At 40.8% G+C, this 57,671-nt stretch carries 45 protein-coding genes, 15 tRNA genes, 2 rRNA genes, 2 pseudogenes and 2 riboswitches (1 of these 66 cut by a window edge); of the genes and pseudogenes, 46 read left to right on the plus strand and 18 right to left on the minus strand.

The genetic code is table 11. The features are described from left to right. From MKX47_RS01205 to MKX47_RS01285, 17 genes are all read left to right on the plus strand, one after another. Positions 1-10 (plus strand) — tRNA-Ala (locus MKX47_RS01205); it begins 66 nt to the left of the window's first position. 240 nt (positions 11-250) lie between these two features. Beyond that, a 23S ribosomal RNA gene (locus MKX47_RS01210) occupies positions 251-3,178 on the plus strand. Between the two features lie 60 nt (positions 3,179-3,238). Then, positions 3,239-3,354: ribosomal RNA gene (gene rrf / locus MKX47_RS01215) — 5S ribosomal RNA — on the plus strand. Positions 3,355-3,364: 10 nt separating this feature from the next. Then, positions 3,365-3,440 (plus strand) — tRNA-Val (locus MKX47_RS01220). Between the two features lie 10 nt (positions 3,441-3,450). Then, a tRNA-Thr gene (locus tag MKX47_RS01225) sits at positions 3,451-3,526 on the plus strand. Between the two features lie 7 nt (positions 3,527-3,533). Next, positions 3,534-3,609, plus strand: a tRNA-Lys gene (locus MKX47_RS01230). 46 nt (positions 3,610-3,655) lie between these two features. Next, positions 3,656-3,730, plus strand: a tRNA-Gly gene (locus MKX47_RS01235). Between the two features lie 4 nt (positions 3,731-3,734). Beyond that, positions 3,735-3,823 (plus strand) — tRNA-Leu (locus tag MKX47_RS01240). A 27-nt stretch (positions 3,824-3,850) separates the two neighbouring features. Then, a tRNA-Arg gene (locus MKX47_RS01245) sits at positions 3,851-3,927 on the plus strand. A gap of 23 nt (positions 3,928-3,950) precedes the next feature. Next, a tRNA-Pro gene (locus MKX47_RS01250) sits at positions 3,951-4,027 on the plus strand. 7 nt (positions 4,028-4,034) lie between these two features. Further along, a tRNA-Ala gene (locus tag MKX47_RS01255) sits at positions 4,035-4,110 on the plus strand. A gap of 19 nt (positions 4,111-4,129) precedes the next feature. Then, positions 4,130-4,222, plus strand: a tRNA-Ser gene (locus MKX47_RS01260). A 30-nt stretch (positions 4,223-4,252) separates the two neighbouring features. Next, a tRNA-Asp gene (locus tag MKX47_RS01265) sits at positions 4,253-4,328 on the plus strand. 9 nt (positions 4,329-4,337) lie between these two features. Beyond that, positions 4,338-4,413, plus strand: a tRNA-Phe gene (locus MKX47_RS01270). A gap of 6 nt (positions 4,414-4,419) precedes the next feature. Beyond that, a tRNA-Ile gene (locus tag MKX47_RS01275) sits at positions 4,420-4,496 on the plus strand. Between the two features lie 9 nt (positions 4,497-4,505). Continuing rightward, a tRNA-Asn gene (locus MKX47_RS01280) sits at positions 4,506-4,581 on the plus strand. 2 nt (positions 4,582-4,583) lie between these two features. Further along, positions 4,584-4,655 (plus strand) — tRNA-Glu (locus MKX47_RS01285). A gap of 292 nt (positions 4,656-4,947) precedes the next feature. Here the strand turns inward: MKX47_RS01285 and MKX47_RS01290 are convergent. After that, entirely contained in the window at positions 4,948-6,021 is a 1,074-nt protein-coding gene (locus MKX47_RS01290; RefSeq protein WP_340770242.1) for an S-layer homology domain-containing protein, read from the minus strand. Positions 6,022-6,241: 220 nt separating this feature from the next. Here MKX47_RS01290 and MKX47_RS01295 point away from each other — a divergent pair, with 220 nt between their 5' ends. The 4 genes from MKX47_RS01295 to MKX47_RS01310 all read left to right on the plus strand — a co-directional run bounded on the left by MKX47_RS01295 (position 6,242) and on the right by MKX47_RS01310 (position 11,479). Then, a complete protein-coding gene (locus MKX47_RS01295; RefSeq protein WP_340770243.1) occupies positions 6,242-8,062 on the plus strand; it encodes an S-layer homology domain-containing protein in 1,821 nt (606 codons plus the stop codon). A gap of 153 nt (positions 8,063-8,215) precedes the next feature. After that, complete coding sequence (locus tag MKX47_RS01300; RefSeq protein WP_340770246.1) at positions 8,216-9,145, plus strand: AEC family transporter; 930 nt, start codon at positions 8,216-8,218, stop codon at positions 9,143-9,145. A gap of 242 nt (positions 9,146-9,387) precedes the next feature. After that, positions 9,388-11,010, plus strand: a complete 1,623-nt coding sequence (locus tag MKX47_RS01305; protein ID WP_340770249.1) for an FAD-binding protein — start codon at positions 9,388-9,390, stop codon at positions 11,008-11,010. Between the two features lie 13 nt (positions 11,011-11,023). Beyond that, the gene (locus MKX47_RS01310) at positions 11,024-11,479 is read left to right on the plus strand and encodes a CoxG family protein (protein WP_340770251.1); all 456 of its coding nucleotides are present in this window, start codon (positions 11,024-11,026) and stop codon (positions 11,477-11,479) included. 54 nt (positions 11,480-11,533) lie between these two features. On the opposite strand, the gene MKX47_RS01315 is transcribed toward MKX47_RS01310, so the two are convergent. Beyond that, positions 11,534-12,157 (minus strand): TetR/AcrR family transcriptional regulator, encoded by a 624-nt coding sequence (locus MKX47_RS01315; RefSeq protein WP_340770253.1) that lies wholly within the window; start codon positions 12,155-12,157, stop codon positions 11,534-11,536. Positions 12,158-12,285: 128 nt separating this feature from the next. Further along, a complete protein-coding gene (locus MKX47_RS01320) occupies positions 12,286-13,776 on the minus strand; it encodes a catalase (RefSeq protein WP_340770256.1) in 1,491 nt (496 codons plus the stop codon). A gap of 449 nt (positions 13,777-14,225) precedes the next feature. Here MKX47_RS01320 and MKX47_RS01325 point away from each other — a divergent pair, with 449 nt between their 5' ends. Beyond that, positions 14,226-16,073: an SLC13 family permease gene (locus MKX47_RS01325; RefSeq protein WP_340777679.1), complete on the plus strand. Its 1,848-nt coding sequence runs from the start codon at positions 14,226-14,228 to the stop codon at positions 16,071-16,073. A 223-nt stretch (positions 16,074-16,296) separates the two neighbouring features. On the opposite strand, the gene MKX47_RS01330 is transcribed toward MKX47_RS01325, so the two are convergent. Beyond that, entirely contained in the window at positions 16,297-17,754 is a 1,458-nt protein-coding gene (locus MKX47_RS01330) for a helix-turn-helix transcriptional regulator (RefSeq protein ID WP_340770258.1), read from the minus strand. Between the two features lie 155 nt (positions 17,755-17,909). Here MKX47_RS01330 and MKX47_RS01335 point away from each other — a divergent pair, with 155 nt between their 5' ends. The 8 genes from MKX47_RS01335 (at position 17,910) to MKX47_RS01370 (ending at position 27,882) form a co-directional block, all read left to right on the plus strand. Further along, complete coding sequence (locus MKX47_RS01335; RefSeq protein ID WP_340770259.1) at positions 17,910-19,250, plus strand: YjiH family protein; 1,341 nt, start codon at positions 17,910-17,912, stop codon at positions 19,248-19,250. A gap of 58 nt (positions 19,251-19,308) precedes the next feature. Continuing rightward, a complete protein-coding gene (hutU, locus tag MKX47_RS01340) occupies positions 19,309-20,973 on the plus strand; it encodes a urocanate hydratase (protein WP_445683602.1) in 1,665 nt (554 codons plus the stop codon). 45 nt (positions 20,974-21,018) lie between these two features. After that, the gene (gene hutI, locus MKX47_RS01345; protein WP_445683603.1) at positions 21,019-22,248 is read left to right on the plus strand and encodes an imidazolonepropionase; all 1,230 of its coding nucleotides are present in this window, start codon (positions 21,019-21,021) and stop codon (positions 22,246-22,248) included. Beyond that, positions 22,245-23,213 carry an agmatinase family protein gene (locus MKX47_RS01350; RefSeq protein ID WP_340770262.1) on the plus strand — a complete coding sequence of 323 codons (969 nt, stop codon included), beginning with the start codon at positions 22,245-22,247 and terminating at the stop codon, positions 23,211-23,213. Before hutI ends, MKX47_RS01350 begins: the two co-directional genes overlap by 4 nt. Positions 23,214-23,316: 103 nt before the next feature. Then, a complete protein-coding gene (locus MKX47_RS01355; RefSeq protein ID WP_340770264.1) occupies positions 23,317-24,534 on the plus strand; it encodes an amidohydrolase in 1,218 nt (405 codons plus the stop codon). A gap of 113 nt (positions 24,535-24,647) precedes the next feature. Further along, entirely contained in the window at positions 24,648-24,914 is a 267-nt protein-coding gene (locus MKX47_RS01360; protein ID WP_340770267.1) for a hypothetical protein, read from the plus strand. Positions 24,915-24,918: 4 nt separating this feature from the next. Further along, on the plus strand, positions 24,919-26,124 hold the full coding sequence (locus tag MKX47_RS01365) for an RtcB family protein (protein WP_340770269.1): 1,206 nt from the start codon (positions 24,919-24,921) through the stop codon (positions 26,122-26,124). A gap of 531 nt (positions 26,125-26,655) precedes the next feature. Next, positions 26,656-27,882, plus strand: a complete 1,227-nt coding sequence (locus MKX47_RS01370) for an IS110 family transposase (RefSeq protein ID WP_340770271.1) — start codon at positions 26,656-26,658, stop codon at positions 27,880-27,882. Between the two features lie 392 nt (positions 27,883-28,274). On the opposite strand, the gene MKX47_RS01375 is transcribed toward MKX47_RS01370, so the two are convergent. After that, the gene (locus tag MKX47_RS01375; protein WP_340770273.1) at positions 28,275-28,997 is read right to left on the minus strand and encodes a Fic/DOC family protein; all 723 of its coding nucleotides are present in this window, start codon (positions 28,995-28,997) and stop codon (positions 28,275-28,277) included. Beyond that, the gene (locus MKX47_RS01380; RefSeq protein ID WP_340770275.1) at positions 28,997-29,182 is read right to left on the minus strand and encodes an antitoxin VbhA family protein; all 186 of its coding nucleotides are present in this window, start codon (positions 29,180-29,182) and stop codon (positions 28,997-28,999) included. Before MKX47_RS01380 ends, MKX47_RS01375 begins: the two co-directional genes overlap by 1 nt. A 166-nt stretch (positions 29,183-29,348) precedes the next feature. On the opposite strand from MKX47_RS01380, the pseudogene MKX47_RS01385 reads away from it, so the two are divergent. After that, positions 29,349-29,543, plus strand: a pseudogene (locus MKX47_RS01385) (RNA-splicing ligase RtcB); the annotation flags it as partial. A gap of 270 nt (positions 29,544-29,813) precedes the next feature. Beyond that, positions 29,814-30,878, plus strand: a complete 1,065-nt coding sequence (locus MKX47_RS01390) for an S-layer homology domain-containing protein (RefSeq protein WP_340770278.1) — start codon at positions 29,814-29,816, stop codon at positions 30,876-30,878. Between the two features lie 362 nt (positions 30,879-31,240). On the opposite strand, the pseudogene MKX47_RS01395 reads toward MKX47_RS01390, so the two are convergent. Next, positions 31,241-31,818, minus strand: a pseudogene (locus MKX47_RS01395) (transposase); the annotation flags it as partial. Positions 31,819-32,036: 218 nt separating this feature from the next. On the opposite strand from MKX47_RS01395, the gene MKX47_RS01400 reads away from it, so the two are divergent. The 4 genes from MKX47_RS01400 to MKX47_RS01415 all read left to right on the plus strand — a co-directional run bounded on the left by MKX47_RS01400 (position 32,037) and on the right by MKX47_RS01415 (position 37,014). After that, the gene (locus MKX47_RS01400; protein ID WP_340770281.1) at positions 32,037-32,597 is read left to right on the plus strand and encodes an RNA polymerase sigma factor; all 561 of its coding nucleotides are present in this window, start codon (positions 32,037-32,039) and stop codon (positions 32,595-32,597) included. Continuing rightward, positions 32,575-34,095, plus strand: a complete 1,521-nt coding sequence (locus MKX47_RS01405; protein WP_340770283.1) for a DUF4179 domain-containing protein — start codon at positions 32,575-32,577, stop codon at positions 34,093-34,095. Before MKX47_RS01400 ends, MKX47_RS01405 begins: the two co-directional genes overlap by 23 nt. Before the next feature lie 133 nt (positions 34,096-34,228). Next, complete coding sequence (locus MKX47_RS01410) at positions 34,229-35,287, plus strand: nitric oxide synthase oxygenase (protein ID WP_340770285.1); 1,059 nt, start codon at positions 34,229-34,231, stop codon at positions 35,285-35,287. A 158-nt stretch (positions 35,288-35,445) separates the two neighbouring features. Continuing rightward, positions 35,446-37,014, plus strand: coding sequence for an IS1182 family transposase (locus MKX47_RS01415; RefSeq protein WP_340770287.1), 1,569 nt, complete (start codon positions 35,446-35,448; stop codon positions 37,012-37,014). A 102-nt stretch (positions 37,015-37,116) separates the two neighbouring features. Here the strand turns inward: MKX47_RS01415 and MKX47_RS01420 are convergent, their stop codons facing one another. Together MKX47_RS01420 and MKX47_RS01425 are read right to left on the minus strand one after the other, a co-directional pair. Beyond that, positions 37,117-37,671: a restriction endonuclease gene (locus MKX47_RS01420; RefSeq protein ID WP_340770292.1), complete on the minus strand. Its 555-nt coding sequence runs from the start codon at positions 37,669-37,671 to the stop codon at positions 37,117-37,119. 62 nt (positions 37,672-37,733) lie between these two features. Then, positions 37,734-38,933 carry a CynX/NimT family MFS transporter gene (locus MKX47_RS01425; RefSeq protein ID WP_340770295.1) on the minus strand — a complete coding sequence of 400 codons (1,200 nt, stop codon included), beginning with the start codon at positions 38,931-38,933 and terminating at the stop codon, positions 37,734-37,736. 154 nt (positions 38,934-39,087) lie between these two features. Further along, positions 39,088-39,269, plus strand: a riboswitch (Lysine riboswitch). Positions 39,270-39,349: 80 nt separating this feature from the next. Here MKX47_RS01425 and MKX47_RS01430 point away from each other — a divergent pair. The 7 genes from MKX47_RS01430 (at position 39,350) to MKX47_RS01460 (ending at position 45,933) form a co-directional block, all read left to right on the plus strand. Next, entirely contained in the window at positions 39,350-40,807 is a 1,458-nt protein-coding gene (locus MKX47_RS01430; protein ID WP_340770296.1) for an amino acid permease, read from the plus strand. Between the two features lie 126 nt (positions 40,808-40,933). After that, the gene (locus MKX47_RS01435) at positions 40,934-41,485 is read left to right on the plus strand and encodes an HD domain-containing protein (protein ID WP_340770297.1); all 552 of its coding nucleotides are present in this window, start codon (positions 40,934-40,936) and stop codon (positions 41,483-41,485) included. Between the two features lie 46 nt (positions 41,486-41,531). Continuing rightward, positions 41,532-42,182, plus strand: coding sequence for an RNA 2'-phosphotransferase (locus tag MKX47_RS01440; protein WP_340770299.1), 651 nt, complete (start codon positions 41,532-41,534; stop codon positions 42,180-42,182). 135 nt (positions 42,183-42,317) lie between these two features. Continuing rightward, positions 42,318-42,419: riboswitch (purine riboswitch) on the plus strand. A gap of 150 nt (positions 42,420-42,569) precedes the next feature. Then, positions 42,570-43,142, plus strand: a complete 573-nt coding sequence (locus tag MKX47_RS01445) for a xanthine phosphoribosyltransferase (protein ID WP_340770302.1) — start codon at positions 42,570-42,572, stop codon at positions 43,140-43,142. Between the two features lie 86 nt (positions 43,143-43,228). Beyond that, complete coding sequence (locus MKX47_RS01450) at positions 43,229-44,539, plus strand: nucleobase:cation symporter-2 family protein (RefSeq protein ID WP_340770304.1); 1,311 nt, start codon at positions 43,229-43,231, stop codon at positions 44,537-44,539. 168 nt (positions 44,540-44,707) lie between these two features. Beyond that, a complete protein-coding gene (locus tag MKX47_RS01455; protein WP_445683567.1) occupies positions 44,708-45,469 on the plus strand; it encodes a prepilin peptidase in 762 nt (253 codons plus the stop codon). Positions 45,470-45,516: 47 nt separating this feature from the next. Next, positions 45,517-45,933, plus strand: coding sequence for a DUF1284 domain-containing protein (locus MKX47_RS01460; RefSeq protein WP_340770309.1), 417 nt, complete (start codon positions 45,517-45,519; stop codon positions 45,931-45,933). Positions 45,934-45,984: 51 nt separating this feature from the next. On the opposite strand, the gene MKX47_RS01465 is transcribed toward MKX47_RS01460, so the two are convergent. The 9 genes from MKX47_RS01465 to MKX47_RS01505 form a co-directional block, all read right to left on the minus strand. Continuing rightward, entirely contained in the window at positions 45,985-46,200 is a 216-nt protein-coding gene (locus MKX47_RS01465; RefSeq protein WP_340770312.1) for a hypothetical protein, read from the minus strand. A 102-nt stretch (positions 46,201-46,302) separates the two neighbouring features. Further along, positions 46,303-47,694 carry a class II fumarate hydratase gene (gene fumC / locus MKX47_RS01470; RefSeq protein ID WP_340770314.1) on the minus strand — a complete coding sequence of 464 codons (1,392 nt, stop codon included), beginning with the start codon at positions 47,692-47,694 and terminating at the stop codon, positions 46,303-46,305. A 355-nt stretch (positions 47,695-48,049) separates the two neighbouring features. Next, entirely contained in the window at positions 48,050-48,361 is a 312-nt protein-coding gene (locus MKX47_RS01475; RefSeq protein WP_340770318.1) for a hypothetical protein, read from the minus strand. 106 nt (positions 48,362-48,467) lie between these two features. Continuing rightward, positions 48,468-49,025 carry a DUF1273 domain-containing protein gene (locus MKX47_RS01480; protein WP_340770320.1) on the minus strand — a complete coding sequence of 186 codons (558 nt, stop codon included), beginning with the start codon at positions 49,023-49,025 and terminating at the stop codon, positions 48,468-48,470. A 90-nt stretch (positions 49,026-49,115) separates the two neighbouring features. After that, a complete protein-coding gene (norA, locus tag MKX47_RS01485; RefSeq protein ID WP_340770321.1) occupies positions 49,116-50,279 on the minus strand; it encodes a multidrug efflux MFS transporter NorA in 1,164 nt (387 codons plus the stop codon). 111 nt (positions 50,280-50,390) lie between these two features. After that, the gene (locus tag MKX47_RS01490) at positions 50,391-51,224 is read right to left on the minus strand and encodes a MerR family transcriptional regulator (RefSeq protein WP_340770324.1); all 834 of its coding nucleotides are present in this window, start codon (positions 51,222-51,224) and stop codon (positions 50,391-50,393) included. Positions 51,225-51,279: 55 nt separating this feature from the next. Then, positions 51,280-52,464: a YbfB/YjiJ family MFS transporter gene (locus tag MKX47_RS01495; RefSeq protein ID WP_340770326.1), complete on the minus strand. Its 1,185-nt coding sequence runs from the start codon at positions 52,462-52,464 to the stop codon at positions 51,280-51,282. 105 nt (positions 52,465-52,569) lie between these two features. After that, positions 52,570-53,004: a DUF2269 family protein gene (locus MKX47_RS01500; RefSeq protein ID WP_340770328.1), complete on the minus strand. Its 435-nt coding sequence runs from the start codon at positions 53,002-53,004 to the stop codon at positions 52,570-52,572. 92 nt (positions 53,005-53,096) lie between these two features. Beyond that, entirely contained in the window at positions 53,097-54,362 is a 1,266-nt protein-coding gene (locus tag MKX47_RS01505; RefSeq protein ID WP_340770330.1) for an L-lactate MFS transporter, read from the minus strand. 815 nt (positions 54,363-55,177) lie between these two features. Here MKX47_RS01505 and MKX47_RS01510 point away from each other — a divergent pair. The 3 genes from MKX47_RS01510 to MKX47_RS01520 are packed head-to-tail and all read left to right on the plus strand — an operon-like array spanning position 55,178 to position 57,600. Further along, positions 55,178-55,789, plus strand: a complete 612-nt coding sequence (locus tag MKX47_RS01510; RefSeq protein WP_340770332.1) for a flavin reductase family protein — start codon at positions 55,178-55,180, stop codon at positions 55,787-55,789. Positions 55,790-55,806: 17 nt separating this feature from the next. Beyond that, positions 55,807-56,919, plus strand: a complete 1,113-nt coding sequence (locus MKX47_RS01515; protein WP_340770334.1) for a mandelate racemase/muconate lactonizing enzyme family protein — start codon at positions 55,807-55,809, stop codon at positions 56,917-56,919. Then, positions 56,920-57,600, plus strand: a complete 681-nt coding sequence (locus MKX47_RS01520) for a GNAT family N-acetyltransferase (protein ID WP_340770336.1) — start codon at positions 56,920-56,922, stop codon at positions 57,598-57,600. It abuts the gene before it with no gap. Positions 57,601-57,671: the final 71 nt, after the last annotated feature.

A 57,671-nucleotide genomic window follows, 5' to 3' on the forward strand; every position in this document is an offset into this window, starting at 1 on the left:
GGCTCCACCAATTTGTTCTTTGAAAACTGGATAAAACGACATTGATAAGTAATAAACAAACATAGATCAAGAAATTGATCGTGCAAGTTCTTAAATCGTATCTTTTATAAGATATGTAGTAACTAATTAAGGATTTCAAGACACAAGTAGTTCTAGGAAGCAATTGAGTGAAGGAAGGAGCGTACCTATGTACGTGACTGAATGAACAAATGCAGCTGACGACGAAATACGCCGTGTATTGGAAGCCAACGGTTAAGTTAATAAGGGCGCACGGTGGATGCCTTGGCACTAGGAGTCGATGAAGGACGGCACTAACACCGATATGCCTCGGGGAGCTGTAAGTAAGCTTTGATCCGGGGATTTCCGAATGGGGGAACCCACTATCTTTAATCGGATAGTATCTACACGTGAATACATAGCGTGATGAGGACAGACGCAGGGAACTGAAACATCTAAGTACCTGCAGGAACAGAAAGAAAATTCGATTCCCTGAGTAGCGGCGAGCGAAACGGGAAGAGCCCAAACCAAAGAGCTTGCTCTTTGGGGTTGTAGGACACTCTATACGGAGTTACAAAAGAATGATTTAGGCGAAGCGACTTGGAAAGGTCCGCAAGAGAAGGTAACAGCCCTGTAGCCAAAAAGTCATTCCCTCCAGAGTGGATCCTGAGTACGGCGGAACACGTGAAATTCCGTCGGAATCCGGGAGGACCATCTCCCAAGGCTAAATACTACCTAGTGACCGATAGTGAACCAGTACCGTGAGGGAAAGGTGAAAAGCACCCCGGAAGGGGAGTGAAATAGAACCTGAAACCGTGTGCCTACAAGTAGTTAGAGCCCGTTAATGGGTGATAGCGTGCCTTTTGTAGAATGAACCGGCGAGTTACGATTACGTGCGAGGTTAAGTTGAGAAGACGGAGCCGCAGCGAAAGCGAGTCTGAATAGGGCGAATTAGTATGTAGTCGTAGACCCGAAACCAGGTGATCTACCCATGTCCAGGATGAAGGTGAGGTAACACTTACTGGAGGTCCGAACCCACGTACGTTGAAAAGTGCGGGGATGAGGTGTGGGTAGCGGAGAAATTCCAATCGAACTTGGAGATAGCTGGTTCTCTCCGAAATAGCTTTAGGGCTAGCCTCGTGATGAAGAATACCGGAGGTAGAGCACTGTTTGGACTAGGGGGGCATCTCGCTTTACCGAATTCAGACAAACTCCGAATGCCGGATATTTATACACGGGAGTCAGACTGCGAGTGATAAGATCCGTAGTCAAGAGGGAAACAGCCCAGACCACCAGCTAAGGTCCCAAAGTAATCGTTAAGTGGAAAAGGATGTGGCGTTGCTTAGACAACCAGGATGTTGGCTTAGAAGCAGCCATCATTTAAAGAGTGCGTAATAGCTCACTGGTCGAGTGACGCTGCGCCGAAAATGTATCGGGGCTAAACGATTCACCGAAGCTGTGGATGCATACCGTTGGTATGCGTGGTAGGAGAGCGTTCTAAGGGCGTTGAAGTCAGACCGGAAGGACTGGTGGAGCGCTTAGAAGTGAGAATGCCGGTATGAGTAGCGAAACATGGGTGAGAATCCCATGCACCGTATGACTAAGGTTTCCTGAGGAAGGCTCGTCCGCTCAGGGTTAGTCGGGACCTAAGCCGAGGCCGATAGGCGTAGGCGATGGACAACAGGTTGATATTCCTGTACTACCTCCCCACCGTTTGAGAAATGGGGGGACGCAGTAGGGTAGGGTAAGCAGAGCGTTGGTTGTCTCTGTTCAAGCAGTAAGGTGTGTGCGTAGGCAAATCCGCGTACTGTAACATTGAGCTGTGATGACGACTCCGTATGGAGGAAGTTCCTGATCTCACACTGCCAAGAAAAGCCTCTATCGAGGTGGGAGGTACCCGTACCGCAAACCGACACAGGTAGTCGAGGAGAGAATCCTAAGGTGTGCGAGAGAACTCTCGTTAAGGAACTCGGCAAAATGACCCCGTAACTTCGGGAGAAGGGGTGCTCTTGAGCGTGCAAGCGCACGAGAGCCGCAGTGAATAGGCCCAGGCGACTGTTTAGCAAAAACACAGGTCTCTGCAAAACCGTAAGGTGACGTATAGGGGCTGACGCCTGCCCGGTGCTGGAAGGTTAAGAGGAGTGGTTAGCGCAAGCGAAGCTGCGAATTGAAGCCCCAGTAAACGGCGGCCGTAACTATAACGGTCCTAAGGTAGCGAAATTCCTTGTCGGGTAAGTTCCGACCCGCACGAAAGGCGTAACGATCTGGGCACTGTCTCAACGAGAGACTCGGTGAAATTATAGTACCTGTGAAGATGCAGGTTACCCGCGACAGGACGGAAAGACCCCGTGGAGCTTTACTGTAGCTTGATATTGAATTTTGGTACAACTTGTACAGGATAGGTAGGAGCCAGAGATCTCGGAGCGCCAGCTTCGAAGGAGGCGTCGGTGGGATACTACCCTGGTTGTATTGAACTTCTAACCCATGCCCCTTAGCGGGGTAGGAGACAGTGTCAGGCGGACAGTTTGACTGGGGCGGTCGCCTCCTAAAAGGTAACGGAGGCGCCCAAAGGTTCCCTCAGAATGGTTGGAAATCATTCGCAGAGTGTAAAGGCATAAGGGAGCTTGACTGCGAGACCTACAAGTCGAGCAGGGTCGAAAGACGGGCTTAGTGATCCGGTGGTTCCGCATGGAAGGGCCATCGCTCAACGGATAAAAGCTACCCCGGGGATAACAGGCTTATCTCCCCCAAGAGTCCACATCGACGGGGAGGTTTGGCACCTCGATGTCGGCTCATCGCATCCTGGGGCTGTAGTCGGTCCCAAGGGTTGGGCTGTTCGCCCATTAAAGCGGTACGCGAGCTGGGTTCAGAACGTCGTGAGACAGTTCGGTCCCTATCCGTCGTGGGCGTAGGAAATTTGAGAGGAGCTGTCCTTAGTACGAGAGGACCGGGATGGACACACCGCTGGTGTACCAGTTGTCTTGCCAAAGGCATCGCTGGGTAGCTATGTGTGGACGGGATAAGTGCTGAAAGCATCTAAGCATGAAGCCCCCCTCAAGATGAGATTTCCCATTACGCAAGTAAGTAAGACCCCTGAAAGACGATCAGGTAGATAGGTTCGAGGTGGAAGTGTGGCGACACATGTAGCTGACGAATACTAATCGGTCGAGGACTTAACCACATGTTTACGAACATCAATGAAACGTTTATCCAGTTTTGAAAGAATGATTCTTTCAAATAATCTAGTGATGATGGCAAAGAGGTCACACCCGTTCCCATACCGAACACGGAAGTTAAGCTCTTTAGCGCCGATGGTAGTTGGGGGTTTCCCCCTGTGAGAGTAGGACGTCGCTAGGTTATTTACCCAGGAGGATTAGCTCAGCTGGGAGAGCACCTGCCTTACAAGCAGGGGGTCGGCGGTTCGAGCCCGTCATCCTCCACCATATCTAAAATGCCGGTGTAGCTCAGTTGGTAGAGCAACTGACTTGTAATCAGTAGGTCGAGGGTTCGACTCCTTTCGCCGGCACCATTTTAGAGAGCCATTAGCTCAGTTGGTAGAGCATCTGACTTTTAATCAGAGGGTCGAAGGTTCGAGTCCTTCATGGCTCACCAGTTTTATAAATTTACATACTGTCAGAATATAAATTCTAAGCATTTTGCGGAAGTAGTTCAGTGGTAGAACACCACCTTGCCAAGGTGGGGGTCGCGAGTTCGAACCTCGTCTTCCGCTCCAAAATGCCGGGGTGGCGGAACTGGCAGACGCACAGGACTTAAAATCCTGCGGTGAGTGATCACCGTGCCGGTTCGATTCCGGCCCTCGGCACCATTTTAAAAATAACAACAAGTAGTTTTAGCGCCCGTAGCTCAATTGGATAGAGCGTTTGACTACGGATCAAAAGGTTATGGGTTCGACTCCTGTCGGGCGCGCCATATATATTTTTAAAATGACAGATCGGAATGTAGCTCAGCTTGGTAGAGCACTTGGTTTGGGACCAAGGGGTCGTAGGTTCGAATCCTGTCATTCCGACCATTATAATGGGGCCTTAGCTCAGCTGGGAGAGCGCCTGCCTTGCACGCAGGAGGTCAGCGGTTCGATCCCGCTAGGCTCCACCATATATTTTATTTTCCCTTTGGAGGTATACCCAAGTTCGGCTGAAGGGATCGGTCTTGAAAACCGACAGGCGGGTAACACCGCGCGGGGGTTCGAATCCCTCTACCTCCTCCATTTAATTTTATAAGTAGTAACTAATATGTTGGTCCCGTGGTGTAGCGGTTAACATGCCTGCCTGTCACGCAGGAGATCGCCGGTTCGATCCCGGTCGGGACCGCCATTTTTTTGTGGGTTTGTAGCTCAGTTGGTAGAGCATTAGATTGAAGCTCTAAGTGTCGGCGGTTCGATTCCGTCCAAACCCACCATAGTATGGGCCTATAGCTCAGCTGGTTAGAGCGCACGCCTGATAAGCGTGAGGTCGATGGTTCGAGTCCATTTAGGCCCACCATAGTATGTTTCCGAAGTAGCTCAGTTGGTAGAGCATCCGGCTGTTAATCGGCAGGTCGCAGGTTCGAGTCCTGCCTTCGGAGCCATTGGCCCGTTGGTCAAGCGGTTAAGACACCGCCCTTTCACGGCGGTAACACGGGTTCGAATCCCGTACGGGTCATACATTAAAAGAAAAACACATCGCTAATGCGATGTGTTTTTTTGATGTTAAGAAAATTAAAAATAGGTTCAAATTGAAATGATTATGTGATTTTTTGGTATTCGAAAATATGCGCGCTAATTCGCAAACAAAACCAAAAATTTACAAATATCCACAAACCAAGAGCAAGATAGTTCTAGCTCGCTCAATATACATAGAAACGGATAAGGTGCTAATGATCTGCACAGATTTATGCAAAAACACCAACACCTCGTTCACTTCATTCATCCTCTAAAAATAATTAAGAAAAAAGTTAGTTCGTTTCAAGTGTTAAGGTACCATTAAAGTTTGTCCCTTTATCACGACCACCTTCACAATAAAATTCAGTTGTTTTAATAGAATTTACCCCGACTTTTTCAAATTCAATGACACAGCGTGTGCCTTCAGATGTTTTGTTGAGGCGTGCTTTTTTATCTGAGACGATTGTTGCTACGCCTTCAACAGTACCCGAATTCCAACCATCGTATGTGTAATACATGACATTAAAGCTGGATTTGGAACTGTCCGTAATTGATAAGATACGGCCACGTGAATCGAGATCCCCCTTTCCATAGCTGTAGAAATAAGTGTATTCGCCATTCCACGTTTTGCTTGGTTTGTTGTTTCCTTCAGTAGACCAATTGGAGCCTTTTCTTAGTGATTTGTCGAGCATATTGCGGGCTAAGTTTGCGCGCTTATTGAGTGCGTATTGCTCTGTGTTTTCAAAGCTTTGGTCGGCTTCAGGGGAAATATAGAAAAAGCTTTTTGCTTGTAGCTTGTGAAAGAAAACGACCAGCTGTGCACGCGTTAAATTATTCGTAGTACCGAAATAACGCTGGAGATTGGTGTTTTCATACTTCGGGTTTTGTCCCGAGGTGATGTGATAGTCCAATAAAAATTGTATGGATGCATTTAGTGTTGTATCACCGTTGAGCATGTACGCAAGGGCTTGGGCGACTGTTCCGCGAGTGATGGCTGCGTTTCGTATTTGATTATCGAAATAGCCATTTAGCGGGACTTGATAGGTAGCGAGCGTATTATAAATGGCATCGGAGGCAATGGGCTTTTTGGAAAATTTATCGAGCTCCTCTGCAGTAGGTTCTAAATCAAAATAATTGGCGAATATTTGGGCAAATTGCTGCTCGGTTACGGCCTGATTGGGACGAAATGTGCCATCAGGATAGCCGTTGATAATATCAAATTCATACGCCCACTGAATGGCTTCGGAGGCGTAATGGCTCTTCGGGATGTCTTTAAATAGTTGTTTTGCTTCGGCTTTATCGGCTGGCAGTGTCAAGCTACCGAGGCAAAGAATCGCACAAAAAATCGCGATAAAATAACGTTTCACAACTGTTCCTCCTCTATGCTTGGTTTTATTTTACAGTATCATGTATCGTTTGTTCCTGCAAATCGAGTGAGTTTGGGGTGATGTATTGGATAGCGATTGCTAAAAGCTTCTATTTTCTTAGTTCTTTGTCTATTATTGTTCTAAATTATGGGATGTTTGCCGATATAATAAGTAATATAATTTTGTATATAGAGAGAAATGAGAAGGAGTTGTGTCATACATGAACCAATCGAAAAAAATCTTAGCAGCACTGGTTGCGGTGCCGGCTAGTGTTGTTGTGGCTGATGGGGCGATGGCGGCTGAGGAGACGGTTAGTTTTGCTAAATCTCTAGACGGCTTATTAATAGCCCTTGAAGATAAAGAAAATGAAGAAGCGGATGCAAAAGATAAAGCCGCAGCAGAAGAAGTAACAAGATTAATAGCAGAATTATCTAATGAATCAACGGCAGTAGAAATTATCGCAGCACGTACAGCATATGACGCATTATCAGAAGCTGCGAAAAAATACATTTCGAAAAGTACGTTAGAAGCGTTAGTTTATTATGAAACGCGCATCGAAGAACTTACTGAAATCGCCAAAAAAGAAGCGGCTGTCGTTCAAGACCGCATCGACCGCATTACAAGCAGCTACACAGAGGCACAAGTTAAAAATATTCGGATCGCGTATAATGCCTTAAGTCAATTGGCGAAGGAATACGTAACGAATTTACAGAAATTAATCGATGCTGAAAACAAAATCATTTATGACAATACCGTTGTGAAGCAGGCCAAGCTCGATGCCAATGCATTCGATGTGTACATGAATGACATTACCCGCAATTCAACGCAGGCTGAAATTGCGAAGGCACGTGCGTATTACAATAACTTATCTACTGAGGCAAAGAAACATGTTACTACGTACGAAAAGCTTGTGCGATTAGAGACGATGTGGAAAGATCCGAAATATATTGATTTGGTGTATACGTATTACCCGGACTACATTCATGACATCAAGCCTGGCGGGATCGTTATTGAAAAACCGAAATACGATTCCATTTATATCCCAGATGATTCGGAGACAGACTCGTCATCGTCTTCATACACACCATCAACGGACTGGACAACCTATGAAACAATGAAATATCAAAATGGACGTTATACCGCGTCGATTACGACAACACAGGCACAAAGTATTAAGGACCGCAGCAAAATCTTAAAGGCTGATGACATCGAAATCGTCATTCCATCGGCTGATTTATATGCGGCAACAGCAACAGTGGGTGTGACAGTAAATGTCACGAACAATCAGTTGAACATTCAATTTAAACAAGGCAAGCAGGCAAAAACGTTTTCAGAATATGTAGAAATCCATGTGCCATTTAACGTATTGAATGGCAATGCTTCACAAATTATTGAACGAGTAGCCGAATCGAGTTCATCAGCTTCCTTTAAAATAGAGGGTTCAAGCTTTATTATTCGAACAAAAACAAGCGGAACATTTAAAGCAACAGCAGCGCCTGCCTATAGCGACCTTCCGAATAATGCACAAGGTACAGCGATGCGTGAATTAGCGAAACGAGGCATTTTATTTGAGGCCAAACCGCGATTATCGCAAAGCTATAAGCAAGTGACGAAATTTGAAGCGGCGTCCATGATGGCGACAGCACTAGGTTTATCGAGCGCTAGTAAGTCGAGCTATCAAGACGTTAAAAATGAACGAGACCTTCAACAGGTACAGGGCTTATTAGAAGCTGGGATTATGAGTGGCTTCACTTCTTCGTACTTCAATGGTGAAGGGGCTGTAACTAAGCAGGAAGCAGCCATTATGATTGCCAATATGTATCGTTACTTAAATCGAGATGTCTCAAGAGCATACAGCGGATTCCCATCGAGCTTTAAGGATATTACGTATTTATCGCTAGAGGCACGTCAAAGCATCGCCATTTTAGAGCTATTCGGCGTTGTCAATGCGGCGGATTCCTTTGGACCAACGAAGGAATTAACACGCGGTGAGTTTGCTGAGCTATTCTACAACGCACTGAAAGCCATTGATTATTTATAAAATCTTGAACTCTTAATCTAGGGTGAAATATGCGTCTATGATCTTTAAGATCATAGGCGTTTTCCACGTTAAATGATCAAACTTCAAACGCATGAACGAAAAAATGCGCTATAATAAACAACTAGAGAAATGAGGCACAAAAGGAGCGTGCATATGGAATATTTATCGATGATTTTCTTCAAGATCGTTGCACCGATTTTAGTGCTGCTCGTTGTTGGAGCAATCTTGCAGCGGAAGTTTCAATTTAATTTGAAGGCACTGTCTCAGCTGATTACCTATTGCTTTATGCCAGCAGCGGTCTTTATTAATATTTACGAAACCTCCGTTGAACTTAGTGTAGTCGGACAAATTACGGCATTTATCGTGCTCTTTATTGGCTCACAAATGCTCCTAAGTCAGCTATTAGCCAAGCTGATGAAGCTGGATAAAAAAGAGGGAGCGGTGTTTAAAAATAGTGTCGTTCTAATCAACTCAGGGAATTACGGCATTCCCGTTGCGCAAATGATTTTTGCCACGCAGCCCATCGGAGTAGCCATTCAGGTCATACTCGTTATCTTTCAAAATATGACGACGTATACATATGGTTTGTACAATTTGATCTCTTCAACAAAATCAGGATTAGCTATTTTACGAGATTTTTTAAAAATGCCCATTGTCCATGCGCTTGTTCTGGGGGCATTGTTGAACTTTTTCAATGTGCCCATTCCAGAAACCTTCAGCATTCCGATGCATCATATTGCAGACGGTTTTGTGGCAGTCGCTTTGATTACATTGGGGGCACAGCTATCAACAATTGAAATGCGTACAATGTTTAATAAAACGATTTTTGTCAGCTGCTTTACCCGCTTAGTCATTGGTCCGGCAGTGGCATTGCTCATTATTTTTGCTATGGGGTTAGATGGTGTGGTCGCACAATCCTTATTTATTGCGAGTGCGTTCCCAACGTCGCGCAATAGCTCGAGTCTGGCATTAGAGTACGATATTGAATCGGCAACAGCCGCACAAACGGTATTATTTTCAACCATTATTAGCTGCTTGACCGTAACGGTTGTAATTTATGTTTCTACTATATTATTCGTTTAAAGCACGGTTTGGGGAATCATTCCCAGCACGTGCTTTTTTTCTATTTTCAAATTTAATACAAATCTGATTTTAAATGTGTAGAAATAAAAAAATTAATATATTCCTATTTTTCATGTAATTCGATAGTCTATATTTTGTACTTTATGAATTATTTTCGCTGTTTTATGTTGAAAAATAATACATTTTGAAACATAATGATAGTGATAGTAACGCTATCATTTAGCGAAGGGAGCGAATACAAAATGACAAATATTCAATGGGAAAAAGAAGTTGACGTGATCGTTCTAGGTACAGGTGGGGCTGCATTATCAGCGGCAGTAGCAGCGGCTGACAATGGTGCATCGGTATTAGTGTTAGAAAAAACACATCAAATCGGTGGAACAACTGCTTATTCTGGTGGGGTTCCTTGGGTGCCAAATAACCACTATATGAAAGAAGCGGGGTATGAGGACAATCGTGAAGATGCGATTAACTATATTAAACGATTAACATTAGGGCGCGCAGAAGATCATATGATTGAGCGCTTTGTCGATAAAGGGCCAGAAGTTTTCCAAGCGTTACACGACAAAACACCATTACGCTTTGAAACACCAAAAGGCTATCCAGAATACTACAGAAATTTACCAGAAGCTTTACAAAATGGGACACGCTCTTTAGATCCAAGACCATTTGACTTAAATGAAATTGGCGATTGGGGTATGCATTTACGCCAAAACCCAATTTTCCCACCGCTAACATTAGCAGAGGGTGGCGCAGTTGGTGGCATTGACTTCCAAATGATTGCAGAGCGTATGCAAAACAATATCGTAACGATGGGTCGTTCTTTAATCGCATCACTATTTAAAGGCTGCTTAGACCGCGGTGTGGAAACATTATTAAACACAGCTGGTAAGGAGCTTGTCCTTGGCGACAATAAAGAAATCATCGGCGTGATTGCAGAAACTGCTGATGGCGAAACAAAATACTTCAAAGCGAATAAAGGGGTTATTTTAGCTTCGGGTGGTTTCGAATGGAATAAGCAATTAACGAAAGCATTCTTAAAAATGGACATTACGCACCCAGTTTCTCCTCCAGGTAACGAAGGAGATGCGCTTATGATGGCGATGAAAGCTGGCGCGGCGTTAGATAATATGAGTGAAGCATGGTGGTACCCAGCAATGGTTGACCCAACATTCGAATACGAAGATAAAGTAATGGCACAGCTTGGTGGCGGACGTATGGGACCAAACTCAATCGTCGTGAACAAGTATGGTCGTCGCTTCGTACATGAGGGCACAACTTACAATGACATGCCACGTGCGATGGCAAACTATGACCCAGTTGCGGTAGACTTCCCGAACAAAGGGCCAGTTTGGATGATTTTTGACCAACAATTAAAAGACCGTGAATTAATCATTACCATGACACCGGGTGATCCAGCTCCAGAGTGGGTAGATCAAGCATCAACAATCCGTGAATTAGCGGAAAAAATCGGTGTAAATGCAGATAATTTAGAAGATGAAGTTGCAAAGTGGAATAGCTATGCAGCTCAAAAAGAAGACCCAGACTTCCACCGTGGCACAGTTCAATTTGAAAACTTAACAGGTGGCGGCGGTAGCCCAGAAGCAAATATCGGCACAATTGAAAAAGGTCCATTCTACGCATTACCAATTTACGCAGGTGCATTAGGAACAAATGGCGGACCAAAAATCGATGAAAATGGACAAGTAGTCAACTTTGCGGGTGAGCCAATTAAAGGCTTATATGCAGCTGGAAACGCTTCAGCAAATCCACTTGGCCCAATTTATCCAAGCGCAGGCGGAACAATCGGACCAGGTATGGTATTCGGTTATTTAGCAGGCGAACACGCAGCAAAATCAAACTAAGAGGTGACGGAAAATGCCAGCAGGAACACATTCAGTAGCAGTACCGCTAGATATCAACACAATTTGGGAATTCGTAAAAGATATGAATAACTGGGCACCACTTGTACCAGGCTATATCGAGCACGAAATTATTAATGAAAACGAATCAACTTGGGCTTTCAAAGGCGATTTAGGCTTCATGAAAAAAACAGTAAAGCTTAAAATTGATATTAGAGAGTGGAATGAGCCATCAGGCGTTATATTCGACTTAACAGGAATGTCTGATAACTTTAAAGGCGGCGGCTACTTCAAAGCCGAAGCGATTAGCGATACGGAAACAACAATGACAGGGAACTTAGATATCACTGCAGGTGGTATGATGGGTCCAATGATCAATCAAATTTTAGTGAAATTCGTACCACAAACAGCGGAAGAATTAACAGACGCGATTGTAGCGAAATTAATTGAAGTAAATAAAGTCGAAATTTAATCGTTAAGCTTGAAACCCCTACAACGAGTGTACTAGTCGTTGTAGGGGTTTTATTTATGTATCTAATTGCAAATAATTTAAGATCATCTTTTTCACGTCAAGTAATTGTTCTTTCGTCGGACTTGTGATGATTTCATAAGGCATGAAGCTTGTAAATGCCTGCTTTTTTACGGCAATCCCAAATAAATTCATCATCGTCTGAGCCGTTATATGAGCAGCTGGCGCAAGTGTAATCGAACCATCCTCTTGTCCTTGTAGCAATGCCAAATGAATGCAGCGATTAACCTGCATATAGGCATTTCGAATATCCGTAATCAAGGCCTCATCGATCGGATTATACGTGGCATAGTACTCAAAATTCTCTAAAATCGTTACGGCTTCGCGGTTAGCAGAAAACAGATAATCAATATAGGCATTTAAAATGTCCTCCATTTTCTCAAAGCCCGTTTTATTTGAGCGCGTAATGGCTTCAAAGCGTGGCTGCATCTTTTCAATAATTTCAATAATAATTTCAATAATTAATAATTCCTTCTTCGGAAAATAACGAAATAATGTGGCGACACCAACATGAGCTTCATCGGCAATTTTTTGCATTGTTGTGCGCTCGAAGCCATGTTCAGTAAATAGCTTTTTGGCCGCTTGAAGCATTTGCTGGCGTTTTAGTTGTTTTGCATGCAAAAAAATCCCCCCAATAGTGTTCCTTTCATCATACAGAAAACAACTAAAATATGGAATGGTACAAATGAAAAAACCGCAAGCGCTATAATAGTAGCACTTGCGGTGAATAAGCCATGATCGGGTAGCGATTAATAAACGCTACTACTGTTTTTGTATGGGTTTGAAAGATCCATACCTTCTAATGATAGCCCCATTGCTTTTGCGACACCTTCACCATATGCTGGATCAGCTAAGTAGCAGTGTAAGATATGGCGACGTTTGATGAATTCCTCTACACCATTCATTTCAGCAGCTGTTGTTTCGAATAAACGTTGTTGCTGCTCCGGCGTTTGAAGACGGAATAATTTCCCGGGCTGTTCAAAGTAGTTATCATCATCTTGACGGTAATCATAGATGTCAGCTGGGCCATCAAGCGCTAATGCAGGGTCTTTGTATTGAGATTGTCCTTGTAATGCACCGTAGCTATTTGGATAATACGTAACTGCTGAACCGCGGTTACCATCCGCACGACCAGCACCATCACGATGATAAACCATGAATGGGCATTTTGGTGTGTTAACTGGAATTTGGTGGTGATTCACACCTAAACGGTAACGAGTCGCATCTTGGTAAGCGAATAAACGCGCTTGTAACATGCGGTCTGGTGAGAATGAGATACCAGGTACCACATTAGATGGCGCGAATGCCGCTTGCTCAACATCAGCGAAGTAGTTCTCTGGGTTGCGGTTTAATTCGAATTCACCTACTTCGATTAATGGGAATTCAGATTTGAACCAAACCTTAGTTAAATCGAATGGATCGTCTCTGTGATTACGTGCTTGCTCTTCTGTCATCACTTGGATGTACATTTTCCATTTCGGGAAATCGCCCTTTTCGATTGCTTCGAATAAATCACGTTGAGAAGATTCGCGGTCTTTTCCGATTACTTCTGATGCTTCTGCACCTGTTAAGTTTTCGATGCCTTGCTGTGTGCGGAAGTGGAATTTTACATAAACGCGCTCGCCGGCAGCATTGATCATTGAATATGTGTGAGAGCCGAAGCCGTGCATTTTGCGGTAGCCATTTGGAATCCCGCGGTCAGACATAACAATTGTTACTTGGTGTAATGCCTCAGGTAATGAAGTCCAGAAATCCCAGTTAGAGTTGGCGTTGTGCATATTCGTTTTAGGATCACGCTTTACAACGTGGTTTAAGTCTGGGAAGTGTAATGGGTCTCGGAAGAAGAATACAGGCGTGTTATTCCCAACCATATCCCAGTTCCCTTCTTCAGTGTAGAATTTTAAAGAGAAGCCACGGATATCGCGCTCAGCATCCGCCGCACCACGCTCACCAGCTACTGTAGAAAAGCGGGCGAACATGTCTGTTTTCTTCCCAACCTCTGAGAAAATCGCTGCTTTTGAATACTTTGTAATATCATGCGTCACCGTAAATGTACCGAATGCGCCAGAACCTTTTGCGTGCATACGACGCTCAGGAATCACTTCACGGTTGAAGTTTGCTAATTTCTCAATTAAAAATACATCTTGTAATAAAACTGGACCACGACGGCCAGCTGTTTGTACATCATCATTTGATACGACTGGAGCACCAGTAATCGTTGTTAAACGTTCATTTGTCATAAGTAAGTTTCCCCCTAAATAAAATTAATTTTGAAAAACTCTTCGTAAACAATCATAACAAATCTAAATCATAATTGCTACCACATTATAATAATTCTTTTTAAGGAATTTTTATATTAAGATAGTAATTATATATTATAGTGCTTATTTGCGCGTTTAATCTAGTTATAAAACGCCAATTTTACTAATACCCGTAGTATTTATCTCGTAAACCTTTTGATTAGCCACATTATTTTTATTTTAAAAGGACAGTAAATTATAGAATATTGAATGACTTATCGAGGTTTCTACTATACTGATAATGAAAATAGATGAGGATAATTGAAAATGTCATGTCCAATTTTTGGTTGAATCCGTATCTTTTCTGTGACAACTGTTGAAAGCGGGAGAGTTATTCGGTTCTATCCTATATAATGATGGGCGAGTATATCGTGAGAAAGGAAAGCATTATGCAATTAACGTTAACATTTATTATTTTAGGGCTGACTATCCTATTGTTTACAACAAATCGTATACGGGCAGATCTTGTTGCGATTATGGCACTATTAGCATTTGTTGTGTTAAATATTTTAACGCCTCAGGAAGCGCTGGCAGGATTTTCGAATTCTGTAGTCATTATGATTGCCGGGCTATTTGTAGTGGGCGCCGGTATTTTACGTACAGGACTCGCGGGTATGGCGGGAAATCTCCTATTAAAGTGGTCGGGTGATAGTGAATTACGCTTATTTATTTTGTTATTAGTCATCGTGGCAACAGTAGGGGCGTTCATGAGTAATACAGGAACGGTGGCGCTCATGCTACCGATTGTTGTATCGATTGCGCTTAGCATTAAGGTGAGCCCGTCGAAGTTTTTAATGCCACTTTCCTATATTGCCAGTATGTCTGGACTGATGACATTAATTGCTTCACCGACAAACTTAATCGCATCTCAAACATTAGTCGATCATGGCTTTGAAAAGCTAGGATTTTTTACGATTACACCGATTGGCATTATTGCAACGATTACCGTCATCATCTATTTAGTTTTAGTGCGCAATACATTGCTACCAAATGAAGAAAATCGTTCGCAAACGAGTGCAGGCTATAAATTATCACCTAAAAAATTAGCGAAAGAATATGATTTACAGGATAAGCTTTTCCGCATTGTTGTCAGTGAAGACGCAACGATTATGGATCAAAAGCTGGCCGATTTGAAATTACCTGCAACCTACCATATTTACGTGATGAAAATTAAGCGTGGTGCTGCACAGGAGGGGATTAATTTACGCCCAATGACGTACCAAGAACTTGCTGGTCCTGCTAGTGTGATTTACGCGGGGGACGAGTTGTATGTTCAAGGATTAGCACAGGATGTGGAGCGCTTTGCACAGGATTTTTCCCTAACGATTCAACCATTTGAAGATAATGTCGAGGAACTAGTTTCGAAAAATATTGGCGTCGCGGAAATTTTATTGACCCCCCAATCCCGTTTGATCGGCGAAACGGTGAGTAAAATTGGCTTCCGTGAAAAGTATAATCTCAATATTTTAGGAATTAACCGTAAAGGGGATTATTTACTAAAAAACATGGCTGAGCAAAGATTGCGTTTCGGGGATGCAATTTTAGTGCAAGGTACATGGGATGAAATTGAATTATTATCACGCGAAACACAGGATGTTGTCGTTGTCGGACAGCCGCGTGAGCAAGCGGGAGCCGCAGCCGCAAGCGGAAAAGCGCCAATTGCGGGTCTGATTATGCTATTCATGATTGGCCTAATGGTGTTTGAAGTATTTGATGCGGTGATCGCGGTACTGATTGGCGCGGTCTTAATGATCATTACAGGCTGTCTACGCAATATGGATGATGCTTATAGTAAGGTGAACTTTGAAAGCATCGTGCTTGTAGCGGCAATGCTCCCAATGGCCACAGCGCTTGAAAATACAGGGGGCATGACCATTTTAGCAGATGGCATTATTCATCTGCTTGGTGATTTCGGCCCATACGGTGTCTTAATGGGCATTTATATTTTAACCGTTGTCTTCGGGCAGTTTGTTAGTAATACGGCAACAGCTGTATTATTTTCACCTATCGCGATTACAGCAGCACTCGCAATGGATGCCAACCCGTATACCTTTATGATTGGCGTGGCAACTGCGTCAAGTATGGCCTTTGCTACCCCGATTGCATCGCCAACGAACTCACTTGTCTTAACAGCAGGTGGCTATAAATTTATGGATTTCGTCAAGGTCGGTGTGCCACTACAAATCATTATGTTTATTGTCATGATGATTGCCGTGCCACTACTGTTTCCGTTTTAATTACTTCAACTTGAGTTATGGGTATTTATGGGGATTCGCAAATATCCGTAGAAAATCGCAAATATCTCATGAATTTCGCAAATAAACTCCGGAAATCGCAAATATACCGTAAATATCGCAAATAAAATGAAAAAGTCGCAAATATAATTCACCGCCTCAGCTAAAATTTCGAGGCGGTTTTTTTCATGCCCATGCTCATGCCCGCAATAACAAAAGCCACTGATTACCGCTGCCGTTCCTTTTCCATTCGATAGCGATAGGGCGTGACATGATAATAGTCGCGAAACACTTTAATAAAATAATTGCTGTCTGAAAAGCCCACGGACTCGGCGATTGTTCCAATAGGAATGGTTGTTTCCAGCAATAATTTCGCCGCCTGTTGTACGCGAAATTGCTGTAAAAATTTTTTTAACGGGACCCCACGCTTTTTAGAAAACAACGTGCTTAAATAATTGGCGTTAATATTTAAATGCTGCGCAATCATTGTTAAAGAGAGCTCATTATTTTCATAACAAGACTCAATATATTCCACCGCTAGCTCCGCATAATTGGCAGAACGCGTTTGCTGCGCATCGAATTTAATTTGAATCAATTGCTGTGTGAATAAAATAAATTCTTGCACAATGGTATATAAAATGGGATGTTCCAATATTAAATGAAATAATGCCCGGTACTGTGTTTCCATTTTGGCTTGATGGTGTAAATGATATTTCAGCATAAAGCGTCGAATTTGTGCTAGGATGCTTGTCAAATGAATGCGCACCTCATCTTGAGAGTAATAGCGATGCGGTGCCGTCAATTTATATAAAAACTGCTTCACCGCAGTTAAATTGCCCTCCTCTAAAGAAGTAATCCAAAGCTGCTGTTCCTCAGGTGAAAGTAATGGATCCAAATGTGATAAAGAAATGGATTGGGAAGTTAAAAAGACATGCTCATAACCTTTGTAAAAGCGCTGTGTGAGTACTTCCTTTGCCTCGACATACATATCTCGTAAAGTGGCATCGGGCCCATCATAAATCGCGATATTTAAATACTCTTCGGTCATTGTATACCATTCCCGGATGACTAAGCGTAGGTTTTTAATGAGCTGGGCTTGCTCGTGTCCTGAAATTAAACATAAGATACGCTTTTGTAATGGAAATGCTGTGAGTTGTGAAAAAATAGGTGACTGCATAAGCCAGTGATAAAGCTGTAAATTGGAATCAAAATTAGAAGGCTCGATTAAAATAAATTTTGATTGTGCCGACTGAATAATTTCCGGTGAATTTAAAAATAAATCAACGTACAGTTGAGCATCTTGTTGTACAGAATTCGTAAACGGAACGGTACTTTCAAGAGCTGGTAACGTCATCAGCGTCGACTTTAACTGCTCTAAAGGAATCGGCTTCACAAATAATTGCTTTGCTTGCAGCGAGATGGCCTTCATCGCATGCTGAAAAATCGGTTGTGCGGTAAAACAAATAATGTGAAGGGCTCGGTTTTTTAGTAGCTTCTCCACATATGCATTGACAAGTGTCACATCAATCATCAAAATTGTTGGCTCAAATGAATAAAGCATTTGTTCTAAATCCATTACATCCGTAATCCCCGAAAATTGCATGCCACTTGAAAAATAATTTTTTAAATACCACTCAATCCCTTGTATTTCAGCTTGGTCACGCTCCAATAGTAAAATTCGCATTCTAACATCCCACCTTATAAAAATACTATTTCGTATAAAATTACTATTAATAATTAAAAAACATCTTATTCCTATATAAATTTACTATAACGACATGGTTTTTTCTATTTATTCTAAATAAAAAGAAATTTATAGTGGAACAAAGGGGTGGGAAAATGACAAATTATCAACAGGAGCAAAATCAAGAGGTTGGAAAAGTCGAAAAATCCGAATTGTCTTTATTTGTGAAAATGATTATTTGTAGTTTCATTGGTATTTTTAGTTTCTTTGTTTCATTTGAATGGAATGGCAAGAAAACCATCTTAGTTGATCACGTTGTTAGTGCTTTTTCTACGTACATGCCGGTTCTAGTAAATGGCTATGTTTTAATTTTACTTGTGCTTGGCGCGGTCTATCCATTTGTCACGAAAAAATGGAAAACCTCATCTGTAACAATGGTGCTCTCTATTTTTAAGATTGGTGGACTTGTAGCAGGGGTTATGCTTATTTTCGGTTTTGGTCCAGCTTGGTTATTTAATCCAGATATCGGTCCGTTTTTATTAGAAAAATTAATTAAGCCTGTTGGGTTAGTAATTCCGATTGGCTCTGTATTTTTAGCCTTACTGGTTTGTTACGGACTGCTTGAGTTTATAGGCGTGCTTATGCAGCCAATTATGAAGCCTGTTTTCAGAACACCAGGTCGCTCAGCAGTAGATGCGGTCGCTTCATTTGTAGGGAGTTATTCGGTCGGTTTAATTTTAACGAACCGAGTGTATAAAGAAGGGAAATATACAGCGCGTGAGGCGGCCATTATTGCGACGGGCTTCTCCACAGTATCGGCAACATTTATGGTCATTGTCGCAAAAACACTTGATTTAATGGAGCATTGGAATGCGTTTTTCTGGGTAACGCTCGTTGTGACATTTATTGTAACAGCAATTACAGCACGTATTTATCCATTAAACAAAATAAAAAATGAATATTATGAGGATGCGATACCACAGCCGGAAAAAGTAGTAACGAAAGATCGCTTGAAAACGGCTTGGGCAGAAGCGGTGGAGGGAGCAGCTGCTAATCCTTCATTAGGAAAGAACCTATATATACATTTGAAGGATGGCTTGGTCATGGCGATGGGGGTCATTCCTTCGATTTTATCAATTGGATTATTAGGCTTGGTTCTTGCTACGTATACGCCATTATTTGATTGGCTAGCGTATATTTTCGCGCCATTTACGTACCTCCTGCAAGTTCCAGAGCCGATGCTTGCTGCAAAAGCAATGTCTGTATCTATTGCTGAAATGTTTTTACCGGCAGTCATTGTTGCAAGTGCCGATATGGTGACAAAGTTTATCATTGCGGTGATTTCGATTTCGGCAATCTTATTCTTCTCAGCGGTAATACCAGTCATTTTATCAACGGATATCCCACTAACGATTCGTCAAATGATCATCGTTTGGTTTGAGCGTGTGGTGCTGACATTAATTATCGTCACGCCAATAGCATTTCTACTATTTTAGGCGCTTTAGCTTAGAAGTCTTGTAAATAATGATACTTTTTTATCTATTAAAAGGAGCGATTTCAATGTTTAAAACAAATATTCGAGCACCAAGAGGAACTGAATTAACATGTAAAGGGTGGACACAAGAGGCAGCAATGCGTATGCTAATGAACAATTTAGACCCAGAAGTAGCCGAAAATCCAGATGAGTTAGTCGTGTATGGCGGGATTGGTAAGGCGGCACGTGATTGGGAAAGCTTTGAAAAATTAATTGAAACACTAAAAAATTTAGAAAATGATGAGACAATGCTTGTACAATCGGGGAAGCCTGTTGCGGTATTTAAAACACATGAAAATGCCCCTCGCGTACTAATTGCCAACTCCAATTTAGTACCAGGCTGGGCGAATTGGGATCATTTCTATGAGTTAGAAGAACGCAACTTAATGATGTATGGTCAAATGACAGCGGGCTCATGGATTTATATCGGCGCGCAAGGTATTTTACAAGGAACATATTTAAGCTTTGTAGAAGCAGGGAAAAAGAAATTTGGCACAGCTGATTTACGTGGGAAGTTTATATTAACAGGTGGTATGGGCGGTATGAGTGGCGCACAACCACTAGCTGGAAAAATGGCAGGTGCCGTTATTTTAGTTGTCGAAGTCGATCGAACGCGCATCGAACGCAAAATGAAAGAGGGTTACTGTGATTATCTTGTCGAAACAGTGGATGAAGCGGTGGAATTAGTCGGAAAATTAACGGCTGATAAAACACCGGCATCAATCGGTTTAGTTGGCAACTGTGCCGATGTTAACCGCGAGCTATTAAATCGTGGCATTATCCCAGATTTCGTAACAGACCAAACTTCAGCACATGACCCAATTAACGGCTATGTACCAAATGGAATGACGCTACAAGAAGCGTTAGAGCTACGCAAATCAGATGTCAAAACATATGAGCGCCGTGCAAAAGAAACGATGGCGGAGCATGTGCGTACAATGCTTGAATTCCAAGAAGCAGGTGCAGAAACATTTGATTACGGTAATAATATTCGTGCTTATGCAAAGGAAATGGGTGTTGAAAATGCCTTTGATTTCCCTGGCTTCGTACCAGCCTATATCCGTCCATTATTCTGCGAAGGAAAAGGACCATTCCGCTGGGCAGCATTATCGGGAGACCCTGAGGATATTTATAAAACAGATCAGCTTGCGAAGGAAATGTTTGCAGAGGATGAAGGCTTAGTCAACTGGATTGATATGGCACAAAAAATGGTGAAGTGGCAAGGTTTACCTGCGCGTATTTGCTGGTTGGGCTATGGGGATCGTCACCGCTTTGCATTAAAAGTTAATGAAATGGTCGCAAACGGTGAATTAAAAGCGCCAATTGTATTTGGGCGTGATCACTTAGATTCGGGTTCTGTTGCATCGCCGAACCGCGAAACAGAAGGCATGATGGATGGTTCAGATGCGGTATCAGACTGGCCGTTATTGAACGCATTAGTCAATACAGCAGGAGGCGCAAGCTGGGTAAGTATTCATCATGGTGGTGGGGTTGGCATGGGCTATTCACAACATGCTGGTCAAGTGTTAGTAGCAGATGGTACACAGCTAGCAGCAGATAAAATTAATCGCGTATTAGTAGCAGATCCAGGGATGGGCGTTGTACGTCACGCGGATGCAGGCTATGAAATCGCAATTCGTACAGCAAAAGAAAAAGGCGTTCATATGCCAATGTTAAAAGGATGATGAATCGTGGCAATTTTAATTAAACATGCAAATGAAGTCATTACGATGCAGTCTGATGTAAAAGGGCCTCGTCGAAAAGAACAGATGAGTGAGCTTGGATTGCTGAAGGATGTATGTGTGCTTTTAGATGGCGAGCGAATTGTTATGATGGCACCACTTGAAGAACTTGAAGCATCCTTTCCGCACTTAGTACAAAGTGCGGAAGTGATTGATGCCACTGGGAAAATTGTGATACCAGGTCTTGTGGATTGCCATACACATTTAGTGCATGGCGGTACACGTGAGCATGAATTGAATATGCGCCTCGCTGGAAAAAGCTATATGGAAATTATGAATGCAGGTGGCGGCATTCATTACACAACAATGAAAACGCGTGAGGCAAGCTTTGATGAACTGTATGAAAAAACATATAATCATTTAAATAATTTTTTACGTCACGGTATTACAACGGTTGAGGCAAAGTCAGGCTACGGCATGAATTGGGAAACTGAGCTAAAGCAGCTAGAGGTTGTGAAAAAGTTACAACAAGAGCATCCTGTTGACGTCGTGTCTACATTTATGGGCGCGCATGCCGTTCCAAAAGAATATAAAGGCAATGAAGACACATTTGTCAAAATTTTAATCGAAGACATGATTCCAAAGGTTGCCGAGCTTGGCTTAGCCGAATTTAATGATGTGTTTTGTGAGAAGGGTGTTTTCACGCCAGAGCAATCCCGCCGCATTTTAGAAGCGGGGAAAGCTTATGGGTTAACACCAAAAATTCACGCCGATGAAATTGAGCCGTATGAGGGCGCGGAATTAGCTGCGGAAGTAGGGGCGATTTCTGCAGAGCATTTACTCGTTGCTTCAGATGAAGGAATTGAGGCGATGGCAAAGGCCGGAACGATTGCCGTGCTATTACCGGGAACAGCCTTTTTCCTACGCGCACCGTATGCAAGAGGACGCTTGATGGTAGATAGTGGTGTACCCGTTGCCATCTCGACGGACTTTAATCCGGGTTCATCCCCTACAATTAGCTTGCCGTTTGTGCAAAATTTGGCTTGTATGAATATGGGCATGACAATGGAAGAGGTGCTGTGTGCGACCACGATTAATGCCGCTTATGCCATCAATCGTGGCGATCAAGTAGGGTCATTAGAGCAAGGAAAACAGGCAGATCTTTTAATTTTAGATGTGCCGAACTATAAGCAACTGCAATATTTTTACGGCATGAATCATACGGATACGGTCATTAAGGCAGGGCAAGTGGTTGTGAAAGGTGGGCAGCTACTGTGAGCGAGTTATTTGTAACGCCTAGTGTGACGTGGAATCGTACGTTGCATGAGGATATGAAGGTAAAAGACTGGATTGAGCCCAGCTTCGGGGAATTCCCAGAAGCTGTGGATGTTGTGCTAATAGGTATTCCATTATCACGCTCCTCCATCAGTGCATCAGCAGCGTCTGAGTATCCTGATTTTTTCCGTAAAGCATGGCACCTATTTACAACCTATTCCATCGATGAAAACGTTGATTTCCGAGAACTACGCGTTGCAGATGTAGGCGATGTGAAAATGCACGGCACGAATATTTTGCAGTGCCATGCTAATATTGAGGCAGCGATGGGTGAGGTGCTAACAGCTTGCCCAAACCGCTTTTACGTACAAATCGGAGGCGACCATTCGATTACAGCACCTATTATTCGCGCATTTCAACTACATACTGACAAACGAATTGGCATCTTACAATTCGATACGCATTTAGATTTGCGTGCAACGGATTCGGATGGTCCAACAAACGGCACGCCAATTCGTCAGTTGCTTGATGCGGGTGTGGTGCGCGGTGAGGACGTTTATAATATTGGACTTCACGGCTTTTATAATGCGCCGAGTTTAATTCTTGCAGCGGATCATTATGGGGTGAACCGAATTACATTGAAAGAAATGCGTCGTAAAGGTGCGGAAACGTTGATACGTGAAGTGATGGCCGAGCTTGCTGCGAAGGTCGATATTGTTTACGTAACGGTTGATATGGATGTACTGGATATTGCCTATGCACCAGGAGTTCCGGCTTCTACACCAGGTGGGATGCGCAGCGATGAGCTATTCGATTTATTATTTGAAGTTGGAAAATATGACATTGTGCGTGGCATGGACTTTGTTTGTCTTGATCCGCACCGCGACACGCGCGAGCAACAGACTGTAAAGGTGGGCGTGTATGCATTTTTACAGGTGATGCTGTCGCGATTTATGCATATAAAATAATTACAATGGGTGTAAGAGGGTTCGTGCTCTCTTACACTTTTTTATTAGTTCCGCCATCAAATTTTGTATAATAAAATCAATGTAAATGTAGAGGTGACCCAGCATGAATTTACTCATGAAAAATGTAAGACTTGAAATTGGCTATCGATTTGAAGATGGAGAAGTCATCGCAACCAATACCGAGCTCATGGATATTTTAATTGAAGATGGGGTTTTCAAGAAGATTGAAAAGCAACTAAACCCATCTGAACATGTCCCAATATTGGATGCAAAGGGCAGGCTATTATTACCATCCTTAAAGGATATGCATATTCATTTAGATAAAACGTATTACAGCGGGCCGTGGCAAGCACCGACAATCGCTAAAAAGGGCATTTGGACGCGAATTGAAGAAGAACAGCAGCTTTTACCGAAACTGCTTCCAGTAATGGTGGAGCGAGCGCAGGCGATTATTGAGCTACTCATTCAAAACGGTCATACGCATATTCGAACGCATTGCAATGTTGACCCGCAAATCGGTACAAAGCATGTTGAACTATTAATCGAACTTTTGCAGAGCTATCGCGACAAAATCACTTACGAACTTGTGGCATTTCCACAGCATGGTTTATTGCATTCACAAGTTGAATCACAATTGCAGCAGGCGCTTCAAATAGGCGCAACACATATTGGTGGACTTGACCCTGCAACTGTCGATCAAGACATCAATCGCTCGTTAGAAACGATGGTCCGTTTAGCACATGAAGCAGATAAGGGAATCGATATCCATTTGCATGATGGAGGCACATTAGGAGAGTATGAAATTCATCGTCTGATGGATTATTTAGAGCACTATAAATTTAAAAACGAAGTCACAATTAGTCATGCCTTTGCGTTAGCAGATATTTCAGCTGCTTCTTTAGAAAAGCTGATGCACCGAATGAAGGCGCATGCTATTAATATTGCAACAACCGTACCATTTGGACAAAACCGCCCGACCATACCCATTTTTTATTTAGCCAATGCAGGAATTGATGTGGCAGTCGGTCATGATAGCTTAACGGATCATTGGTCACCATTTGGCACAGGTGATACCGTTGAAAAGCTCAAAATTTTAGCGGAGCGCTTTTATTGTAGTGATGAACGTCGACTAGGCCAATGCTGGAAGTTTGGTTCTGGAAACATAACACCATTAACCGAGCAAGGTGAGCTACACTGGCCGAAAGTGGGAGATGAAGCGAATGCTTTGTTAATTGATGCAGTCAGTAGTGCACATGCGATTGCACGAAACGGTTCAATTGACTATGTGTTGTTTAAGGGGAATGTGACATTTGAAAAATGATGAGGAGGAGGGCTCTTGCAGCTCTCTTTTTTATAGGCATAAAGAATAATAATTCAAAAAATCTGAAACTTACATAGCAACCTTGCGTATAGAAAAGAAGGGAGAGGATGCACATGCTTAAACGGAATTTATTAATCGCATTAATGGGTGCATTAGTTGTACATATCGCTTATTTTTCCGTGCAGCTATGTATCAGCATCGTTAAAACATTTTTCTATCAGCCTCAATTTGCACTGAGTGATGTCGCATTGCAATCTGAAGTGAGCTTTGGTTTTGTGATGCATGATGCGCCATTGATTTTGATTTTGAGTTACTTTATTGTCGCAAGTTTATTATTTGCAGCACTACATACGAAACAATGGATGAAACGAAAGGTGTGAAAAGATGATTGAAGTGAACGGAAAGTATACAGATGCAAAAATTTATACAAATCAGCCTCAGCAAGCGGCGATTGAGCAAATTGATGAACTCGTGAACCAATCGTTTATGGCCGGGACAAAGGTACGCATCATGCCCGACTATCATGCGGGAAAGGGCTGTGTCATTGGGACAACGATCGCACTGAATGATCGTGTCGTACCAAATCTAGTTGGTGTCGATGTTGGCTGTGGCGTGCTTGTTTCAGAAATCGGCACAAGATCAGTGGATTTTAATGCGTTAGACACAGCCATTCGTCGTTATGTACCTAGTGGAAACGACATACATGAATCGCCTGTAACAAATCGCCAGTTTAAGCAATTTTATAATGAAAACTTTATGGCAACGGGCTTACAAAACGATTATACAAACCGTTCGTTAGGTACGCTTGGAGGGGGCAATCACTTTATCGAACTGGCAAAAGATGAAGCGGGTGTGCACTATTTACTCATCCATACTGGCTCACGCTATGTCGGTGCAAAGGTAGCCAATTGGCATCAAAAGCGCGCGTTTGAAACATTAAGGCGTGAAGATTTAACCGAAAAGATTGCTGAATTCAAGCAAGCAGGGAAACAGCAAGAAATTCAAGCGATGATTCAATCGTATAAGCAGGACAATCCACTAATACCAAAGGATTTAGCCTATTTAGAAGGAGAGCTCTTTCATGATTATATTGCCGATATGAAATTAGCACAGCGTTTCGCACATGAAAATCGGCTGCAAATAGCAAAGACGATTGCAGAACAGATGAAGTGGGCGTATGCATCGCAATTTGATTCGGTGCACAACTATATCGACACAGATGCCATGATTTTACGAAAGGGTGCTGTGCGTGCAGCAAAGGGTGAGCAGCTAGTTATTCCAATGAATATGCGAGACGGTTCATTCATTTGTATCGGTAAAGGCAATGCCGAATGGAATGAATCAGCCCCCCACGGCGCAGGACGCATTTATTCACGCACAGCCGCGATGAAAAACTTATCAATGGATGATTTTAAAGAGACAATGAGTGGTATTTGGACAACCTCGGTATCAGAGGAAACACTAGATGAAGCACCAATGGCCTACAAGCCGATGCAGGAAATTATCGAGCAAATCGGTGAAACGGTGACCATCCAAAAGCATATTAAGCCCGTATACAATTTTAAGGCGAGTGATAAATGGGTGAGGTAGATATGTACCTAGGTAGCAACGTGATGCCTAGGTATTTTTGATTGTATAAAAGCTCATTTTAAATAATTTTAAAAAGCTTTAGTTTCGCTAGGTCTAAATTATTTAGCAAGCAATGAAAGGTATATTAGTATTATAAAGTTATATCAAAGCCATCAAGTTTTGATGCAAGTTTACAATCTCAAAAAAGAGCAGCCAAACTAGAAAATCCAGTTATGCTGAAGATTTAGCTTACTTAGGAGGCGGTTTGTTTACGTACTGTTATGGTGAAGAGCCTATCCTTAATAAGAAAAACATACTAACATTAGTAGTACAAACCAAGGCCATGGTTTGTGCTACTATTTTTTATAGTAGAAGTGAAGGAAAGCCGAACAGCCCCTGGGATCATATCAGAATCCGTATTAAAAACCGGCTAACTTCACACCCTTATGTGAATCAGTTTAGTATGTTGGGTCCAAGAGATCGTGTATAAGAAAATGGAATCGATAAGGCAATGTGAAGACTTCTATGATTGGCTAAAAAGGAGAAATCTTAATGAAACATGTTGTGGCGTTAGATGTAAGTAAAGGAAAAAGTACCGTTGCGATTTATGATCAATATCGACAATGCGAGTTTGAAGGTGAACTCAATCATTCACGTATTGACTTTGAAAAATTGCATGAACAAATGAAGGAAATTAAAGTGCGAGATGGACAAGCTCCTGAAATTGTTTTCGAAGCAACAGGTGTTTACTCAAAACCAGTGGAAACATTTTTAATTGATTATGGCTATACATATTGTCGGATGAATCCACTTGAAGCGAACCTACAAATGGCTTCAATGCGCCGAAATAAAACAGATATTAGTGACGCGCATGAGCTAGCGAAAACCCATTTTAAAATGGAACGTGAGCCAACTTATGTACAAGATGATTATTATGAACAGATGCGTGGACTTACACGTTATTATGACGAGATGGATGAGGAAATCACATTATTAAAAAGCAGAATGCATGCGCTTTTACACCTTAGTTTTCCAGAGCTTGAACAATTGATCACACCACGTTCAGCGCTCTTTTTAAACATTGTTCAGTTGTATCCTCATCCAACTTTTTTATTAGCACATTCAAAAATGGTGATTAAAAATCGGTTAAAGGCCAATACACGAAAAAATTTGTCATTAGCACGTGCTGAGGAAAAAGCTGTGCTATTACTAGAGGCAGCTAGGAATAGTTATCCAGCGATTAAAGAGACCGATATTCGCTGCGATCAAATTCGTGATTACGCATCTCGTATATCCGATTTAGTGGAGAAAAAAGAATTACTTGTGAAACAAATGACGAAGATGTCGCAGGAACGTAATGAATATCAAGTGCTTCATTCAATTCCTGGTATTGGGGATACAACGGCCTGCCGAATCATTGGTGAACTAGGTGATATAAAACGCTTCAAAAACGCGAAACAATTGAATGCATATGTAGGGATTGATATTATGCGCTATCAGTCTGGTAACACACAGTATCGTGACCGCATTAATAAGCGGGGCAATAAAAAGTTGCGAAAAATCCTTTTCTTTATGATTCAGACAATGATTACATTACGAAAAAAGACAAGGAATCACCTTGTAGATTATTACGATAAATTAAAAACGCAACCTCAGAGGAAGCCTCACAAGGTCGCGATTATTGCTTGTATCAATAAGTTTCTGAAAATGGCTTTTCAGTTACTGACACAAAACATTCTGTACGATTATGAGTCCGCACTACCAGCTCAGAAATCGTAACTACAGTAAATTAACTATAGCATACAGACCTTTCGAAAAAAAGAACATTCGCTAGGTCTCTTTGGTATGCGCAATTTTTTTGTGAGGGTGGGGGTACCCCCACCCTCACAAAAAAATCTATCCAACATACAAATTATTTTCATAAAAACTATTGACTGGAGGTAAGAATGGGGCTGTCTAATAAGCACCTAAAATAAACAGGTGTAGAAAAATGAGTCGTTTTTTCTACACCTGTTTTGTATTTTAAAAGATATGAAATATAAACTTTTGCCTTTGTAATTATGAGAAATAAACTAATTAAAACGGTGATGAGCAAGATAAAAAAAGGCCTAAGCCCAATCATCTACTCAGCTCGTGCACCAAAAGTCATTTCAATAACTTTTGGGACAGCCTCATTGTGATTCGTCTGTTTTTGTATTAAACGGTTTTCCTTCGTAGTTGGACACATCGTATTGCCCAATTGATTGATACTTTTCTGAATTTGAATCAGTCTGATGAACTATCTCATTTTCGCTTAAACTTAATGCATCGGTAATGATACGATGCAAATAGCTAGGTTCGGGTGCTTCATCTACACCGGCCATTACTAGAGCGTTTCGTAAATAGCCTGCGTTTTGAGAAAGAAGCTCTGCATTAAAGGTTAAGTTATGTTTATCAGCAAATAATTTCATAAATATTGAAACGGTTCGCGTATTTCCTTCACGATAAGGATGTACACGCCAAATATCTGTCAAAAGTTTTGCAAACTGAGAAGGTAGCTGTGGATTTTGATGTGTCCATTGAATTTGTTCAGCCCATTTGAAAATTCGTTTTAAATCGCTAATGATTTGAGATTTATTGCTATACGTAATGGAGAGTCCATTTAAAACTCTTTCACTTTTATAAATGTTGATTGTGCGAAATTCGCCAGCCCATGTATAGAGTTCTTCGAATAAAAAACGGTGAATCGTTTGTAAAGAGCTATACTTACGAAAATCTAAATCATCCATAATTGAATGAATATCAATGATTCCGGCGATTAGTAATTGTGCTTCAACATCGATAAGTTCCTGTTCATCGAGGATATTTAGTTTATTAATTAAAACGCTGGAGTTTGGATATACGTATGGATCCATTAGTTAGAAGCCTTTACGTATTTTTGAAGAATTGCTTGTTTTAACTGACCAGAAGTTACTTGACCATTTTCATATTGGTTTAACAAGCTTTGTGTGAACGAAGTCGGTTTCCCACCATCAAGTGCAGCCATACCCACAGCAAATTGAATTTGTTTTTGTCGTTCTAAACGCGAATTTAAATTCATGTGATACACCCCTCGTAAATAGTAAGTTTATTATACCATATTGTTTAAGGATTAATTCAAATGAGCTCGTGTAGATCTTTGAAGCGAAATGAATGGTTTATGGATTATATTGTGGATATGATGCCCAGCAATTCGCACGCGATAATCGTAAAGTCATTTGAAAAACTTATCAATGGAAGATTTTAAAGAGACAATGAGTGGTATTTGGACAACCTCGGTATCAGAGGAAACATTAGATGAAGCACCAATGGCCTACAAGCCGATGCAGGAAATTATCGAGCAAATCGGTGAAACGGTGACCATCCAAAAGCATATTAAGCCCGTATACAATTTTAAGGCGAGTGATAAATGGAGGAAGTAGATGTACATACAGGCAGTGAGGATATGCCTGTGTGTTTTTGATTTTATTTAAAAGTGTATAAAGTTTTAAGTTTCAATTAAAAGATAAATGATTGATTTAGGGTAGATTTAATTAAATAAACCTGAATTTTTAGTTGTGTTGTTCTGTTTGCTTTTTTGTAACCTATAATAATTTAGTGTTTTATGAATTGCATTATAAAAGTGAAAAGTTAGTCAAATTAGCTAGGAAGAAGATCTGTACTTATATATAATGAGTTGGAAGAACTATACAATGGAAAGTGAGCGGAAGACACAAATGAGTAAAAAGCTGTTTTTAGGACTTTTGGCAATGACGGTTGCTTCACCTGTAATGGTAGCTCCTGTACAAGCTCAAAATGTTAAGGTAGAGATTTCTCAAGAATTTAAAGATGTACCAAGAAATTATCCAACATATACGGAAATTATGGCAATGCGCAATCAAGGGATCATTGGTGGTTATCCAGACAACACATTCCGGCCATCACAAGCTATCAGCCGTGTACACACTGCGGCACTTTTCGTACGTTCTCTTGACTTAAAGCCAGTACGTGAAGGAAAAGAGTTCAAAGACGTACCGAAATCAAGTCCGTATTATAACGATGTACAGGCAGTATACCGCGCTGGTATTTTCGACGGAAATCCAAACGGCACATTTGGTGTGAACGACAATTTAACGCGTGCTCAAATGGCAAAAGTGTTAGTCGCAGCATTTGATTTACCAATCAAAAAGGGTTATATTTTTAGCGACATCGGTGCGAACCACTGGGCAAAAGACGACATTTCAACGCTTTACTCACACGGTATTACAGTGGGTGATAACGGAATGTTCAAACCGAACCAATCGGTATCACGCGCACAATACGCCGTATTCTTATACCGCGCATTGAATCCAGATAAAGCACCGAAACCAAGTAAGCCGTTAAGTCCGAACCCACCAGTTGTGAAGCCAGAACCAAAACCTGAGAATAAAGTTAAACCAAACCCACCACATTCAAATAATGTCCCAAATATTACTATCACAGGTTCAGTTCCAGGTGCTAATAAAGTAAGCCAAATTCCTGGTAAAATTGAGTACTCATTCATTAAATCCTTACCAGGTGGTGGAAAAATCACTAGTGTTGAAATGTTAGGATCTACAAGTGGAAACTTCTCAGTAGCAATTGACGGTAAAGATAAAAATGGTGGAATTATTTTTGCTGTGAAAAGTAAAATTGATGACAAAGCACACTATGTCTTTAGCGCCCCTGCATTAACTCCTGAAGCATTTGAACAAATTGAAGAATGGGCTGACATGTTCCTAGAAGTTCACGAAAAGTAATTTAATTATTACCCGAATTATTCACAAGAAACTAGAAATTTGGCATTTTTACTATTTAAAAATCCGTTTGTCAGGAAAAAATAGTCCAATAAGAGAAATGTTGAAGCGATTTTAAGGAAAGCACTGATTTTTGGCCAGATTTCTCCCTTGGTGCGGTTTCGATTTTAAAAATTAGATTTAGTTGAATTGAAGCTGCTGCACCCTGGTCATTACATCCCAAAAGAAGCTGAAGGAAAATGTCTTATCTCTAAATGTAGAGGAATCTTTTAAGGCGATTTTATTAAGTTATATGAATGAATGTCATAAATCATATTTTTCAAGAGCTTAGACTGCCCCTATATCAAAATCTTCTTTTTTTAAAATTATGCAACTTCGTTCTGTATTTGTAATAAGGCATTCATTCGATCTACGGCCAATTTACAGGCATTATAAATAAACGTCACTAGGTTGAAATATAGTTTTGCTTTTTTACCTGTTTGGTAACGGATGTTATTTTATTGAAAGTATTGTTTTAAATAGCATTAACGCGTTCTACTGCAATACGCTCTTTATAAAGCTTCTTCCATAATTCTGAGCCACGCGCTGGATAAGTGTATTTCCTAATATCTGATTCACATTTGATTTTAAACACCTTTTGACAAAGTGAATCCTCCTGTAATGGACACGTTTCACATTCTTTTGGGCGTGTAAATTTTAATGTACGGTATTTTACATCAAAGCTGTCGTAACAGTAGCTATGTTCACGTACACAAGTCGAGCGAAAATGTTCATCGAATCCGATATGTTCGCCTTCATTTCGAATATTGTACGGAATCACGACACGCATTGTTTGCGCTAGTGCCTGTTTATAAATCGGTTCATAATCATAATCAGCGTCAAATAGCGCTGTTGTAAACTGTTTTGGCAGGATGGCAGCGATCTTTTTCACTAGAGGAATTGCTAGCAACGAGTAATACTAAAATTCCCATTGCTTGATTATGGATCTACTTGGATTGCGAGAGCCCTTACTCATTTAATTTACAAATGAATGAGTAATGGGTTTTCTTTTTTTATTAATACTTCTTTTACATAGGCAAAATCTATTTTCGTGAAAATATTCATACATAGTGAAATGATTTCGCTCTTCAACCCGTTATAGTAAATGAAGGAGGGAAGAGGATGGACGATCAAGCGATTATAAAAAAAGTATTGGCAGGGGATAAAAATGCCTTTGCAGCAATTATTCAAACATATAAAAACCCACTTTATGCCACGATTTTACGCATGACGTATGATGCACAGCTGGCGCAGGACCTTGTACAGGAAGCGTTCATTAAAATTTATGAACAACTAGCAAACTATAAGGCAACGGGCTCATTTAAAAGCTGGCTATACCGTGTTGCGATGAACCATTGTATGGATGAGCTACGAAAAAAACAATATCAATATAAGAATGAGCCCATTGAAGATGAGCAGCTCGTTGAAAAAAATCACCCGGAAGTCGTGTATTTGAAAAGGGAAAGAGAGCGGCAATTAGAACGATTGTTGAGCCAATTACCTGAACAGGAGCGGATGATTTTATTGTTGCGCTATAACAATGAATGCAGCTATGAAGAAATTAGTGAGCTGCTGCATATTTCAGTGTCGGATGTACGCAATAAATTACATCGTTCCAAGAAAAAAATGCGTCAGCAAGTAAAAGAGGGAGGCGAATATTATGAACTGTCCGAGCGTGGATAAGCTAACACAATATGCGGATCAATTATTAACTCAAGAGGAACAGCAAAACATTGAAAAACACCTCAAACAATGTGGGAGCTGCCAGCAGATTGTTGCGTTATTTGAAGGGGAAGATCAATTTTTAAAAGACACCCTTCAAGCACCAACGTTACCAGATGATTTTGAAGCGCAAATTTTAGCACAAGTAAAGCCGTATAAGAAAAAACGTACCCTTTGGAAAGTTGGCTCAGGTGTCGCGGCAGCAGCGGTTTTGTCTGTTGGTATTTTGACGGCAGTCAGTCCCAGCTTTGCGCAGTTGATTACGAGCTTCTTTTCTACTGAGCTGGTAGATACAGGCTTACAGGAGGCAGAGATACTTGGATTTGTAGAAGCGGTCAATTATGAGGTGACGAGCAACGGGCTAACGGTACGGGTGGATGAGGTAATGGCAGATTCAACGCGAATTGCCTTCACATATCAAATTATCGATAAAAATGGCAAGATAAAAAATCCCCATTTTGATAATTGGAACGAAAAGAATAACATGAAATTTGTGAATAAAAACAATGAGGAATTGCCACAAGAAGATTACGGATCGTGGAGCTACAAAGAAGGGGATATCGGCTTTTTCGAATTGAGAACACCCAACGTGACAGAGGACGTGCTACTAAAATGGCAAATTCGGGACATCAATGGCAAGGAAGGTAATTGGGATATGGACATTCCGATTCCAATCGAAAAAGCGCTAGCCTCGATGACAATCGTGGATTTACAAAACGCAACATATGCACAGCAAAATGTAAGCGTCACATTTGAAGAAGCGCGATTTTCGCCATCTGCAACGGAAATTAACTATACAACTGCTTTTACAAAGCCATTAAAAGAAACGAAGCTATCAGCAAAGGTTCATACACCACCAGAAGTAGATGTAGCCTATACAATTGAAGCTGAAAATGGCGAGCTACTTGCAACGAATTTTACTTTTGGTCGCTATTTTGGTGAGAATAATGGTGTGATTTCAGCACTAGGTTCAACTTCTGAGGATCAGCAACAAAAGACCATAAAAGAAATGTTTATCCCTATAAAGGCAGAAAAACCAACCCTCGTTGTTGCAGGCTTTTTAAATCATGAAACGGTTGAGAAGTCGGTAAAGTTCCGGCCTTCAAACTTGGAAAATTCTAATAAGGATAAACCGATACTTTTATTGAATGATGAGCCTGTCATCATAAAGTCTATGAAACAAGTGAATAAAACAAGTTGGAAAATGGATTGGCCATTTATACAGCGAGAGCGCTATACAGAAATAATGATTGATTATGACCGAGAAAAAATAAAAGAGGAACTGGATAGCTGGGTATTAGAGGATTCAAAGGGCGAATTGTATACCGCTTATAATAATGGAGATAGCTTGCTCGTTTACGGGCTAGATTCCTTAGATGATGAATTTACGCTCCATTTGACGAAAGTTGTGAAATTTAATCCGTTAGAAGAACCTTGGCGCCTTCCACTTTATGAATAGAAAAGTGTGTAGGAATTTATTGATTTTGAACACTTTTAGTCATATATGAAAAATACATGTTTTATGTGCTACCATGTGCGTTGAGTTTCGCTAAAAAACAAGCCACAATGAACTGTAAGGAGGCGTCATATACATGAATCAAACGCTTACAGAAACATTACAGCAACGAATTGAATTTCTTCATTTATATAAACAAGAAACAAAGCAGTCAGACGCTTGGCTTGAGCAGCGCCTACAGCAGGCACAACAACCGGATTTTATATTAACAACCGATGAACTCACATATGGAGCACGTGTTGCCTGGCGCAATAGCAATAAGTGCATTGGGCGTTTGTTTTGGAACAGCTTAACCGTGTTTGATCGCCGAGAATTACTAGAAGAACAGCAAATTTTCGAGGCATTGGTAGCACATATCAACTATGCAACAAATGATGGCAAAATTCGACCGGCCATTTCAATATTTGACCCGACACGTGTGCGCATCTGGAATCATCAGCTCATTCGTTATGCGGGCTATGAAACCGAAGCAGGCATTATAGGGGACTCGGATTCGCTTGATTTTACGAAGGTTTGTGAGCAGTTGGGCTGGCAAGGGAAATATACAAATTACGATGTACTGCCACTTGTGATTCAAGTAGATGATCGGGAGCCACAAGTATTTGAGCTTCCGTCACAAGCCGTATTAGAGGTGGAGATTACGCATCCGGATTATGATTTTAGTGAGCTACAGATGCAATGGTATGCCGTACCCATTATTTCGAGCATGCGCTTTACGATTGCGGGTGTAGAATATCAAGCAGCACCATTTAACGGCTGGTATATGGGTACGGAAATCGGCGCCCGCAACTTAGCGGATGATTACCGCTATAACTTTTTACCAGAAGTCGCACAAGTAATGGGGCTAGATACAACTCGAAATGCTTCTTTATGGAAGGACCGTGCGTTAGTGGAGCTTAATTTAGCGGTGCTGCATTCCTATAAAAAAGCAGGTGTCAGCATTGTGGATCACCATACAGCCGCCCAGCAATTTCAGTTATTCCAACAGCAAGAGCAGGATCATCAGCGGGAGGTAACAGGCAACTGGGTATGGCTTGTGCCACCATTGTCACCAGCAACAACTTCGATTTATCATCAACCAATAAACAACACGGTGAAAAAACCAAATTATTTTTATCAACAACAGCCGTATTAAAAGAGGCTGGGACAAAACCCATCCTCTAACTGAAAAGCCCCTGGAATTTTACGAACAGTAAAATTTCCAGGGGCTTTGATTTTGAGTACAAAAAAAGACACGTCTTTGTTAAAATTTAAGTATCCTACCACCAAATTTAAAACGAAAGAAGTGTCCTTATGTTTAAAGATTATAACATGAATCAATTAACTTTACCGCTTGATTTAGAAATCAAATTACAAAAAAATGATATTGCGTTTGTCATTCATGAATTGGTTGAAAGTATTCCCAATGAAGCATTTGCGCCATTTATCCAACATACAGGTTGCCCTTCGTATCATCCACGTATGATGTTGAAAATTATTTTATGTGGCTACACACAATCGACGTTTTCAGGGCGTCGTATCGAGGATTTAACAAAAGATAGCGTGCGCATGATGTGGCTTGCGCAAGGCTACGAACCAAGTTATCGTACGATTAATCGCTTCCGTGTTCATCCCGTGATGCAGGAATTAATTCGCCAATGTTTCGTGCAATTCCGTTGCCAATTGGTTGAGGAAAAACTCATTGATCTAGAAGCCATTTTCATTGATGGTACAAAAATCGAAGCAGATGCGAATAAATTTACGTTTGTGTGGAAACGTGCGATTGAAAAATATGAGGCGAGTCTCATCGAAAAATCAAACCGTTTGTATGAAGAACTGCTTCAACACCAAATCATTCCGGCCATTGAGCGCGAATCAGACGAACAATTATCAATTTCTGAGTTAAAAGAAATGGCAGAAAAGCTAGAAGAAGTGGTTGCCGATTATACAGAAAAAATCGAAGCGTCTACGCAAGCCGAAGAACGAAAAGCGTTACGAAGTGCCCGCAAAACACCGAAGCAACTATTGAAACAAGTATCGGAATGGGTCACACGCAAAGAAAAGTACGCGCGTGATTTTGAGATTTTCGGCACACGGAATAGCTATTCGAAGACCGATCAAGATGCGACCTTTATGCGCATGAAAGACGATTATATGAAGAATGGTCAATTAAAAGCAGGTTATAATGTACAAATTGCGACAGAAGGACAATACACATTGGCATACGGCGTCTACCCGAACCCAACGGATACGAAAACATTGACGCCCTTTTTAGATCGCATCGAAACGGATTTTTTTGCCTTACCGAAACACATTGTGGCGGACGCTGGGTATGGCAGCGAAGCCAATTATCAGGATATTTTAGAGAAGCGCCACTGTGAGGCACTCATCACGTATAACCAATTCCGAAAAGAACAGACGAAAAAATATAAACAAGATCCATTCAAAACGAGCAACTGGGCGTATGATGAAAAAACAGATACGTATACGTGTCCAAACGGGCAAGTGTTAACGTTCCGCTATACGTCGAAACGAAAAGATAAAGACGGATTTGAGCGTACGTTCCAAGTGTATGAATGTGAAAACTGCACAGGTTGTCCGTTTCGTGCTAATTGTACAAAAGCCGAGGAAGGTAAGCATCGGAAACTGGCGGTGAATGTGCGCTGGGCACAACAAAAAGAATATGTACGCATGAAGCTTTCAGAAGAAAAAGCTGGACATTTGTATGCGCAACGCAAAACAGATGTAGAACCAGTTTTTGGATTTCTGAAAGCTAATTTAGGTTTCACGCGATTTTCGGTTCGTGGGGAATCGAAGGTCGAGATTGAGACGGGCATTGCATTGATGGCCGTGAATATCCGGAAATACGTGGCAAGGGGGTAATGGGGCCCTCCATTTTCACTTCGCCACACAAAAAAACGAAATGACATGGCGTCATTTCGTTTTTTTGTGTGGACCAGAACTATTTATGTCCCAGCCTCTTTCTTACTTTTTATTTAAAATCAACTGAATCAATTCTTCGCGATCGATTAAATAGACGTCGTTAATGTCCGCCAATTTTTCCGCTTGTCTGGTGAAGTGCGAGTTCGTTACAACCCAAGCTTCTGTGGCGTTGTACATTTTGACTGCCCCGATAATTTCCTGTACGGCTTTGACACCAACCGAGCTTGAATAGCGCTTTGCCTGAACCGCAATCACATCTTGACCATCCTTTAAAATTAAGTCTGCCCCATAATCGCCACTTGTAGCGGTATAGCTCACTTTAAAGCCGCGGCGCTTAAATAACTCCCCTAAAAAACGTTCAAAGTCTTCACCGCTCATTTGGTCAACTTCCCGAATGCCCGATTTACGAAGCTTGGCTGTTTTCCGTGACTTCAGCCAAAGCTTTAACATGATATATAGTACGAAATAGCAAGCAATCCCGTAACCAATGCCCTCAAAAGTAGGGTGAACAGACCAGCCGGCATATCCTGCTAATGCAATGAACAAAAGCGGGAAGATCGGTATGCGCTTTTTATTTCGTCTTCTCTTTTTCCGCAATGCAATTGTACTCCTTTAGTTTACTTACACCTAGTATAACACAAAAGGGTACATATGTTTGGTTATATTGTACGGTTTTTTGCACTTATAAACGAAGTAATAAATAGTAGGACCGCTACAATAATAAATAACACTAGTGGTACTAACCAACTGTCCGTAGCATCGTGAACAAATCCAAATAATACGGGACCAATTGCTGCGACTAAATAGCCAATACTTTGTGCAAATCCTGATAATTCAGCTGCTTCAAAGGCGGTATTCGTCCGCAATGTAAACAGCATGAGGCAAAAGCCAAAAGAAGCACCACCTGCAAAGCCTAAAAAAATCATCCAGATGACTGCAAGGCTTGTCCATTCAAATAATAGCCCACTAAACCCAATGAGGTAGCAAATCGTAAATAAGAAAGCGATCGGGCGCTGTGATGTCATTTTCCCTGCAATAATTGGAACGATAAACGTCATCGGAATTTGGGATAACTGCATGACTGATACCATCCAACCAGCTGACGTCGCATCCAAGCCCTGGCTAATAAATATTTCTGGAATCCATGCCGCACTACAATAGAATATAAATGATTGAAAGCCCATCGCTCCAGCAATGGCCCAAGCAAGAGGTTTTTGCCACATTCTTTTCTGTATAGTTTGTACGGAAGAGGTGTGCATTTCCACTTTAGAATTACGCAATAGCGGTAGCCAAACCATAAGTGTAAGGAGCACTAAAATAATGGAAAAGCCAAGCGCAATTTGCCAGCCAGCAGATTGGGCAATTGGAAAACTTAATCCAACTGCAACCCCAGATGAAATATTCATGGACACTGTATAAATACCCGTTAACAAACCAATATGTAATGGGAATTTTAATTTAAAATAACTCGGAATGAGCACATTACCAAAGGCAATTGCTACGCCAATTAATACTGTCCCAAGTACAAGCAATGATGTTACGCCAATCGAACGTAAAATAATACCTGTACACAATAAAATCACTGAATAAAATAGTGTCCACTCCATGCCAAATTTTCGTGCAATACGCGGCGCAAATGGTGACACCACAGCAAAAGCTAATAGTGGAATCGTTGTTAGAAAGCCCGCTAACCCATTTGAAATTTCTAGTCCATCACGAATAAATGAGGTAATTGGACCAACAACGGTGATCGGTGCTCGTAATGTTGAAGCAAATAAAAAAATGACAATCATAAAAAATAACAACTGCTTGTTTGATAGTATTTTTTTGCTTTGATAATTTACTTGTTCGGTATTCATAATCTAGCTCCTTCTCTAAATAATTGTTACTATAACAACTCGCAATAGAAGAGTGAATTCTCTAAAAAGTAAGAAAAATTCAAAGTCATTGCTATCAAAAAGTTGTTATGATAGACTGATTTACATTGTTGAATTAAATAGGTATACCTCATGAAAGTGAGGTAGAGGTCGCAAACATTAAGATTAGTATAGCGGAGATTGGGAAGAATCGGTGAAGCTTTATGAAAGGAATGTTTGCCGAAGTGTTGTTTTTCTTCTTAAAAACAATGCTGGGGCTGTTTTCGATAAGGAACAGAACTGTCACATGTGTCGTGCATGTGTTGAGCTATCTTTCAAGTTCTGAGGTTTTAATAAGCCGTCACATAACTTGTGGCGGCTTTTCATTTTACCAAAAAGCATTACAAGGAGATTTAGTCATGAGTGAAAATAAAATCAATCAGCTTGGTAACAAACCAGTGCTGAAGCGTGGATTAAAAAGTCGTCATGTTACGATGATCTCGCTAGGTGGAACAATTGGTACGGGGCTATTTTTAGCGTCTGGTGGTGCGATTGCACAGGCTGGCCCAGGTGGTGCCTTACTTGCCTATGCATTAATTGGGGTTATGGTGTACTTCCTAATGACATCACTTGGGGAGATGGCTGCATTCATGCCAAATTCAGGATCATTTAGTACGTACGCAACAAAATTCGTTGATCCGGCATTAGGCTTTGCGCTAGGCTGGAATTATTGGTATAACTGGGCCATTACGATTGCTGCTGAAATCGCAGCCGTATCGTTAATTATGAAATATTGGTTCCCAGATAGTTCATCATTAGTATGGACCGTTTTATTTATTGTTGTCGTATTAACGTTTAATTTATTATCCGTAAAGGCTTACGGTGAGGCAGAGTATTGGTTTGCAATGATTAAGGTTGTCACGGTGATTGTGTTCATCATTGTCAGCTTCTTAATGATTTTTGGTCTATTAGGAGGAAATGATCCAGTAGGCTTCAAAAACTTCTTTGCTGATGATGCACCGTTTAACGGCGGCTTCCTGGCCATGTTCGGTATTTTCTTAGCAGCTGGCTTCTCATTCCAAGGAACTGAAATGCTAGGTGTTACGGCTGGGGAAACAGATGATCCAGCAAAAAATATTCCAAAAGCAGTACGTTCTGTGTTTTGGCGTATTTTATTATTCTACATTTTCGCCATTGGTGCGATTGGTTTATTAATTCCATATACGGATTCACGTTTACTATCAGAGGATATTGCGACGAGTCCATTTACATTAGTATTTGAAAACTTAGGTATTGCATTTGCGGCATCCGTTATGAATGCCATTATTTTAACAGCGATGCTTTCTGCTGGTAACTCGGGGTTATATGCAGCAAGCCGTATGCTATTCCAATTATCAGTGGACGGAAAAGCGCCAAAGATTTTCCAAAAGGTCAATACACGTGGTGTTCCGATTTATGCATTATTAGCGACAATGGCAGTAGGCTGTCTGTCCTTTTTAGCATCCTTCTTCGGTGATGGGGTTGTCTATATATGGTTATTAAATGCTTCGGGGCTGTCAGGCTTCATCGCTTGGCTAGGTATTGCGATTAGTCATTACCGCTTCCGTCGCGCGTATGTTGCACAGGGCAACTCATTAAGCGACTTACCGTACGTTTCGAAATTCTTCCCATTTGGACCGTTATTTGCATTTGCGCTTTGTATGATTGTCGTATTAGGGCAAAATTATATGGCCTTTATGGGAGACAGCATTGACTGGTACGGCGTTATTGTGTCGTATATTGGCTTACCCTTATTCGCATTATTATGGATTGGCTATAAAGTAAAACATAAAACAAAAATCGTGCCGTTAGATCAATGTGATTTAACGAATAAATAATCCAAAAAGAAATCTCTTAACCGAGGTTTCTTTTTTTATACGAATTTTTGAATGTTTTAACAATTAGTCACATAAAATTCTAAATGGAGATAGTGGAAATGCTATAATAAAAGAGGGGGAGCGAATATGAATTTAGTAGACAAAGCAACACAATTTATTGCACTGAAATATGACGGGCGACGACGTACAGCCATGCAAATTCCGTATGCGACCCATTTATTTGGAGTAGCCCGAATATTAAAACATAGCGGCTACCGAGATAGCGTAGTTACAGCCGGGTTGCTACATGATATTCTAGAAGATCATGTAGCAAGTGAAGCCGAATTAACTGAGCTATTTGGGTTAGAGGTGTTAGCGCTTGTCAAGGCAACGACTGAAATGCCAAAAAGCTATTCATGGCAAACCCGTAAAGAATTTGTAATCGCAAGTATAAAAGAAAAATCACCTGACGAGCTGGCGATACTACTGGCTGAAAAAACGCATAATGTGAACTCTATTTTTGCAGAGCTAGAGCAATTTGGAGAAGGCTTATGGGAGAACTTCAATGCGCCAAAAGAGCAGCAAGAATGGTATTATAGAAGTATTCTAGAACAAGTTGAAGAAAACCATCCGAATGCGCGATTACTACCACATTTACAGCAGGCGGTAGACAAGCTATTTGTGAAGGTTGCTTATTAAGGAAGTGAAGAAGCGGATGCCTATTTCAGTGGGGTTTTATAAAAAAATGCATCAATGGTTGATCGCTGAACAAGAGAATACGGTGAAATTTAGACCATTTTTAACAAAGGGTAATCCTTATAAATCACGTATTTTTCTAGTAAGTGCAAATACCGTGCCTCAGCTTTATGTAGAGGATGATAATGAAAAGTTTTTTGCAGAAGCTCTTATGAATCGTACATTATTAAAGCGTGAATATTTAGATGAGCTAAATCGAGCGCCGCGTGAATTTCAAGGTTCCTTGCAATTTGAAGAGTGGTTGGAAAAGCGCGGAGAATCGTTACTCTATACGGCATTAAATGCTTATCAATTAGCGTCACTTGATGATGCGAAATGGACAAAGCAAGAGGATGCGGAAGATTATGCACGTGGGGAAGAAATATTCCAAGAGGTATTAGAAGAATTTCAACCCCAGATTTTGATTTTACAAGGAACGACAGCATTTACTCAATTTAAAAAGCAATTCGCTGAAAGCCTAATCATTTATAACCCCGCCATTACGAAAGTCCAATCATTAGAAGAAGCAGGTCCATTCGCAGAAATGCATTTTGCGAGTGGTAAAAAGATGCTTGTATTTGTTACACGCAGTATGGGTTATTTTGGACATGATGGTGCGAAGTTTGAAAAATTCAAAGAAAATTTAATCAAAGCACTCTAATTAAGCGTAAAAACCGAACATTAATAGACCAAAAATCGTATTTTTTATTAAATTTCCGAAAAATATGAATAATATTATTATTCTAAGGTTCTTGCAATTCCATTTTCCCATGCTTATAATTGGAACATTCATAAATTTAAATTAAATAACTTTACTCATATAATAGCAAGGATAAGGCTTGCGAGTTTCTACCGATTCACCGTAAAGGAATCGACTATGAGTAAGGCAGGCTTAACCAATGAATTTGTCCAATTATTGATTAATATTTGAACCGTCCATTTGTTATTACTTTTGAATTTACTCGGAAGTCTTGCTTTACTCATTGATTGAGAAAGCAGGCCGTCCGAGTTTTTTTGTTTGAGTTTAAATAAGGAGGAGCTCTTAAACATGGAACTGTTAAGAGAAAAAATTGAAAAAGAGGGCCAAGTGCTTTCGGAAGCTGTATTAAAGGTAGATTCATTTCTAAATCACCAAATTGACCCAATGTTAATGAAGGAGGTTGGCGAAGAGTTCGCAAAACGCTTTTCTGACCAAGTAATCACGAAGGTGTTAACGATTGAATCTTCTGGGATTGCTCCAGCAACATTTTTAGGCTTAACTATTGGCGCGCCGGTTGTATTTGCACGTAAACGAAAATCATTAACATTAACAGATAACTTATATACTTCAAGCGTACATTCATTCACGAAAAACGAAACGAATGAAATTTCCGTTTCGAAAAAATTCCTATCAGTGGATGATAATGTTGTCATTATCGATGACTTTTTGGCGAACGGTGAGGCTTTAAAAGGTCTTGTGGATATTGTGAACCAAGCAGGCGCAACAATCGTAGGCGCAGGCATTGTCATCGAAAAAGGCTTCCAACCAGGCGGTCAAATAATGCGCGATCAAGGCTTACGCATCGAATCATTAGCAAATATTAAATCTTTAGCAAATGGTAAAGTTGAATTTTTCGATTAAATAAAATAGTTTTAAAAAAGTAATACATTTCAAGGATGTCAATTTACTCATCATAGAGTACACATTAATTGGGGGAACACTTTTTTATGAATAACACAAAAGCAACGATGCTTGGGATTCAGCATCTATTAGCGATGTATGCAGGTGCCATTTTAGTACCATTAATTATCGGTGGTGCACTCGGTTTTGACTCTGCACAAATGACGTATTTAGTCGCAATTGATATTTTCATGTGTGGTGTTGCAACACTGCTACAAGTTTGGAAAGGTAAATTTATCGGGATTGGTTTACCAGTCGTATTAGGCTGTACGTTTACAGCAGTAAGCCCGATTATCGCCATTGGTTCAGGTGGCAACTTAGGTGATATTTATGGTGCAATTATCGCATCAGGTTTAATTATCGTATTAATCGGCGGGTTATTTGGTAAATTAATTCCGTTCTTCCCACCAGTTGTAACAGGCTCGGTTGTAACAATTATCGGAATTAGCTTAATTCCAGTTGCGATTAACAATATGGGTGGCGGTCAAGGCGCACCTGATTTCGCATCGGGCTCAAATGTCGCATTAGCTATGATTACATTAGTCATTATTTTAGTGGTGTACCGCTTCACAGTCGGCTTTGTTCGCGCTATTTCGATTTTACTTGGTTTAGTTGCCGGTACAGTAATCGGGATTTTCATGGATAAAGTAGACTTCACACCAGTGGCAGAAGCGTCTTGGTTACACATTATGCAGCCATTCTATTTAGCAACGCCAACATTCAATGCTTCAGCTATTTTAACGATGACATTAGTAGCGATGGTATCATTGGTAGAATCAACAGGTGTTTACTATGCATTAAGTGATATTTGTAAAAAAGATTTAACTTCAAAGGATTTAGCAAGAGGGTATCGTGCGGAAGGGTTAGCATCGATTATCGGTGGTATTTTTAACGCCTTCCCGTATACTACATTCTCTCAAAACGTTGGGCTGATTCAAATGTCTGGCGTGCGTGACCGCAAAGTAATTTACATTACAGGTGGTATGCTAGTTGCACTTGGTTTCTTACCAAAATTAGCAGCGATCACAACAATCATTCCAACACCAGTACTGGGTGCAGCGATGTTAGCGATGTTCGGTATGGTTATTACACAAGGTGTGAAAATGCTAGCACCTGAAATCGCAAAATCAATGGAAAATGCCATGGTTGCAGCACTTGCAGTTGGCTTAGGTGTCGGCGTAGCAAGCGTACCAGGAGTGTTTGCCAACGTAACACAAGGCATGCCAGCTTGGTTAGCGGAAGTCATTACCGTCATTACATCAAACGGTATCGTAGCGGGTGCGTTAACAGCGATTGTGTTAAATATTTTATTTAATATGATTGGTCCAAAACGTGAAGATCCGATGCATGTAGAATAATTAAATAGTAGTTTCTAATAAGTACCCCACATTCTTGTTAGAAATAGAACGTTATCACCTACTTTGACTATTTACTTAGTTGAGGTAGGTGATTTTTTTGTTCAAATCGACAGTTTGCGCAATTTTGAAGGAAAGGAATGATAGATGCACGAATGATAGGGAAAGGAGATGTTGCTAATGGTATTTTTTATGGCCATGATCGGTGCAATATTGGGCTCGTTCTTTAATGTTGTCGGTTTGCGCGTGCCCAAAAATGAATCAATGATTATACCGCCATCGCATTGCCCAAGCTGTGAACATAGATTAAGTGCACTTGATTTAGTGCCGGTGTTTTCTTATGGATTATTGCGCGGGAAATGTCGAGCATGTGGCATACGAATTTCGCCAATTTATGCGCTCGTTGAAGCGGCAACTGCGTTATTATTTGCTTTTGCGACATGGCACATTGGCTGGACGTGGGAGCTTATCGTCGCGCTGTTATTTATTTCACTATTAATGATTATTACCGTTTCAGATATTAACTATATGCTTATTCCTGACAAAGTGCTGCTATTTTTCTTGCCGTTACTTATTATAGGGCGGATTATTTCACCGTTAACACCTTGGTGGGATGGTGTACTTGGGGCAGTTATTGGCTTTTTAATCCTGTGGTTCATTGCCATCGTCTCAAAAGGGGGCATGGGTGGGGGCGATATTAAGCTGTTTTTCTTACTCGGACTTGTTTTAGGGACGATGAATACATTACTAACGCTATTTTTCGCTGCGCTACTCGGTCTTGTTTTTGGTGGAGTCCTGCTCATTACGCGTAAACAGGGACGTAAAACGCCAATCCCATTTGGACCAGCCATTGTAATCGCAGCACTGGTTGTTTACTTTTATGGGATAGAAATCATGGCCGCTTATTTGAACTTTTTTCAGTGGATAGAATGAAAATGTGTTATCTTAAATATATAACAAGTTAACACAAGAGGTGACATATGCTACAACTACGAGGGCATCATTTATTTTGCTTAATTGGCTTTAGAGGAATGGGCTATTCAGAGGAATATGCCGACAATATGAAAAAGGTGCATGCGCAATTGCGCCAAAATCCGCATACGCCTTTCCAACTGATTGCTGGGGCGGATGATTTATGTGCAAAATTCCCATGTGATCAGCCCTATCATTGTGATGCCGAACGTGTGGCACAGCAAGATGCGGCGTTTTTACAAAAGCTTCAGCTACAAATTGGGGATGTATTAACATGGCATGAGGTAGAGCAGCGTGTAAAGAAAAGTGTGACACCCGCTGTTATTCACGAAGTTTGTTTTGATTGTAGCTGGCGTGAATACGGTGTATGTGAAGAAGGTGTTGGTCATATTCAGCAAAATAAAGGACTATATCCTGTAACGTAATGCCAGAAAGACGGCATTACGTTCTTTCATATTCAAGCAAATAGTGGCTACCTACATTTCACGAATGACCTGCTCAAATGGGTGATTAGTCAACAATTCCCTCATCGCAATTTTGACCGCCTTTTCCTCAGAATCAGCCAAAATCAAAATTCGGTAGTCATCAAAATCCTTATAATACGCATCGGCTTCAATAATGGGAGAATCGGCTTTATGTGGTATCGCCACCACAATTTCATAGCCATCCTCGATCAATTCAATTTTCTTCATAAGAACACATCCTTTCGATATAAAAAGTATTTACCTCTTGGGCGATGTTTATTAAACTAAAAAGCACCTTGCACAAATTTGTACAAGGTGCGCGCAAAATGCTTACTCTGCGTTCGGATAAATCATTGTTGCTGGGTCGACATATTGATCGTATTGCTCCTCTGTCAATAAGCCCGAAGCTAATGCCGCTTCTTTTAATGTTGTGCCTTCTTTATGTGCCTTTTTCGCAATGGCAGCAGCATTTTCATAGCCAATATAAGGATTTAACGCCGTTACGAGCATTAAGGAATTGCGTAAATTTTCCCCTAGCACTTCCATATTCGGTTCAATGCCAACTGCACAGTTATCGTTAAAGCTTTGCATTGCATCTGCAAGCAGGCGAGCCGATTGTAAGAAGTTATAAATGATAACCGGCTTGAATACGTTTAATTCAAAGTTCCCCTGTGACGCAGCAAAGCCAATTGTTGCGTCGTTGCCGAATACTTGGCAGGCGACCATTGTCAGGGCCTCTGATTGTGTCGGATTCACTTTACCTGGCATGATTGATGAGCCGGGCTCGTTTTCAGGAATCGTAATTTCCCCGATACCCGAACGAGGACCACTTGCTAACCAGCGCACATCATTGGCAATTTTCATTAAGTCGGCAGCTAATGCTTTTAATGCACCATGAGCTGTTGTGATTTCATCATGCGAAGTTAAGGCATGGAACTTGTTTTCGGCTGTTAGGAAGCTTTTCGCGGTATAAGCAGTGATTTCTTCAGCGACCATGGCTCCGAATTTTGGGTGTGCATTAATCCCAGTGCCAACAGCTGTTCCACCAATTGCTAATTCCTTCATAAAGTCACTTGTTACTTGAATCATTCTTTCGGATTTCACTAGCATATGTGTCCAACCAGATATTTCTTGGCCTAATGTAAGTGGTGTCGCATCTTGTAAATGTGTACGCCCAATTTTAATAATGTCTTTAAAAGCATCTTGCTTTTGCTGTAAAGTTGCTTTTAATACATTTAGTTTTGGTAATACTAAATCTTCCACCGCAATAACAGCCGCTATATGAAGGGCAGTAGGGAATGTGTCATTTGAGCTTTGTGACATATTGACATCATCATTTGGGTGAACCTTTTCATCAGCACCTTGCTCCGCTAAAAGCTGGTTTGCGCGGAAGGAAAGTACTTCGTTTACGTTCATATTCGATTGTGTACCAGAACCTGTTTGCCAAACGACAAGAGGGAATTGGTCATCCAGCTTGCCTGCTAATACTTCATCTGCCGCTGCTATAATCGCCTTCGCTTTGACATCTGATAATTTGCCGAGCTTATTATTAGCGAGTGCACAAGAACGCTTTAAGATGGCGAACGCATGAATGATTTCTATCGGCATTTTTTCTGTGCCAATTTTAAAGTTTTCCAAGCTACGTTGTGTTTGAGCTTTCCAAAGCTTGTCTGCGGGTACGTTTATTTCGCCCATTGTGTCTTTTTCAATACGATAATCCATTTTGAACAACTCCTTCTCTATAGGTATACCCAAAATTGAGCTATGAAAAAACGGCAAATCTTGTAAGGAGATTTGCCATTCTTTCAGGAGAAAAGAAATAATCTTTTCGAAATATGAGTAAAGTAATTAATGAGTTTTCGAACCTGAACTGGGGGGAACGGTCTCGAAAGTTTGTTAACAACTAAGATGTCTTCCTTGCACTGATAATGATAATCCTTATCAATTGGAAAGTCAACCGTTTCATTTCATATTTTAAAAAAAGTGATGAACATAAAACAACGCCTAACACATCGAAGAATTGTCGATGTATTAGACGTTGTTTAGTCCGGTATTCACGTAATTTGCCACCCCTTTATTAAATGATTTTCACATAAAAGTCGCGACCATTTGTTAATTCTAAAATCTCGATTCCTTTTTCACGTCTATAGTAGTCTGCAATAATTGTTGCAAAACCATTATAGCCGTTTAAAAATGTCCCTTGTTTAATTTCCTTTGCGATATTGTGGAATTCGAAGTACGCAACGGTCTCTTCATTCATGCTGTTTAAAATATTTTCAATGTCTGCTAAAGGAATATGAACCCCTCGTGTATAGCGACACTCGCGTTTGTACGTGTGATGTTGAATGTTGACTGGACTTGTTTCTGTAATCATAGCTAATTGATTCATCTAGTAACCCCCTTGAATGGCATTTACTTCTAAATATAGTATACCTGAAAAACGAAAAAATAATCTGAAAATTAATTTAATTTAGTAATTTCTTTAAAACGTGAATTTACCAATCTTCTCCGCGCTGCAAATCTTCAGCCACCATTTGCAAATCGTAAGCATTGATGATGAAAAGCTCGTAATCTTCATGGATGTCCTGATACTTTTGTACAAGGCGATGCACGTATTTGGGAGAGCCTTCGTTTTCTTCATCATATACGAGTAGGGTAGCATCAGTATTATCGATAATAAATTTATCCTTTTCGATAAATTGCCACGGTGCTTCATAAGGGCGCTTTGTCACGCTAGTCGTAAAATCCGCATTACTTACTATATGCATATAGGTCGCTTGTTTATGTTCATTCCAGTTTTTTTCTTGCTCTAAAAAGGGCGTAATAATGGAATATTTGAGTTCGGGGTATTCCTCTTTTAAGTCAAGTACGACTTGCGCAGCCCATGTTTCGACACCTTGTTGGCCGCTAATGATAACCCATTCCAGCCCATCATCTAAAAAAAGACGGAGCTGATTTTTAAGTGCTATTTTAATGATGGCCACACCGGGATGCTTGTCATTAAAAATCCCAAGCTCATGTGGTCGGTAGCCTGTAATATAAAGTGATTTCATAAAGAGTCCTCCCAAAAGTGAAAAGGGCTGTGCTGAAAGTTTTCAGTACAACCCTGTTATGGTAATAGTAAGGATTTTTAGAATCCATGATTATTTGTACGAAGCCGGCTTTTTCCAAATAAGCGTTAATAATACCCCTAATACTAAGATAACTGTAGCGAAGTAGTATGGATAGTTGATGTCAATATCAAATAGCATCCCACCTAAAATCGGTCCGAAAATATTCGCCAAACTTGTAAACATTGAGTTCATTCCACCAACAAAGCCTTGCTCATTGCCTGCAATTTTGGACAAGTAGCTTGTTACAGCTGGTCGGAATAAGTCAAAGCCGACAAACACGAAGCAAGTTACGAGTAAAATGGCAAAATAGGAGCTTACTGTTGTCATTAAAAATACTAAAATGGCTGATAAAATCAATGTATAGCGAATGAGTTTGATTTCGCCCCATTTTTGCGCTAAGCGATCAAATAATGCCACCTGTGCAATGGCTCCAAATATCGCACTGCCGGTAATGATGATGGCGATATCGGTTGGTGTGAAGCCGAATTTATGGTCAACGAATAAGCTGAAGAATGATTCGAAGGCCGCTAAGCCAAATGATGCAACAAATATTAAAATAAAGGCAATGAAGTACATTTGTGAAAAGATGCGTTTAAAGCCTGATTTTTGTGTAGGTGCATTTTCAGTATTCTCTTCATTACGTTGTGGTTCGCGTAGTAAAATAATCGATAAAATCGCAGCTGTTGTACCAAGAGCACCAGCAAAATAGAACGGCACACGTGTACCGATATCTGCCAAGAAGCCACCAATACCAGGACCAATAATAAAGCCGGTACTAATCGCAGCACTCATATAGCCAAGTGCTTTTGGACGTGTTTCCATCGTAGTAATATCCGCGATAAAGGCCGTAACAGCCGGCATAATAAACGCCGCACTAATCCCACCAAGAACGCGAGAAATAAATAATACTTCAATCGTTTTCCCAAGACCAAATAAAAATTCCGAAATACCGAAAATAAATAATCCAAGAACGATCATAATCTTTCGGCCATATTTATCAACCGCTTTACCAGCGAATGGTGAAACGATCAGCTGTGCAATGGCGAAGGTGGCTGTCAAATAACCAACCGTTGTGCCGCTAATGCCAAGTTCATTCATTAACGTAGGGAGTACTGGAATGACTAATCCAATCCCTAAAAACGCGATGAATAAGTTTAATAGTAACAATCCTAACGTTACTTTATAGTCTTTCATAGCTGTTGCTCCTTATTAAGTTGTTAGATACGTCATTAATCCGCACCTTCTAACATAAACCCTATAGTAACTATAGAGTCAAAGGAATAGCTTAATATTATTGTAAAAAATTTATAAAAGTTGTACCTTCAATTCTACGATGAATTCATCCTCATCATTAGGAGAATAATTCAGCGGCATAAAAACCTCGTAAACGGTTGGTACGATGGGCAATGCATGCTGTTCAATATACTGGTACAGCTTTTGATATTGGGCTAAATAGGCATCGCGATTAAAGATAAAGGCCACACAGACATAGCGTCCCTCTGGAATGAGCTGTACGTCCATATCACTCGTCAAATGCGTAATATAGCGATCTGTTAAAATCGGTGTGAAAATATGGCTGTAAAATAAGTCATCTAAATTACTATAGTGCGCAAATGGATATATACAGCCATAACGACTGCTTAAAAAGCTATTTTCCGTTTCTAGCGTTTTCATGAGCGAGCTATAATAGGCGTTCGGAATATGATAAGGTGTGAGCTCCTTCGTTTGAATCGATAAAACACGCATTGCTTCCTCTGATTTTATATAGACCGTATTCATGACATCAATCGCGAGCTGTTCCTGCATTTGTTTTTTCGTTTTATAGAGCGTTTGTTGAATATCATACAGCCGATTAATCTGTTGTTCTATAAGACTTTCTTGCTGCTGTAAAAAGGCGAGCAATTCGTTCGGTGTAAATTGCTGAGCAGCCTTGATTTCATCTAGTGATACCCCAATATATTTCAATGATTTAATAATATCTAAATAATAAAGCTGTGAATCCTTATAATAACGATAATTCGTTGCTGGGTCGACGTAAGATGGCTTAAATAAATTGATTTGATCGTAATAGCGCAATGTTTGAATCGAAATATTGGTCAGCTTGGCAACCTCACCAATTGAATAATAGTTTTCTTCCATAATATATGTACCCTCCAGTAATCGACGTAGTGCATAACGCCACAATCGCCTTCACTTAATTGTACAATTCTTGCGCTATCGGTACAGACTTTTTCTTACTATAATAATGGCCAATCATTAAAATAATAAGGGCAACGGTTACTGTGCCACCCGCAAAAAGCAGTGGAGCCTTAAAAGATGCGTAGTATGTTTCTAATCGGCTTGCTATGACTGGACCAATAATTTGTCCAAATGCGTAAAATGTCGTTAATATTGATACGACGTAGGCGCTTTGCTGAGGAAATAGCTGACGTGCATAGCCAGTAGACATTGTAACAAGCCCAACAAATGTAAAGCCATATAAAAATGCCGATAACAGTACACTCCAAGCCGTTTGTGACAAAACAGGCAGTAAAATACCGATAATTTGCATTGCGTAGGCGAGCCCCATCATTGAAATGGTCGAAAAGCGTGACATCAAATGCATCCAAATCGGAGCGGATGGAATCGCCGCAATGCCAACAACAACCCAGCTATAGCCCGCAAAGCTACGTAACGCCTCAATATTGTATATAATATCGACTAAAAACGTACCGGTAATGATGTAGCCTAGTCCTTCTAAACCATAGGCGATAATGAGCCACGGCATAAAGCCATGCCAAATAGAGGTTTGTGCACCCTTAGGAACAGGTACTCGGTTTGGTACCGTCAAATGTCGCCATAAAACGACTGTTGTCAGTAAGAAAATTACCGACAATAGACCAAGACCAATCCATGAGCCTTGCCAATGGACGCGCACTTCAAGAATTGGTACGAGTAATCCAGAAAGCGCAATCCCAAAACCAATACCACTAAACACATAGCCACTCCAACGTGTCAGCAAATGGGTAGCTAAATAATCCATTACAATGCTGGAGGCTAATACAAAAATAAAGCCGCTCGAAAGCCCCATAATCAATCGTAAGATAATCCAAATCGTATAAGAATCAATGAGCCCCATTAAAATAATGGATGTTACATTGACGACCACATTTAATAGTAGAAAATGCTTTTTAGCGCGGTAAATAAAGCCGGCTCCAAGTGCACCGACAAAGTAGCCAACATAGTTGCTCGATGCCAGCCAACCACCCTGTGTAAATGATAATTGCTCATCAATGCGCATAAATGGTAGCAATGGTGTAAGGGCGAATCGGCTAATGCCCATCGCCACCACTAACATCAATATGCCACCAACAATAACGCCCATATGCTGTCGATTCATAAAATTTCCCCCTTCATAAATAATCCCCTTTTCCAAATTGTAACATTATCGAATTCGAGATTAATAGAGAGAATTGTCGTATAAGAAAAGAAAAAACCTAACTTTTCACCAAAAGTTAGGTTTCGACGTCATCAGCCAAATGAAAAAGCCCATCAGCACGATGTATTTCCATGTTGCCACTTTGACCATATGAATATATGTATCTTTTGAAAAGTCGGCATTTTTAGCATAGATTCTCGCTGGTTTAAATGCGGTAGCCATAAAATAAAGAGAAAGCGTCATAGCAATATACGTTACGATTAACCAAGAGCTTCCCCATGACCAACCACTAAAATGAATAAGCACTAGCCCTGTTGGCACAACATAATGTCCCCCATGTGCAACAGCGCGCAAGACACCTTGTAAGGCATTTACATAGCTTAATGCTTCTGCTTCAGGGGCCTTTTTCATCCGACTTAATAAGGGCAAAATCGCAAAGAGCGGACCGGTTGCGACGACCGCACTGATGACATGTGCAAATAATAGTATGTTGTAGAGCAAATTCATCCCTCACTAACCAATTATTACTGTCAGTGTAACACGAATGAAAAAAGCAAGCTACGTCCCCTTAACGTAGCTTGCCTATAAACCCCTTAAGAATGTGCAGGTGAACGTTCTCCCGTATGTTGTGCTTGTTTTTCTACGCGCTGTTTTTTCATCTTGTTCACATCAGAACGGAGTAATAATGAAATACCGAATGAGATCGCAATTAAAATACTGAATACATAGAACACCGGAACATAGCTATTCGCTGCTTCGCGGATTGTTGATACAATAATCGGACCAAAAATACCACCAAGTGACCATGTTGTTAGTAAGTAGCCGTGAATCACACCCAGTTGTTTTGTACCAAATAAATCCGACGCAAATGCTGGTAAGTTCGAGAAGCCACCACCATAGCAACTAACAACTAAGAAAATAAATAGTTGGAATATAATCACGTTTGTTGTGAATGGTAATGTCATGAATGCGATTAATTGAATGACAAAGAAAATGACAAATACATTTTGACGACCAATATAATCCGATGCTGCCGCCCAAATTAAGCGCCCCCCACCGTTAAATAAGCCCATTAAGCCAACCATTGTTGCCGCAGCTGCGACTGAAAGACCTGCGATTTCTTGTGCCATTGGTGAGGCAACTGAAATCATCATTAAACCAGATGTTACGTTAATAAGATGCATTGCCCAAAGCATCCAAAACTGCTTTGTTTTTACTGCTTCACGCGCTGACATTTGCGCGATTTCTTGCGTTTTTACTTTACCTGAAACGGTTGCTTCTTCTACATCACCCGGTTTTGGTGGAGCGATATATAAGGCACCTAGCATCATTAGGATGAAATAGCTAACACCCAACACAAAATACGTGTTGGCAATCCCGATAGCCGCCATTAAACTAGCAGCAACTGGCGCGGTAATTAATGCACCTGAACCAAATCCTAAAACAGCCATCCCTGTCGCTAAACCGCGGCGATTTGGGAACCATTTTACGAGCGTGGATACCGGAGCAATATAACCAATCCCCATCCCGAGTCCACTTAATAATCCGTACGTAAGCCAGTATAGAACAACTGAATCCGAAAGAATAGCAACGCCAGCGCCACCTTGTCCAAGTCCGAATAGAACAGCCGCGACCATGGCAGCTTTACGAGGTCCTAACTTTTCTACGATACCCCCGAATAATGCCGCAGCAAATCCGGCTAAGCCCATCATGATTGTAAAAGCAATTGTAATTTGAGAAGCATCCCATCCAAGCTCTGTCGCAATTGGATTTTTATACACACTATATGCATAAGCGCCTCCGATTGATAAGTGGATAGAAATTGCGGAAGCAGCAATTAACCAACGATTCTTTTTCATAAATTTCCCCCTCAAACAAATTAATTATCGTTTTGTACGATAATTTCTGTGTTAAGTAGATGTGTCAAATCTATGACCTTCTATGGCAATAACTTAACATCATTTTATTATGTTGTGCAAGTGAAATTTGAAAAATAAATTATGTCGAAAAAACATATATTTCTCTTTTAGAGAATAAAAATTGTACTTTAAGTGGCAAAAATTTTTGGTTTTTTAAAGGGGAAAGCCTGTGTTTTCAACGTTTATACGAATTTTTTGTTGAAATTTAAAAGTGGTGATATTGGATTTTAAAATAATAATAAAAAATACAAATAAATTTAAAATATTGTACTTAAATAATTAAAATAGCTTAGTTTTGTTGTTAAATTCTAATAAAGGAATTTTGTGTTGTGACGTTTGGATACTATTTAAGCGATAATATAACAGTTACTAATACACCTCGAAATGAATGATGAATAGTATTATGCATTGGGAAATCAACGTTTTTGACGCTAACTCATAAAAAAATAACGATAAATAATGAAACAGCCTTTCAAAAAGTGAAACTGTTTATAACAGTTTGGAGAAAAGTTAATTTTCGAAATTTCGATAGGGAATTTTGTTTTATGTAGAAATATTTTTGGAGTTGAAAATGTAAAAACAGGCCTATTTTTAGAAAAATGAACTTCATTTTGATTGCTATAGGAATGGGAAAAACATTGGGTTTAGCCATTGAATAAATATGCTTTTGAAAAAAGGGGGAGGGGAAAAAAGAATTGACGTTTAATAAACAGTTCTCTAAAGTCAAAATAGTGATAAGAAATGAGGTGGGTAGAATGAAACAACTTGATCCAAAGCAACTAACAGAGCGTGAAAATTATAAATTTTTGATTGGCTCGATTATTCCACGTCCCATTGCCTTTGTAACATCCATATCAGAAGATGATGTAGTGAATGCGGCACCATTTAGTTTCTTTAATATTGTGTCATCAAATCCTCCGATGATTTCGGTAAGTATTCAGCGAAAAGTGGGGCAAATGAAGGACACCGCCCGCAATATTAAGCAAAAGGGGCAGTTTGTCGTGCATATTGTGGATACAGACAATGTCGAGCAGGTCAATGAAACGGCTGCAAATATGCCTCCGCATGAAAGTGAAGTGGAACGTGCACAATTGACATTAGTGGAAAGCACTAAAATTGCTGTACCAGGTGTAAAAGAATCAAAAGTACGCATTGAATGTGAGCTTGACACAGTGTTAGAGCTTGGTGGCGATGAAAATAATGTAGGGTGTGACCTTATCATCGGCAAAGTAGTGTACTATCATATAGAAGATACGATTTATGAAGACGGGAAGATCAATCCGCAAAAACTGGCGGCAATTAGTCGTTTAGCGGGTAATGATTACGCAAAAATTGGGGAGCAATTCACAATAGAACGCCCGCAGTAAATAGAGGAGGCAATACTATGTTAAAAATCCAAACAATCGAACTTTTTAATATCGAATTACCATTAATAGAGCCATTTATCGTTAGTTATGGCACTTATCCCAATATGCCATCCATTATCGTGAAAATGACGACAGAGTGTGGCTTAGTTGGATGGGGCGAGGCGGTTCCAGATGAGCATGTTACAGGGGAAACATTAGAAGGCACGTATGCAGTCTTACAGCATACATTAGCCCCCGCAATGATTGGCGAAAATCCAATGAACTTTGAAAAAATTCACGCCAAAATGGATGCCATTATTTACAGTGCCCCTGCAGCAAAGGCCGCAATTGATATTGCATGTTTTGATGTTGTCGGTAAAAAGCTAGGCGTACCTGCATATCAATTAACAGGTGGTCGCTATCACGATAAATTCCCCATTACGCATGTATTAAGCATTGGAACACCTGAAAAAATGGCCAATGAAGCAGCTGAACGCGTAGAAATGGGTTACAACTCATTCAAAATGAAGGTTGGCCGTGATGTCGCAAGTGATGTGGCACGTATTCAAGCAGTACGCACGCGTGTGGGGAGCCAAATTGCCATTCGTGTGGATGTCAACCAAGGTTGGGTCAATAGCTCGACAACGATGCAGGCAGTGCGTGAGCTAGAAAATCTAAATATTGATTGGCTTGAACAACCAGTGCGTGCAGATGATATTGACGGCATGGTAGAAATCAAAGCGAAAACAACGATTCCTGTAATGATTGATGAAGGTTTACGTGGGGTGCGAGAAATGCGTGAAATTATTGCCAAGCGTGCAGCCGATAAGGTCAATATTAAGCTCATGAAATGTGGCGGTATTTATCCAGCGATGAAGCTTGCCCATATGGCAGAAATGGCTGGAATGGAATGTCAAATCGGTTCCATGGTAGAATCATCAGTCGGCTCTGCAGCTGGTTTCCATGTCGCATTTTCAAATAAAGCCTTCACAAGTGTTGAGCTAACAGGGCCACTAAAATTCTCAAAGGATATCGGGAATCTTCATTATGATGTGCCGTTTATTAAGCTGACAGAACGTTCTGGCCTTGGTGTGGATGTCGATGAAGCGATCTTAGCCGAATTGACACGTGAAAGCTGTGTGGTGCAGTAAATGATTGCGACAGGAACTTTAGGACAAGCTGTATATGAGGTCCATGTATTAACGGAAGCACATATTCCGCAATTGATGACACTACAGTTAGAGGTGGTTGAAGCGCTTGAAAATAAAGCCATCTTGCAGCCACTGGATGAGGATGAGTTAGGCTTTATTTTACGTGGCAATGGTGTGATGATTGGGGTATTTGTTGAAGGGAAATTGATTGCCTTCCGTGCCTTACTCCAACCTGAAATTGATGACGAGCATTTAGGCTATGACATTGGTTTAACGACCGTAGCAGAGCTAAAAAAGGTGCTCTATCAGGAAATTTCTAATGTTCACCCACATTACCGAGGATTTGGGTTGCAGCGGACAATGGCGGATCTTATTATGCAGCAAATGGATTTAACCAAATTTACTGTTGTTTGTGCCACGGTGATGCCGGGCAATATTGCGAGCTTGAAGGATAAATTTTCGCAAGGGATGCATGTTGCCGCCCTGAAATATAAATACGGCGGGAAATTACGCTATGTGTTTATGAAGGATTTCATGCGTGAGGAACAGTCTACGTGGCAAGAAGAAGCGTTCGTATCGATGGACGACACAGAAACACAGCAACAATTATTAAAAGCCGGCTTCGTTGGGCGTTCCATGAAGCAAGATGGGAAAACGTGGCTTGTACAATATGTGAAATAATAAAGGATGTGGCGAGTTTTAGTTTTTCGCCACATCCTTTATCGATTTACTAGACTCCATGTTGTGTGTTT

Source organism: Solibacillus sp. FSL R7-0668 (assembly GCF_038006205.1).
GTDB lineage: Bacteria > Bacillota > Bacilli > Bacillales_A > Planococcaceae > Solibacillus.

Coding starts and splice junctions, on each gene's coding strand:
- norA (WP_340770321.1), bottom strand. CDS start 50,279: ATGAAAGACTATAAAGTAACGTTAGGATTGTTACTATTAAACTTATTC.
- MKX47_RS01305 (WP_340770249.1), top strand. CDS start 9,388: ATGACAAATATTCAATGGGAAAAAGAAGTTGACGTGATCGTTCTAGGT.
- hutI (WP_445683603.1), top strand. CDS start 21,019: ATGCAGTCTGATGTAAAAGGGCCTCGTCGAAAAGAACAGATGAGTGAG.
- MKX47_RS01400 (WP_340770281.1), top strand. CDS start 32,037: ATGGACGATCAAGCGATTATAAAAAAAGTATTGGCAGGGGATAAAAAT.
- MKX47_RS01415 (WP_340770287.1), top strand. CDS start 35,446: ATGTTTAAAGATTATAACATGAATCAATTAACTTTACCGCTTGATTTA.
- MKX47_RS01390 (WP_340770278.1), top strand. CDS start 29,814: ATGGAAAGTGAGCGGAAGACACAAATGAGTAAAAAGCTGTTTTTAGGA.
- MKX47_RS01320 (WP_340770256.1), bottom strand. CDS start 13,776: ATGACAAATGAACGTTTAACAACGATTACTGGTGCTCCAGTCGTATCA.
- MKX47_RS01360 (WP_340770267.1), top strand. CDS start 24,648: ATGCTTAAACGGAATTTATTAATCGCATTAATGGGTGCATTAGTTGTA.
- MKX47_RS01300 (WP_340770246.1), top strand. CDS start 8,216: ATGGAATATTTATCGATGATTTTCTTCAAGATCGTTGCACCGATTTTA.
- MKX47_RS01335 (WP_340770259.1), top strand. CDS start 17,910: ATGACAAATTATCAACAGGAGCAAAATCAAGAGGTTGGAAAAGTCGAA.
- MKX47_RS01355 (WP_340770264.1), top strand. CDS start 23,317: ATGAATTTACTCATGAAAAATGTAAGACTTGAAATTGGCTATCGATTT.
- MKX47_RS01430 (WP_340770296.1), top strand. CDS start 39,350: ATGAGTGAAAATAAAATCAATCAGCTTGGTAACAAACCAGTGCTGAAG.
- MKX47_RS01465 (WP_340770312.1), bottom strand. CDS start 46,200: ATGAAGAAAATTGAATTGATCGAGGATGGCTATGAAATTGTGGTGGCG.
- MKX47_RS01515 (WP_340770334.1), top strand. CDS start 55,807: ATGTTAAAAATCCAAACAATCGAACTTTTTAATATCGAATTACCATTA.
- MKX47_RS01490 (WP_340770324.1), bottom strand. CDS start 51,224: ATGGAAGAAAACTATTATTCAATTGGTGAGGTTGCCAAGCTGACCAAT.
- MKX47_RS01520 (WP_340770336.1), top strand. CDS start 56,920: ATGATTGCGACAGGAACTTTAGGACAAGCTGTATATGAGGTCCATGTA.
- fumC (WP_340770314.1), bottom strand. CDS start 47,694: ATGGATTATCGTATTGAAAAAGACACAATGGGCGAAATAAACGTACCC.
- MKX47_RS01405 (WP_340770283.1), top strand. CDS start 32,575: ATGAACTGTCCGAGCGTGGATAAGCTAACACAATATGCGGATCAATTA.
- MKX47_RS01455 (WP_445683567.1), top strand. CDS start 44,708: ATGTTGCTAATGGTATTTTTTATGGCCATGATCGGTGCAATATTGGGC.
- MKX47_RS01505 (WP_340770330.1), bottom strand. CDS start 54,362: ATGAAAAAGAATCGTTGGTTAATTGCTGCTTCCGCAATTTCTATCCAC.
- MKX47_RS01380 (WP_340770275.1), bottom strand. CDS start 29,182: ATGAATTTAAATTCGCGTTTAGAACGACAAAAACAAATTCAATTTGCT.
- MKX47_RS01435 (WP_340770297.1), top strand. CDS start 40,934: ATGAATTTAGTAGACAAAGCAACACAATTTATTGCACTGAAATATGAC.
- MKX47_RS01295 (WP_340770243.1), top strand. CDS start 6,242: ATGAACCAATCGAAAAAAATCTTAGCAGCACTGGTTGCGGTGCCGGCT.
- MKX47_RS01425 (WP_340770295.1), bottom strand. CDS start 38,933: ATGAATACCGAACAAGTAAATTATCAAAGCAAAAAAATACTATCAAAC.
- MKX47_RS01460 (WP_340770309.1), top strand. CDS start 45,517: ATGCTACAACTACGAGGGCATCATTTATTTTGCTTAATTGGCTTTAGA.
- MKX47_RS01370 (WP_340770271.1), top strand. CDS start 26,656: ATGAAACATGTTGTGGCGTTAGATGTAAGTAAAGGAAAAAGTACCGTT.
- MKX47_RS01495 (WP_340770326.1), bottom strand. CDS start 52,464: ATGAATCGACAGCATATGGGCGTTATTGTTGGTGGCATATTGATGTTA.
- MKX47_RS01440 (WP_340770299.1), top strand. CDS start 41,532: ATGCATCAATGGTTGATCGCTGAACAAGAGAATACGGTGAAATTTAGA.
- MKX47_RS01365 (WP_340770269.1), top strand. CDS start 24,919: ATGATTGAAGTGAACGGAAAGTATACAGATGCAAAAATTTATACAAAT.
- MKX47_RS01445 (WP_340770302.1), top strand. CDS start 42,570: ATGGAACTGTTAAGAGAAAAAATTGAAAAAGAGGGCCAAGTGCTTTCG.
- MKX47_RS01330 (WP_340770258.1), bottom strand. CDS start 17,754: ATGCGAATTTTACTATTGGAGCGTGACCAAGCTGAAATACAAGGGATT.
- MKX47_RS01375 (WP_340770273.1), bottom strand. CDS start 28,997: ATGGATCCATACGTATATCCAAACTCCAGCGTTTTAATTAATAAACTA.
- MKX47_RS01475 (WP_340770318.1), bottom strand. CDS start 48,361: ATGAATCAATTAGCTATGATTACAGAAACAAGTCCAGTCAACATTCAA.
- MKX47_RS01510 (WP_340770332.1), top strand. CDS start 55,178: ATGAAACAACTTGATCCAAAGCAACTAACAGAGCGTGAAAATTATAAA.
- MKX47_RS01310 (WP_340770251.1), top strand. CDS start 11,024: ATGCCAGCAGGAACACATTCAGTAGCAGTACCGCTAGATATCAACACA.
- MKX47_RS01480 (WP_340770320.1), bottom strand. CDS start 49,025: ATGAAATCACTTTATATTACAGGCTACCGACCACATGAGCTTGGGATT.
- MKX47_RS01325 (WP_340777679.1), top strand. CDS start 14,226: ATGCAATTAACGTTAACATTTATTATTTTAGGGCTGACTATCCTATTG.
- MKX47_RS01410 (WP_340770285.1), top strand. CDS start 34,229: ATGAATCAAACGCTTACAGAAACATTACAGCAACGAATTGAATTTCTT.
- MKX47_RS01450 (WP_340770304.1), top strand. CDS start 43,229: ATGAATAACACAAAAGCAACGATGCTTGGGATTCAGCATCTATTAGCG.